Source organism: Dehalococcoidia bacterium (assembly GCA_041653995.1).
In the GTDB taxonomy this organism is placed as follows: Bacteria; Chloroflexota; Dehalococcoidia; order GIF9; family UBA5629; genus CAIMUM01.
This window is the reverse complement of the sequence record JBAZEK010000002.1, coordinates 402563-459378: the sequence shown is the minus strand read 5'-3', so window position 1 is coordinate 459378 and position 56816 is coordinate 402563. Positions and strand designations below refer to the sequence as shown.

Below are 56816 nucleotides of genomic sequence, written 5' to 3'. Positions count from 1 at the left end.
GCTCGCCGCAATACCGCCCTCAAAGTCCCTCTACCAGGAAGTGGCGCATTCCCGTATCAAGGCCATCCGTGAGATGGGAGTACACATACAGTGCGGGCAGGCGCTGACGGCCGACATGGTCAGGGAGATTAAGCCGGATGTACTGATCATAGCCACAGGGTCGGAGTCCGCCATTCCCAATATACCGGGCATCAACAGCAAGAGGGTGATGAGCGCACGCAGGGCACTGACCTCGGAAGAGGTCGGAATCTGTGTACTGGTAATCGGAGGCGGACTGGTCGGCTGCGAGACAGCCGATTACCTGGCGGGAAAGGACGTGTCCGTAACCGTTGTCGAAATGCTCAAACATACAGCCCGTGATATAGGACCGGCCGCACGCTTTTTCCTGCGCCGGCGGCTCCAGGAAAAGCAGGTGCTGATACTCACACAGTCCGCCGTGAAATCCATCGATGACGATTTCGCCGTTGTAGATACGCCTGGAGGGGAGCAGAGGCTCGGCCCCTTCGACACCATCGTCATGGCAACCGGAGCGGTGCCGGCTGACTCACTCGGAGACCAGGTCAAAGACATCGTGCCCGAAGTGTATGTGATAGGAGACGCCTGCAAGCCGGGCAAGATACTGGCCGCCGTGGAACAGGGGGCTGATATTGCCCTGAAGCTATGATATTGCACTTCGGGCTGAAAGTGCTAAAATTATCGACCGTACATGTGAAAAAGGAACTTAGTTATATGGATTTTTCGGACAAACCCAAGAGAATACAGGATGAGTCAGGAAGGTGGTTCATGGTCGTCAGCCAGGTAGAAGGCGGATACCTCGCCCGGGACACCGTGACCAGCGACCTGGTATATATGAGACATTGCGAAATCGCCTGCCGGGAAGAGGGCAGCGCCGGCGAATAACCTTCATATTCCTCTCACTGTCATAATAGAAATGCACGGCTTTTTAGACTGCCTGTCAGATTTGACACCGCGCCTTCAGGCTGATATATTTACACGGTTATCGTTTTTCACAGGGAATAGATAAAATGAGCAATTCTTATGCAATCGTTGAGAGCGGCGGCAAACAGTTCAGGGTCAGGGCCGGACAGGTCATTAACACCGAGCTTCTTCACGTCGAGTCAGGCAAAGATGTGGAGCTTAGTCGGGTACTGATGATAGCCGACGGCGATGAAGTCGTAATAGGCACCCCCGAGGTCCAGGGCGCAAAAGTGATCGCCAGATGCCTTGAGGAAGGCAAAGCCCGCAAGATCATTGTATTCCGCTACAAGAACAAAGTACGTGAGCGCCGCAAGACCGGACACCGCCAGCCTTACACCAGGCTGTTGATCACGGAGATCGTTAAGCCGGGCGGCAAATCACCGAAAAAAGCCACCAGAGCAAAGGCAGTCAGCGGAGGTGACAACTAATGGCTCACAAGAAAGGCGGCGGCAGCACGCGCTGCGGCCGTGACAGCAAATCCAAGCGCCTGGGAGTCAAACGCTACGGCGGGCAGGCGGTGCACAGCGGCACTATTATCGTCAGGCAGCGCGGCACCAGGATTCATCCCGGCACTAATGTTGGCTGCGGCAGGGACTACACTCTCTTTGCCACGGTCGATGGCATAGTTAAATTCGAGCACCATACCAAGAACAAGAAAAGGGTCAGTGTTTACCCGGGACAGCAATAATGAAAGAGAAAATCCATCCCAAGTATTTCCCCGATGCCACGGTGACCTGCTCGTGCGGCAACAGCTTCACCACAGGGTCCACCAGGCAGACGCTCAGGGTTGAGCTGTGCAATAAATGCCATCCTTTCTTCACGGGCGAGCAGAAGATCATCGATACAGCGGGCCGCGTGGAGCGCTTCAATAAGAAATACAAGAGGGAGAAAAAGGCCTGATAATCGCAATCTGACCTTTAAAGGGGCGGTTACCAAGGCCGCCCCTTTTTTTTAGCCTGATGAAGAAAGAGAAGCCCTTTTACTACGGCGGCCAGGCTGTGATGGGAGGCGTGATGATTCGCGGCCGCAACAACACCTCCATCGCAGTTCGCAGGATGGACGGAGGCATCGAGGTCAGCACCCGGCCGCTGGCCACGCTGTACAAAGGCAAATGGCGCGAGGTCCCGCTGGTCCGGGGAGTGATAGCCCTGATAGAAACGGTGGTGCTGGGCACAGGTGCCCTGATGTACTCAGCGCAGGTATCAACGGAGACTGAGCAGGAGAAGATAACACCGGGCATGATCTGGGGCAGCGTGATCATGGGCGTTGTTCTTGCAGTGGCGCTCTTCTTTGTCCTGCCTCTGCTGGCAGCCAGGCTGCTGGACCCCTTCATAAGCTCGGCGTTTCTCAGCAACGTTATCGAAGGTGTGATCCGCATTATCCTCTTTATCGTCTATCTCGCTGTCATAGGACGTATGAAGGACATCCGCGAGATTTTCGCCTACCACGGCGCCGAACACATGTCCGTCAACGCCTACGAGGCAGGAGCGCCGCTTGAAGTGGCCGCCGTGATGAAGTATTCCACCGCTCATACGCGCTGCGGCACCAGCTTCCTGCTGGTAGTCCTGGTTCTGGCCATCGCCGTCTTCGCCCTGCTGGGCCGTCCTCCCATCTGGATCAGCATTGCCTCACGCATCCTGCTACTGCCCGTCATAGCAGCCCTCAGCTACGAGCTGATCAAACTGGAAGCCCGATACAACAACAATCGCTTCGTCCACTGGCTGCTACTGCCCGGGCTCTGGCTGCAGGCCATGACCACGCGCCGGCCGACGGACAGCCAGTTAGAAGTGGCCATAACGGCCATGGAAAAAGCTCTCGAGACCGATCGCCTGACCGCCGTTCCCGACACAGTCCGCTGACACAGCCGGGCACATGGTGGAAGTTGTTGCGGATATGCTCTCCCCTTAGTTTGACCCCTTTTTCGAGCAGATGTTAGAATACCCAACGGCCTAGATTATTAATCCCTTATAAATTCAGGAGGTTTTACCTATGGCAAACAGTTATCAACCCCTTATCGGAAAGGTAGCTCTGGTGACCGGCGCCGGGGGAGGCATCGGTAAAGCAGTGGTTCTCAAGCTCGCTGAAGCAGGTGCGGATATTCTAATGTGCGACAAAAAGACCGACAGCCTGCAGGGACTGGCGGATGAGGTAAAGAAAACTGGCAGGAAAGCCGTCTGGACCGGCACCGACATGGGCGTGATAGAAGATGTCAATAAGCTTATCGACAAGGCCAAAACCGATTTCGGAGGGGTGGATATACTGGTCAATTGCGCGGCGGTAAGCCCCTTTTTCGGCCCCGTGCTGCAGGCCGACGAGAGACTGTGGGATAAGATCATGTCGGTCAACCTCAAGGGCCCCTTCTTCCTTTCTCTCGGCATAGCCAAATTGATGATCGAAAACAAAAAGCCCGGCAATATTATCAACATCGCATCTGCCGGCGGTATGCGTCCCGATCCCATGCTCGCCGTCTATGCTATCAGCAAGGCGGGTATGATCCACATGACCAGGATGCTGGCCACCGAGCTCGGCCCCTACAGCATCCGCTGCAATTCCATCTCTCCTTCATTTATACGTACCCGCTTCTCGCAGCCTATCTGGGGCGTCCCTGAAATACTTGATATAGCTGTCAAGCAGATACCCCTGGGACGCATCGGCGAGCCCGATGAGGTAGCCAAGGTAGTTGTTTTCCTGGCCTCGGACGATTCGAGCTATGTGAACTGTGAAAACATCGTGGTGACCGGAGGTATGTTCGCCGGATAATTTGATCCATCCTGGGTAATACGCCTGCTCTCTGATCCGGCTACGTTGAATACGAAGCCGAAATATGCTATATTGGCTTAATTCAAAGGTTGAGGAGGTAAGCCGTGTCCAATAAAGACATCTATGAAGCGAGGCCGTGGCTGAAGTTCTATGCGAAAGGTGTCCCGGCCGACGTAGTCATCCCTGAGAAATCGGTAGTCCAGACCATAGATGAAACGACCGAGAAATTCAAAGACAAGACGGCTGTCATATTCTACGGCCAGAAAATAAGCTACCGGGAGCTGCGGGACCAGATCGACAGGTTCGCTACAGCACTCTGCGACCTGGGGGTCAAGAAGGGCGACAAGGTGGCTCTGCTTCTCCTCAACTCACCGCAATTTATAATAGCCTACTTCGGTGCGCTCAAGGCCGGGGCAATTGTTACTGCCATCAGCCCTGTATACGTAAGTCCCGAGATCAAGCACCAGATACTTGACAGCGGCGCTACCACCATCGTCTGTCAGGATATTCTGTGGGAAAACGTGGAAAGGGCCGGGGTCAAGCTGGACCGGGTTATACTGACCAATATCGCCGAATACCTGCCGGCATTGAAGAAGTTCCTGGGCAAAAGCATGCTGCGCGCCGTATACCAGAAGATGTCGGCCCCGCCTCCGGAGATATTCAAACGGGAGGGGTTCTACCAGTTACAGGAACTGCTTAAAAAGTACCCACCCAAGCCTCCCAAGATCGAGTTTGACATCCATGAGGACCTTGTCTCCCTGCCCTACACCGGCGGCACCACAGGCCTGCCCAAGGCCGCCATGATTACACACTTCGACCTGGTCGCAGCACAGCACATCGCGCAGATATTCTGGGGAGATATAGTTCAGCAGGGTAAGGAGGTGGTCATCGGTTACCTGCCCTTCTATCATATCTATGGCCAGTCGGTGGTTATGTCAGGTTCCATGACGCAGGGCTATACACTTGTGATATTCACGACACCTGACCTCGATGATATCCTCAACGCCATCGAAAGCTACGGGGCAACTATTTTCTACAGCGTCCCGGCGCTGTTTGAAGTGCTGCGCGATTACCACAGGACGGATCGCGTCAACTGGAAAAAGCTGAAGGTCCTTGTATCGGGCGCCGACGCGCTGCTGGAAGATACGGCCAGGGGATGGGAGAAACGCACCGGCGTTAAAATACACGAAGGCTGGGGCATGACCGAGACCACCTCGGTGGGCATAGTCAGCCCCTACGGCAGGCCCAAGATCGGCTCATTCGGGGTTCCGATGTCAGGCTGTGTGGCCGGCATCCTGGATCCCGCTAAAAATGAATTCCTGCCTTTGGGTGAAACAGGCGAGCTCGCCTTTAAAGGCCCGCAGATAGCCAAGGGCTACTGGAACAAGCCCGAGGATACCAAATTGATGTTTGTGCAGATAGATGGGGAGACCTGGGTTAGGACAGGCGACCTCGCCAGGATGGACGAGGAGGGATATTTCTATTTCTACGACAGAAAGAGGGACATGATCAAATATAAAGGTCTGGCCGTCTTCGCCCGCGAGGTGGAGGAGGTACTGACAGGTCATCCGCAGGTTAAAGAGGCTGGCGTGATCGGTGTAGCCGATCCCGACGTGGGAGAGAAGGTTAAGGCTATTGTGGTACTTGAGACGGAGGCCAGGGGAAAGGTGACTGAACAGGACATCCTCGTATATACCATGGAACGGCTGGCCCACTATAAGTGTCCAAAGATCGTTGAATTCAGGGGCGAGGTTCCCAAGACCGACGTCGGCAAGGTATCAAGGCGCGAACTCAGAGAGGAGGATCTCTAAAATGTCAGCCTTTTTCGAAGTGGAGAATGTAACCAAGCACTTCGGCGGCCTCGTTGCCGTGAACAACGTGAGTTTCCAGGTGGCGCAGGATGAGATCGTCGGCCTGATAGGCCCCAACGGCGCCGGCAAGACAACCCTTATACGCTGCCTGCTGGGAATTCTCAAGCCGGACTCCGGCACGATCCGATTCAAGGGTGAGGATATAACCAAGCGCCGCCCCTGGGAGATCGTTCAGCGCGGAATGGTAGGCACATTTCAGGTGGTCAAGCCCTTCCGTCACCTGCCAATCATAGCCAATGTCATGGTCGGCTGCCTCTGCCCCAGGATCAGCAAACGCGGCGAATGGGTCAAAAGGGCCGAGATTAAAGCTCGTGACGCCCTGGAATTCGTGGGCATTGCCGATCTTGCACTCGAGCCCGCCTCCATATTATCGCACGGCGACCTCAAGCGTCTGGAAGTGGCCAGGGCCATCGCTACCGAGCCGGAACTGATGCTGCTGGATGAGCCCTTCGGAGGCCTGAACCCGGCGGAAACCGAGCTGGTGGCCCGTTCCATTAAGCGGCTGCACAAGGGCGGGCGTTTCGGACGGCTGCACAGCGAGGGCCCGGCCATGCTCATCATAGAACACAAACTCAGCGAGCTGATGAAAATCGTGGATAGGGTGATAGTGCTGAACTTCGGCGAGGTGCTTGCGCAGGGTACGCCCGAGGAGATATCCAAGGACAAGGGGGTCATCGAAGCGTATACAGGCAAGGAGGTGCTCATTGCTTGAGGTAAACAATGTAACCGTGCGCTACGACACGGCCATGGTGCTGGATGACGCCAGCGTCCACGTCAAAGAGGGTGAACTGGTCGGGCTGGTCGGCCCCAATGGGGCCGGTAAAACAACCCTGTTGCGGGCCATAGTCGGATTGATCAACTGGGAAAAGGAAGTGCTTAAAGGGACCCGGGATGAAGATATCACCTTTACCGGCACTGTGGAATTCGATGGCAAGCGCATCGAAAAACTGCAGGCTTCGGAGATCGCCAAACTGGGCCTGCTGCTTTGCCCTGAGCGCGGCCGGCCGTTCGTGGAAATGAGCGTCGAGGATAACCTGCTGGCCGGCGCTTATCTGTGCAAGAACAAGAAAGACGTAAGCGCCAGCCTTACCAAAGTTTACTCGCTTTTTCCCAGGCTCAAGGAGAGGCAGAAACAGATATCCGGCACGTTATCGGGCGGGGAACGCCAGATGCTGGCTATCGGCAGGTCGCTCATGCGCCAGCCCAAGTTCATGCTGGTGGATGAGCCTTCCAGCGGCCTTGCTCCCAAGCTGAAAGAGGACCTTTTCAAGCGGGTCGAGGAGATTTACCACGACCTTGGTGTAACTATCCTTCTCGCCGAGCAAGACGTGAGCTTTACCTTCGCGTTATCGGTCAGGAACTACGTCATGTCGAGGGGACATATCATAGCTGAGGGAACAGCTAAAGAACTGCTTAAAGACGAGACCGTCAGAAAGACCTACCTTGGTCTGTAAATATTCCGCCTATAACACCTAGTGGAGCTCAGCCCCACAAGCCCTGCAATCGCGCCGCCATGATGCATTGGAAAGCTTGCATCGCGGGCATTCGCGCTCAAGTTTATCCCGGACCCATACCGCAAATCCCTCGGGCATAAAGAGCAAGATAATTATCACCAGGAAAGAGAAGATCAGGAAACGCAGGTCGGAGAACATGATATCGGAGCCCGGCCAGACAGGTACACCGAACTGGCGCAGCAGCTCCATCAGGGGAAACAGTATATAAACCCCCACCACGGCCCCGTAAATACTGACTATGCCCCCGAAGACCGTCCATATAATGGCCTGGAATGAGAGCATGAGATCCAGCGTGGCTGGGCCTGCAATCCTGAGGAAATGTGCATATAACCCTCCGGCCAGACCGGCGAAGAAGCCGCCAATAATAAAGGCCAGCAATTTATAGCGAATTGTGTTGATTCCCGTGGCACGGGCGGCGATCTCATCCTCGCGGATGGCGTGCAGGATGATGCCAATCCTGACAAAACCGCTCTTGGCATCAACCAGCTTCCACATGATGAACACGGAGGCAATCATTGCGACCAGCGCTATATAATATTCGACCGTCCTGGAGCCGGCCAGGGCCGGCAGGCCGGATATGCCATGCTCGCCGCCGGTGAAATCAGGGAACGCCTTGATCACGCCCAGCAATATGAGGGGCATGGCCAGTGTGACCAGCGACAGATACGGGCCCCTCAACCTGAGGGCGGGAAGGCACATCAGTACGCCGGCCGCTGTAGCTGCTATCGCTCCTATAGGTATGGTCGCCCAGGGTTGTAGCCCCAGGTTCTTGCTCAGCAGCGCCGCCGTATACGCCGCAACACCGAAGAAAAATGCGTGGCCGAAATTGATCTGTCCGGTATAGCCGGAGATGAAATCCCAGCTTACTGCAAAAATTACGAAGATGTTGACGAGGATGAGTATAAATAATATGTACGATTCCTGGGTAAGAAGGGGGATAAAAAACAGCGTTATTAAAAAGATGAACGCTATTAATCTGCCGGGTATGGCGAATATATCGCCCTGTATATCCTTAAACAGCCTCCTTAACACCTATAGTCTCTCCTCTTCGAAGACTATACCGTAAAGTCCCTCGGGCCTGACCACCAGCAGTATCACCATGACCAGCAGGGCGATGGCCCCGCGCAGGAATGCGCCACCGGGCAGGTAGAAAACCACCGCCGCCTCAACCAGCCCTATGATAAAAGCGCCGATCACGCTGCCCTTAATGCTGCCCAAACCTCCCAGCACAACGATTGCCATGATCATAACCAGCGGGTTCATCCACATATATGGGTAAACGACCCACAACGGCGCCACCACGATGCCGGCGATAGCCGCCAATCCTGCAGCGACGCCCATCGCAATGAACAGTATGCGTGAAACGTTGATGCCCATCAGGTTGGCCACCTCGGTATCCTGGGCGGTAGCCCTGATGGCGATGCCCAGTTTTGTCCTGGTCAGCAGTAACCATATGGCTACCAGCACCACCGCAACAACAGCGATCGTCAACAGATGCTGATACGAGATCTTGACACCCAGCACTTCGATAAAACCCGGGATGAGCGTGGGCGCCTCCCTGAAATGTGCGCCGAAAGCCAGAACCATGCATTCCTGGAAGATGGTGGCAAGCGCAAGCGTAATCAGCATAACGGTCACTTCATGCTCCCGTATCCTGTCAATGAACAGCTTGTAGCTCACCAGCCCGATAACAACCGTGGCAACCAGCGATATAAGAATGGCTGTGAATACATCCAACCCCAGCCTGTAAGTTGTATAGAACATTCCGTAGGCGGCCAGCATGAGAAATGATGTATGTGCCAGGTTAACCATACGGGCTACTCCGAAGATGAGGGAGAAGCCGACTGCCAGCAGAGCATAAACCCCACCCGTTACCAGCGCCTGTATCACAAAGGCCTGAAACATCGCTTACCTAAACCATCCCATCAACTAAAATTTATTTATTATACAGTATTTTTTTCTTTATGCAACGCTATCATCGTATGCGCACAACTGTAGCCTGTTTAAAGTCGATACCCGGCAATGCAGTTAAAACGCTCGGGTTTATAGAGGCTGGCAGGCCGCAAATAAACAACGAGCCTGCCAGCCATAGCCTGTGAAAGCTTGTTACTGAGTTGCAGCCGGAGCCGCCGGTTGACTGAATTTCTGCACTACAGTCGGATTGATAACGTAGGGCTGGATTCCGGGATAATCCACTTTCTCCCATCCTCCGGACCCGACTCCGAGAGCCGGCCATACGCCAACCTGTTTGCCGTCAATCCATTCAATACCGATGCCGGTAACATAGCCCGGGCCGTAAACCAGGTCATGCGGCGCCTGGAATTTTTTCTCGTCGAAATCCATGCCGTAGTACATGACCCTGCCGGATGTGCCCTGGTAATCAGTCTTTTCGATTATGGGAACCAGCAGGTCTGCGTCAAGAGTCTGCCCCTTCTCGATGGCACCTTTCATGATATAGATGGCATCATAGGTTGCAGCGGTGTATGCGGGGGGTTGCCCGAATTTTTTCTCGAAATTCTCGAAGAACGGTTTGGTCTTATCCGTTATGGCAATACCGGGAGCATAGGTATTCAGCGTCATGACGTAGTTGCCCTTACCTCCCGTAGCCTCCCAGAACCCGAACTTCTGAGCTTCCACCACGATACCCACTATCGCAGCAGGTATCTGCATCTCGCCGGCCTGTTTGCTGAAGGTCACTCCCACCGGGCCTGAGAAGGTGGGGAATATAATGTGAGGATTGGTGGCTGCTATTGCCGTCAGCTCAGCGTTCACGTCAGTAGCGGTGTCGGACGGCCTCCACACGCCGGTTACTTCCATGCCCATCTTGGGTATGGTTGCTTCAGCGGTTTTCACCATGGCGTCCGCCCAGGTAAGTTTTTCTGCCACTATGGCGACCCTGAGCTTGTCGGTGATGTTCAACTGCTTCTTCAAGGCGCCTGCCACCATGCCGAGCATGAGGAAATCCGAATTGACCAGATAATACTCGTTGTAAGGTGTGCCCTTGAAGAAATACTTGTAACGGTCATAATTTTCCGCGACCTTCATCTGCAGGGACCTCGTGGCTGCGCCGCAGTTGATGAAGATCGTCTTGTAGTTCATGGCTACTTCCTGCATGGGGAAGACACCCTCTGTCCTGAAGCCGCCAACTACAAAATTGGGCTTGTCTACGGTCAACAGCCTCTCCATGGCCGAGGCGGCGTCCGTGGGGCTGAGGATCTCGTTCGAATCCGCCTTGATCAATTCTATCTGGTACATCTTCCCGTTTAAATTCACGCCGCCCGCAGCGTTGATCTCATCTCGGGCCATTTGCGCACCCATCCAGTGATGTTCCCCTTCAAGGAACTTCATGGGGCCGATTACACCCACCTTGATAACATCTTTTTGTTGCGGCGCGCAGGCAGGCAGCACAAGAGCAATAATAAGGATACTGACAAAAGAAATAAGGAAAAAGCGTTTCATCCACTAACCTCCTTTAAATAATTCCCTGATCCTTGAACCGGCGGAAATCTATAGTCCCCGCGGACTATATCTGGCTCGCAATAATTGCTACTATTTAAAAGCTGGCACCTCCTTCCCTTTTTTTCAGACTGCTGCAATACCCATAGCATCCACAAATAACCGGAAGAGCAATATTTGAATATGGTCCCGTTAAAGCTAAAACCCTGCATCCGACCACATCTATGCATTATACAATATACGTCAAGTTATTTACATGTCCGCATTCACAGATTAATGCCCGCATTTTAATATCCCCGGCGCTGCCGGGCGGGTTTTCGTTGACTCATACACCCTGATTGACATTCGCAGGCAGAGGCATTACCATCATTTACCGATATCCATCAAATGCAACAGGGGTACATGAATATGGCACTCTTCGGCACCAGCGGGATCAGGGGTGTGGTCAACCAGGACCTTACTCCCGAGTTATGCAAAAACGTGGGCAGCGCGCTGGGCACACTGCTTCCCGCCGGCGCAACGGTCTGTCTGGGTATGGATTCCCGCCTCAGTCGGGAGATGATCAGAGCGGCCGTAACAGAGGGTTTATTAGGCGCCGGCGTTAATGTGGCCCAGGCAGGTATCGTTCCTACACCGGCCCTGGCTTTGCTGACACGCGAAATGAATTTCAACGCGGGCGTCATGATCACGGCATCGCACAATCCACCCGAGTTCAACGGCATTAAGCTTTTCAACCATGACGCCATCGGATACGGGCGGTCCCAGGAGGAGGAGGTCGAGAAAATCTTCAACAGCGGCTCTTTCAGAACCGGTCGGGCCGGAGCTGTAACACACTTTCCCCACATGAAAGACCGGTATATTGAATTCATCAAAGCCCTTGTCAGCGGCTGGGACTTCAACCTTGATATGAAGCTGCTGATAGATCCCGGCAACGGCGCCGCAGCAGGGCTGGCTGGCGATATTTTTAAACAGCTGGGATTCACTGTATTCACAATTAACGATACGCCGGACGGCCGCTTTCCCGGACGCAGCCCGGAACCCAAAGAGGATACTCTGCAGGGATCTATCAAATTCCTGCGGCAGAAGGACGCCGATCTCGCCATTTGCTTTGACGGCGACGCTGACCGTGTAGTTTTCTGCGATCAGACGGGTTTTCTGGGCTTCAACGAGATGATTGCCTTTATTTCGAGGGCGGCCATCAAATCATCGGGTAAGCAATTAATCGCTACCACCGTAGAGAGCGGCATGCTGCTTGAACTGGCCATAAAAGACCTGGGGGGCAGGGTTATCAGGGGCAAGGTGGGCGATGTATTTGCAGCACATCTGGCCCAGGATAATAACGCCGCGCTCGGCGTGGAATCCGTAGGCGTCTATATACTGCCGCAGGCAGGCTATTATCCCGAAAGTATCTTTGCCGCCTTGACCCTGCTGCGTTCGATAAAACGCGCCAGCGACATCCGCTCTTTTCTGGCTACTCTGCCGCCGCTGTTTTTTCTCAAAGATAAAATATCCTGTGCAAATGAAAACAAGTCGAATGTCATGGCAAAGATCAGGCAGCAGTCGCATAAACTCCAAGCCGCTTCACTAAATGACCTGGACGGCCTGCGCTTTGAATTCGCAGAGGGCTGGTTACTGATACGTGCCAGCGGAACCGAGCCCGCCATACGCGTCCTGGCTGAAGCCAACAGCCAGCAACACGCGCGCAGTCTTCTCAATATGGGGCTTTCTGTGCTCAAAGATGCAGCCAGAGGATTAGCCTGATGAAAGTCGTCTTTCTCTGCGGGGGTGTGGGCAAAAGGATGTTCCCTATTACAGAGGATAAGTTCCTGCTCGATTTTATGGGGAAACCGTTACTGGAACACCAGGTGGAACTGGCCCGAAAAGCCGGGCTGAATAACTTCGTCATGGTGGGTAATCCGGATAATATGCAACATATAAAACAGATTGCCGGGTCCATAACCGGAGCTGAGTTCGAATTCGTAGTTCAGTCACAGCCGCTGGGCATCGCCGACGCCCTGAAGTCGGCAGCCAACATTCTGGACGGTGCGATTATTGTCGTCAATCCCAACGATGTTTTCGACGGCGCCGCTTACCACGCGCTTCTGGATGCCTACCGCAGCCGGAAGGCCACGTCCTATATCATCGGATACGAGGTAAGCCGGTATTTTCCGGGGGGTTACCTCGCTGTGAACGGGGATAGCGAGCTTACGCAGATAGTGGAAAAGCCCGAGCCGGGAACTGAGCCCGGTAACCTTGTAAATATTCTCCTGCACCTTCATACCGATATGCACAAGCTTTTTGAATATATAGACATCGTTAAAACCACGCGTGATGACGTCTACGAATGCGCTATGGACGGCATGGTCAGGCACGCCTATAAAATTAAAGTGGTCAGGTACAATGGTTTCTGGGCTCCCATCAAATACCCGTGGCATATCTTTGACATAGTCAGGTACTTCCTCGACTCGGCTGAACGACAGATCGATCCGTCGCTCTCTATATCGGATCGGGCAACTTTATCCGGCAAAGCAATAATAGGCAAAAACGTGCGTATACTTGAGAATGCTGTGGTGCGAGGACCGGTTTACATCGGCCCTAACACGATAATAGGCAACGGCGCGCTGGTCAGGGAGTACAGCCACATCGGCGCAAATTGTGTGGTCGGATTTTCTACTGAGATAAAAAACTCCTATACCGGCGATGACTGCTGGTTTCACTCATCGTATATAGGTGATTCCATTATCGGCAACCGCTGTTCATTCGGGGCGGGCAGCGTAACGGCCAATTTCCGCTTTGATCGGGCGGATATACCGGTCAAATACGGAGGTCAAAGAGTATCAACCGGCAGAGACCATTTCGGTGCTATCATCGGAGATGACTGCAAGACTGGTATTAATTCAGGCATCCTGCCCGGACGCAAGGTCGGTCCCAACTCCACCGTAGGATCGCATGTCTGTCTTGTCAGCGACCTTGAACCCGATATGACAGTGTTGAATCAATTCAGCCACCAGTATATCAAGAGACCTCCCGCGGCAAAGGATACACCCTCGAAACAGGATGGGGCCGGGGAGCAGGGCCTTTGACAGGCCTGTCAAAGAAACAAAGGCTGCCTCAGCATGTGGCCATTGTAATGGATGGAAATGGCAGGTGGGCCTCCCGTAGGCGCAAACCACGCCTGTACGGTCACAAGCAGGGTGCGCTTCATGCGCGCGATTTTGTGGAGATCTTCGCTGAATACGGGATCCCTTACCTGACTCTTTATGCTTTCTCGACCGAAAATTGGAGCAGACCCAAGGCAGAGGTTGACGGCATAATCAAACTCCTCTCCGAAAACCTCGACCGGGCGGTTAAGATAGCTCACGAGCAGAATATCCGCATCCGTCACCTTGGCAAAGAAGACCGGCTGCCGGAAGCAATTCGAAGAAAAGCCCGGGCCGCTATCGAAAAGACCAGCAATAACTCCGGCCTGACGGTTAATGTCGCCTTCAATTACGGGGGCAGGAGCGAAATAGTCAACGCTGCGCAGCAAATCATACGCAGCAGAATTAAATCCGATAGCCTGGATGAACATGTTTTCTCAAGATATCTGTACACGGCCGGAATACCCGACCCCGATCTTTTCATAAGGACCGGTGGAGAGATGCGCATAAGCAATTTTCTTATCTGGCAGTCGGCATACGCCGAACTCTATTTCACGCCGGTGCTCTGGCCCGACTTCGGCCGCGATGAGCTTGAGAAAGCGCTGACTGACTTCGGCAGACGTCAGCGCAGGTTCGGCGGATTAAAGTCGCAATAACCTCGATTATCAAGCCGGGCTGAGGGTGCATCCATCCGAACATATTTGGGTACAACCATGTATGACATAATTGTGATCGGCGCCGGCATAACCGGGAGCTATGCTGCTCAAGAGCTTGCCCGACTGGGACACTCAGTCGCAGTTCTGGAAAAACATCCGGAGCCGGGCCATAAAACAAGCTGTACCGGAATAATAAGCCGGGCCTGCCTCGATATGCTGCCCGGCTCACACAGCGTAATCCAGAATGAGGCGAGGTCGGCCAAAGTCTTTTCGCCGGCAGGCAACCATGTCAGAATTGAACGTGAGACCACTCAGGCTTACATCCTTGATCGTACGGCGCTCGACCGGCTCGTAGCGGAACAGGCCGGTAAAACCGGGGTTGATTATTTCTTTTCCTCGCTCGCCACCGGCCTGCAAAGCGACGATAGCGGCATTTATGTTAAAGCCACGCAGGGCTCAAGGCCGCTGGAATTGTCCGCCCGGGCTTGTGTGATTGCCTGCGGGCCGTCGCCGGATCTGATAGGGCAGATCGGCCTGGGACGGATTCGCGAGTATGCACACGGCGCTCAGACAGAGGTAACCTGTAAGAATATCGATGAGGTAGAGGTATACTCGGGCAGGCACATAGCGCCGGGATTCTTTGCCTGGCTGGTGCCGACACATGCCGGCAAAGCCAAAGCCGGCCTTTTAAGCAACAGAAATCCGGGACCTTCAATCGCCGCTTTCCTGAGATATCTTGAGGGGCGAGGGAAAATACTTCCCACCTCCCCTGATATTAGTTACGGCTCTATCCCTCTTAAGCCGCTGACAAAGACTTATACTGATCGTGTATTAGTGGTCGGCGATGCCGCTGGACAGACCAAGCCTACTACAGGCGGAGGAATCTATTTTGGACTTATCTGTGCAGGGATAGCCGTGCGAACACTCGATGAATCACTCAAGGCCGGGGACCTTTCAACCAAACGTCTTGCGCTTTACCAGAAACGCTGGCATAAAATCCTGAAGCATGAGCTTGACATAGATTACTGGGCGCACCGATTTTATCAAGGCCTGACAGATCGTCAGTCCGAACATATCTTCCAGGTCATCCTGCACCATGGTATACACGAGTCCCTGCTGACCTCCCCGGACATCACCTTTGACTGGCACAGCAAAGTAATTCTGGATGCCATCAGGCACCGTTCTCTGCAACGGTCGCTGGTAAAATTCAAGCTGTTCCCGCCACCCGCTTAACCGTTTAATCCGTCTTGACATCGACAGTCTGTTGCCGCCGGTCAATGCGCCGTACGCGGGCAGCGTTTGCATTTCCATTAGAGATGTGATACTATTTTAATGAATTCAATACTCGTCCAAAAAGTGGGTCCTTGTACCCACTTTTTTATTGAGAAAAAATGCATATTGAGGGAGTTTGGCAACGATGGTAAAGACCGAGTTTATGAATGCCCTCATGCAGCTTGCGGCAGAGAAAAATCTGCCCAAGGAGATAGTCCTTACTGCGCTGGAATCAGCCATGGTTTCAGCCTACCGCAAAGAATCATTCACGCACGGTGAGGATATAGCAGTTAAAATCCATCCTGTTTCAGGTGAAGTTAAGCTCACCATGAAAATGGTGGTCTCCGAAGCTCCCGAAGACGAGTACCGCGAGATCTCCCTCAAAGAGGCCAAAAAGAAAGACAAGACCCTCAAGGCCGGCGACACTATTGTCACTGAGCTGCCACCCCCCAATGCCGGCCGCATACCCGCACAGATCGCCAAGCAGGTGATTCTCCAGAAGCTTCATGATGCAGAGCGAGGGGCTATCTATGAAGAGTACGTGGGCAAGGAGGGCGAGATCGTTACCGGCACCGTGCAGCGCGTTACACCCGAGCATGTTGTCATTGATATCGGCAAGACAGAGGCAGTCATACCCCAGAACGAGAAGTCTCCAACCGAGCGTTACCGCCAGGGTCAGCGCCTCAAGCTTTACATTGTTGAGGTAGCGCGTACCACCAGGGGTCCGCAGGTGATTGCCTCCAGGGCGCATCGCAATCTGCTGAGGGATCTGCTTATACTTGAAATACCCGAAATCGCTGGAGGCACAGTAGAGATCAAAGGCGTAGCCAGAGAGGCCGGTTACCGCAGCAAAGTTGCCGTGTTCTCGCGCCAGAGCGGCATCGACCCGGTGGGCTGTTGCGTAGGACTGCGGGGAATACGGATTCAGAACATAGTCAATGAGCTGAACGGCGAGAAGATCGACGTGGTACAGTGGTCCGATGATCCCCGCATTTTTATAGGTAACGCCCTCAGTCCGGCTCAGGTTTTAAGCGTCACCCTTAACGCGACCGAGACCACGGCCCTGGTTAAGGTGCCGGATAAGCATCTCTCTCTGGCTATCGGCAAGGAGGGGCAGAATGTCCGCCTCGCTGCCAAACTGACAGGCTGGCGTATCGATATCAAGAGCGCCTCGGAGATGGAAGCCGAGAAGGCGGCACAAAAGGAGGATGTGACCGGGTCCGAGGTTATTGAACAGGCTGAAGGTATACTGGAAGCTGGAGTCCCTGTTCCTGAAGAAGAAACCGTGGAGGAACCTGCTACCGGAGAGGAAAAGGGACCTGAAGGTGAGGCCTCTGTTGCCGCAGCAGATGGCGAAGCGAAGCCCGAAGGCGTAGGCATCGAAATTTTAATGTCTGTTGACGCAGCTCTGCCGCAGCAGCCATCCAAGATCCGTTTCGCCGAGGAGATCATGGCCGGCAGAAATGGGAAATCACGGAAGAAAGAGGCGCCCAAGAAAGAAGAGGGAAAGGACGCGGGCGTCAAGACCAAGAAAACCAAAGCCAAGAAGAAAACGTATTACGAAGATGAAGACTTTGAGGGTTGAACATAAGCCGCAGCAACCTCGGATCAGGCATGTGCCGGAGCGCACCTGCATCGCTTGCCGGAGAAAGGCAGGAAAACGTGAGCTCGTCCGCCTGGTATGTTCAGGTGCAGCTATTGAGGCCGACCTGAAAGGGAAAAAGCCGGGACGCGGCGTCTACCTCTGCCCCTCGAGAGAATGCTGGGAAAAGGGATTTAAAAGCAATCGTGTTGAGCATGGATTGCGTACAAATTTATCTGAAGATAACCGGCTTCTGCTGCTGGAATACGGTAGAGGCCTGACAAAGAAGGAAAGTACTCAATGAAAAACAGGCAGGAACAAGCGCCGGGCGAGAACACGTCCGGTAAGTCGCAAATAGGATTACCCCCGGTAATAACGGTCAAACAGCTTGCCGATCAGATGGGCGTAAGCGGAATTGAGATAATCAAACAATTGATGCGCAGCGGCATAATGGCCAACATCAACCAGTCGCTGGACTACGAAGTCGCCTCAAAACTGGTAGCTGAATTCGGTTTCACTGCTAAGAAGCTGCTGGCCGGCGCCCAGGGCAGGCAGAAGGTGTCCCCGCTGAACGCCAAACTGCACTCTCGCCCGCCGGTTATCACCATCATGGGTCATGTCGATCACGGCAAAACAAGTCTATTGGATGCCATCCGTCAGACCAACGTGGCTGATGGAGAGGCAGGCGCCATCACCCAACATATAGGCGCTTACCAGGTCGAGATGAAAGGCCGCAAGATTACTTTCCTTGATACACCCGGCCATGAAGCGTTCACCGCTATGCGTGCCAGGGGCGCCAGGGCCACGGATATAGCTGTCCTGGTAGTAGCTGCAGACGATGGCGTTATGCCTCAGACTATCGAGGCGCTGGATCATGCGCGGGCGGCGGGCGTAAGTATAGTCGTAGCGCTCAATAAAATCGACAAGGCCAATGCCAATCCCGACCGCATCAAGCAGCAGCTTTCTGACCTCGGTGTGGTAATCGAGGAATGGGGCGGCGATGTAATCTGTGTTCCCGTTTCGGCCAAGAAGAAACAGGGCATCGACGACCTGCTGGAGAACCTTCTGCTGGTTGCCGATATCCTGGAGCTTAAGGCGGAGGTGGATTGTCCCGCTGAAGGCATAGTTATAGAGGCCAAGCTTGATAAAAATCGTGGTCCCTTAGCAACGCTACTGGTGCAAAAAGGCATCCTCAAAACGGGTGATAACCTTGTCATAGGCACCGTAGGCGGCAAGATCAAGGCCATGTTCGATGACGATGGAAAAAATATACGTAAAGCTGAGCCGGCAACTCCTGTGGAAATCCTGGGTATGAATTCTGTACCCGATGCGGGCCAGGTATTCCAGGTTGTGAGCGATGAAAAGGAAGCTAAAGCTCTGATCGAGAAAAACAGGAACGCCGGGCTGGCCACGACCACGTCCAGGGGCGTCAGCCTCACGGCGGTAGCCGCGCAGGCCAGCGCAGGCGAGATAAAGGAGCTGAATATCATCCTCAAGACCGACGTGCATGGCAGCATCGAGCCGATCAAGGATTCGCTGGAGCGCCTGAGCAATGACAAAACCAGGGTCAAGGTCATCCATACGGGCACCGGCGCCATTACAGAGAGCAATATACTGCTGGCGGCGGCCTCCCGGGCGGTTGTAATAGGATTCAACAGCAAGCTTGAAACCGGCGCCGTACGCATGGCTGAACAGGAGAAGATCAGCGTTCGCCAGTATAATGTGATCTACAAGCTTATTGAAGATGTGGAAAAGGCGCTTGAAGGACTGCTTGAACCGGAATACATTGATGTAGTGGCCGGCCAGGCGGAGGTCCGAGCCGTATTCGAGGCCGGCAAGAAAGGCCGGATTGCCGGCTCACAGATCAAAGAAGGCAAGGCAACCAGAGATTCACTGGTCAGGATCATACGCGGAGGTAAGGTGATAGCTGAATCCAAGGTAGCCGGCCTGCGACGCTTCAAGGACGATGTCAAAGAGGTTGCGACTGGGATGGAATGCGGTGTGAAACTTGAAAATTTCAATGATCTCGAGGTCGGCGATATCCTACAATTCGTCCGCCAGGAAAAGGTGGACTGATAACCATTTCAACGAATAATCACTGATCCTTTGCCCCAAATATTACCACGGAGAATGTCATGACCAGGCGCACAGAACGTCTAAATCATTTAATCCAGATCGAAATCAGCGATATGCTGCGCAAGCATATCAACGATCCCCGTCTCAATGGCTTGATCAGCGTAACTGAAGTCGAGATCTCCAACGATCTTAAAAATGCTCGTGTATCCATCAGCACCCTGGGAGACACACTGGACCGGAACGAGGTGTTGAAAGGCTTTAACTCGGCTGCCGGCTACATGAGGCGCGAGCTGGCCCACCGCCTGAATATCAGGGTCACTCCCGAACTCAGCTTTGAATTTGATGACTCCATCGAGCACGGCGTTAACCTTATCAGTTTGATCGATAGGGTAGCAGCGGAGGATAAAAAAAGTGGGGCGGATGGGCTTAAACGGTCTGCTAAACGTAAATAAGCCCCCCGGCTGCTCATCGTTCAGCATCGTGGCTGGAGTTCGCCGCCTGAGCGGTGAGAGACGAGTCGGTCATGCCGGTACGCTCGATCCAGCTGCCAGCGGCGTTCTCCCCATTTGCCTGGGGCAGGCCACCCGCGTTGCTGAATACCTCATGGAGTACCCCAAGGAATATCTGGCAGGGATCGAACTGGGCTTAAGCACTGATACATATGACGGCGAAGGCCGTATTATCGCTCGCGGCGTATTGCATAATATATCTCGCACAATGATAGAAGATGCGCTCCGCGCATTTATGGGAGATATAATACAGGTGCCGCCGGCCTTCAGCGCCGTTAAAATCAATGGCAGGAAGTCTTACGCACTGGCCAGAGCCGGCCGCGCGGTAACCCTTCAACCGCGCAGGGTCCACATCCATGATATCGAGATCATAGCTTTTGACCTGCCTTACCTGAAACTGAGAATATCCTGCTCAAAAGGTACGTATATACGATCGCTGGCCAATGACCTGGGCGTGAACCTCGGTTGCCACGCTTATCTTAAGGACCTGGAACGCACCTCGTACGGACCGTTTAAAATAGCGGGTGCCGTCACCCCCGGTCAATTACATGAAGCAGCTGAGGAGGGCCGCCTGGAGCAACTTCTTTTCCCGCTGGATTTTGCGCTGACCGGCGGCAGGGTGTATCTTGATGAGATACAGGCCGCCAGCGTAGCAAAAGGCCTCGATATCCCTCTCGATATATATGATCCATACTCAAAGAATTACTGCTCCGCTTATACTCAGGACGGTCGCCTGCTGGCCGTAATGAAATTCACGGCCGAAAATGGTCTGTGGCATCCCCAAAAGGTTTTCGACCTGTAAAACGGCAAAAGCTTTTTACCTTGCTATCTGTGTTTGCTTGACATACCTAACCTTATTGGATATATTAGCCTTAAGAGCTATAAAATAGCTTCAGGAGGTGCTCCATGACCCAGGCTTACTGCTTCAAGGATAGGAAAAAGGTAGAGATCAAGAATCCTGTGAATGTAAAACTGAAGAATGGAAGGCCGGCGACCAAAGGCGTTTGCCCGATCTGCGGGACCAAAGTATTTCGTATCGGCAAAAGCTAAGTCGCAAATTCCCCGGTTCTGTTCTCAGGACCGCCGCCTGATCCTTTGAAGAAGCTTCATCGGGTTGTGCTCCAGTATCTGATCGATCTCCCGGCTGTTGACACCAGCCTGGATCAGAGTTTCATTTGCCAGGGCAGTCGTCAGCAGATCGTCCTCACTATGGCTGTCCGAGTTCAACAACATCAATGCCCCAGCTGCACGGGCCATCTTAGCCACATGCGCATTGGTAACGCAGTGACCCCGTCTTGTAGTAATCTCAATAAAAACCTCGTTCTTTGCAGCGAGCTCTGCCACCTCGGAAGTCATATGGCCGGGGTGTGCCAGTATATCGACATATTTTGATTTCACAGCCGCAAGATTTGTCCCTTCCTCAACCGGCTCAACGGGTGATTCGCCGTGAACTACTACAAGCCTTGCTCCCAGTTCTTTGGCTCTCTTTGCCAGTCCGTCAATGGCCTCATGGGGCACATGCGTGAGTTCAACACCGGGCACAGCTACAATATCCCAGTGAGAGCCGGACAGTTCGCAGTCCCGGCTTACCTCTTTTATAATCCTTTCCAGTCCACCGGCTCCTATATGATCGGTTACTGCGATAGCCGAATATCCTCTCACCACGGCACGTCGGATTAACTCCAGTGTGGAAAGGGCGCCGTCGCTGTGAAAGGTGTGCGAGTGGAAGTCATATATCACGCTATAAGTTAGCATAAAAATCTCGTGTAATTCAAGAACAGTATAATAATCTGTTATAATAAAGCGGATTTTCAGCGGACATGTTTAAGAAAATACTGGTCCCGCTCGATGGTTCCACCGAGGCGGAGACCGTACTTCCATACGTCAGGGACATTGCCATCAGGTTTGACTCGGAGGTTGATATCCTGGGAGTCGGGCTCGGCAGTAAAAGGCGCAGAGTCAATCAGCTACTGGACAACTATGTACACCACGCAGTCGAGCATCTTCAGAAGAACGACATAACCTGCAGGGCTGTGCTGCTTTACAGCGACTCGCATCAAGAGCTGCTCAATTACACGGAGGTCACCGCCCTGGAGCACGAGATAAAAGCCAAGGGTCGGATGCTTTACGGTGGTCCGCCCGAGAGCATCCTCGCTTATTCACGCGATCACCACGTGAACCTCATCATTATGGCCACGCATGGGATCGGCGGCCTTCGCAGATGGTGGCTGGGCAGCGTATTTGAAAAGGTGGTCTCCCGGGCAACCGTGCCTGTACTGGGTATACACAGCAAACAGGTGAGGGAAATGGACAGGGACAGAAAGGCCACTTTCAAGCGTATCCTCGCACCCCTGGACGGATCTGAGACAGGCGGGGCGGCTATGCATGATGCCGAGGCCGTAGCTCTCAAGACCGGCGCTTCGATAGTGCTGGTCCATGTTCTGCCCGCGCCTCATGCCATCGAGGCACGCTGGCTGGGTCCCGAATTTAACGGATTCGTTAAAGCCATGCACGATGCAGGACAGAAATACCTCGATAAAGTCGACACACGGCTAAGAGACAGGGGCCTCGATGTAAAAGTCAGGATCGTATCGGGTGATCCCGCCGGCAAAATTATTGAAGTGGCCAGAGAAGAAAAGGCCGACCTCATCGCCATGTCCACACATGGCAGGAGCGGCATCGCGCGCTGGGTGCTGGGCAGCGTGGCAGACAAGATATTGCATGAGGCCAGAATCCCTATGTGGCTTGTGAGACCACGTCAGATCATCAAAGAGATGCTTAAAGATAGTGGCCAGGACGGCAAGTGAGCCTGCCGCCTGAGCCGGTAAGGAGTTAACCAGATGGGAAAAATAAACGTAGCCATTATTGGAGTCGGCAATTGTGCTTCCTCCTTCGTCCAGGGAGTGCATTATTACAAGAAAGCCAAGGACGATGAGTTCGTGCCGGGCCTTATGCATATCAACCTGGGAGGCTACCACATCAAGGATATCAACTTCGTGGCGGCTATAGACATCGATCGTAACAAGGTTGGCAAAGACCTTGCAGAGGCCATTTTCACCGCACCCAACAATACATATAAATTCTGTGATGTCCCCACTACCGGCGTAAAGGTGGTGCGGGGCATGACCCATGACGGACTGGGTAAATACCTCGGTAAAATCATTGAGAAGGCGCCGGGACCCACGGCCAATATCGTTAATATACTTAAAGAGGTCAAAGCGGATGTCGCAATCAACTACCTGCCGGTCGGCAGCGAAGAGGCGACAAAATGGTATGTCGAACAACTTCTCAACGCGGGTGTGGGACTGGTCAATTGCATCCCCGTCTTCATAGCGCGGGAGCCGTACTGGCACAACCGTTTCCATGAAGCCGGCCTGCCGGTTATCGGCGACGATATCAAGTCCCAGGTCGGCGCTACGATCGTTCACCGCGTACTTACACGTCTTTTTCGGGATCGCGGCGTCAAGTTGGAGCGCACCTACCAGCTCAATTTCGGAGGCAATACCGATTTCTATAACATGCTGGAGCGCGAGCGCCTTGAGTCCAAGAAAATATCCAAAACCAACGCCGTCACATCCCAGATAGACTATGAAATGAATCCCGATAATATACATGTCGGCCCCAGCGACTATGTGCCCTGGCTGCTGGACCGCAAGTTCTGCCATATCAGAATGGAGGGTCGCACCTTTGGCGATGTGCCTCTTAACCTTGAATGCAAGCTTGAGGTCTGGGACAGCCCCAACTCCGCGGGCGTGGTGATTGATGCCATCCGCTGCCTCAAGATTGCCAGGGACCGCGGTCTGGCCGGATCCATCGTAGCCCCCAGCTCCTATTTCATGAAATCACCGCCCATCCAGTATTCAGACGACGAAGCACGCAGGCGCGTTGAACAGTTTATAACAGGGCAAGAACAGCAGAAGCCCATTTGCCTGCCGGATTCAGCGTAGGGCCATCAGGCGCTGAAAAAGGGAAAGTAGAAGGGTTCTGTTATGGCAGTATGATGAAAATCGGGCTGGTTTCGCCATACGATTACTCTCATCCCGGCGGTGTCATCTACCACATATCGTACCTGGCTCACCATTTTCATATGATGGGCCATTCTGTTAAGATCATCGCCCCGGTGCGCAGGAAAAGCGTGCGCTATTTCGATGAAGAGGTTACCGCCGTCGGCCGTCCCATACCTATACCATACGGCGGCACCACGGCGCGCATTGCACTCTCCCCCTGGTTGCCATATCAGGTCCGGCGCGTACTGGACAGGGAAGAATTTCAGATTATTCACCTGCACGAACCTTTCATCCCTATGCTCTGTCTCAGCACTCTTATTGAATCAAAGTCGATAAACGTGGGCACTTTTCACGCATGCCACGAAAAATCGAGCATGTACTGGCTGAACCGCTCTACCATGCGTAAACTCGGCGCCAAGCTGCATGGAAAAATCACTGTCTCAAAGCCGGCTCGCGATTACATATCCAAATATCTAACGGCCGACTATCGCATCATACCCAACGGAGTGGATATCCATCTTTTCTACCCTGATGGACCGATCATGGACGAGTTTAAAGACGATCGGCTCAATATTCTTTTCGTGGGCAGGCTGGAAGAACGCAAGGGAGTGGGCGACTTGATCCGCGCCTGTTCCCTCGTGAAGAAGGATTTCCCCAATTTCCGGCTGATCATTGCAGGCCCTGGTCTCATGCTGCGCCTCCAGTATAAAACCATGGCAAAAATGCTTTTAAACGACCGCGCGGTATTCACGCACTACGTCACTTTCGATGACCTGCCGAAGTTATACCGCACAGCCGATATTTTCTGCGCCCCGGCCACCGGTGGCGAAAGCTTTGGCATGGTTCTGCTGGAGGCCATGGCAAGCGGTACACCCGTGGTGGCAACCGATATTCCGGGCTATGCCAGTGTGGTTACACACGGCCAGGAGGGTTTACTGGCCCGGCCACATAATCCGCGATCAGTGGCGGACTGTTTGTTAAAACTACTGAACGACAAGCAATTAAGACTATCGATGGCGGAGAGGGGAGTGGCCACGGCTAATAAATACTGCTGGGAAAACGTTAGCCGCCAGGTCGTCGATTACTACACCTCCATCTCCTCGAACTTAAAAGGATAAAGAAGTGTCAAGTTTCCAGGAATTACGCAGGAAAGCCGGCCGCTTAATCACCGATCCGCTGGTCCCTTTCATCAGCAAGCTGAGATTAACGCCCGATATTATGACCACTATCGGCCTGGTGATAAACCTGATAGCTGCAGTTGTTGTAGGATTCGGCCATCTCGTGGCAGGAGCCCTTATATTTTTACTGGCCGGGCTGTTCGATCTGCTGGACGGTGCGCTTGCCCGCTATATGCAGAAGACTTCCAGTTTCGGGGCGCTCTTCGACTCCACCGTCGACAGAATCACCGAAGGGGCGATGTTCTTAAGCTTTATCTTCATCACCGGTACCGGTGTTTGGCCTTTCAATGTCACATTACAGCTGGTGCTTATATTCCTGGCCATGATCGGATCATTTCTGACCAGTTATATCAGGGCCAGGGCCGAGGGACTTAATATCGATTGCACGGTCGGCTTGTTTACGCGTGTTGAGAGGGTTATAATATTAGCGCTCGGACTGCTCCTAAACCAGGTGTTCATAGCACTGGCCATAGTGGTAGTCCTTTCTTTTGTGACCGTCGGGCAGCGGTTTATACACGTCTGGCGGCAGGCAAAAAAATAAAAGGAGTACACATTAATAGGGCGGAGCTATGAGCGACCGGGTATTCGAGATGAGCCTCACTTCCCTGATTGTATTGGTGTTTGCATGGATCATTGCCGGCATCGGCCTGGCAGTAATAGGTATTCGCTGGATTAATGTGGATATGCCTTTGCTGGTATTTCTCACCTTACTCGCAGGCTTTGCCGTGCTGATTTTCGCAGGCGGCGTCCTTCTCCATGTCTGGGGCAAGAGTTATATGTCCCGGGGTTGATAATTAAGGTTTCCCTGAATTTGTGTGTTATTGAATCTGCAAGTACGTCTGTTTCAGGATTAATAAAATGTCTGTTGTAGCTGTTATTGGCGCCCAGTGGGGCGACGAAGGCAAAGGTAAAATTGTGGACCTTCTGGCCGAGAAGGCGGATGCCGTTATTCGTTTTTCCGGCGGCGATAACGCCGGCCATACAGTGATCAATCCGGGGGGCGAATTCAAACTGCATATCGTGCCATCAGGCATCTTTTATCAGCGCACGGCCTGCATCATAGGCAATGGCGTCGTCATCAATCCCAGGGTACTGCTGGAAGAGATCGACAGCCTTAAAGCCAGGGGGATCGATACCGGCAACCTGCATATCAGCGACCGCGCACATCTGATCATGCCCTGGCATATCCTGCTCGACAGGCTGGATGAGGAGAAACGAGGGGCTTCAGCTATAGGTACGACGGGAAAAGGCATCGGTCCTGCCTTCTCAGATAAAACCGCCCGTAAGGGTATACGAACCTGTGATATCATCGATGCCTCCATGTTCCGGTCAAGGCTGGCCAGCCTTCTTGAATCTAAAAATGAGCTGCTGACCAGGCTCTATAATGCTGAGGCTTTGGATTTCAACGAGGTCTTTAATGAGTATTCCACCTACGCTGAGCGACTGATACCCTATATCAAGGACACCACCGCCATGATCGGCGACCTCCTGGAGCGCGGCTGCAATATCGTGCTCGAAGGCGCACAGGGCACTATGCTGGATACCGATTTCGGCTCATATCCTTTTGTCACCTCGTCATCCCCGCTGGCCGCAGGCGCCTGCATGGGCTCAGGCATCAGCCCGCGCAGGATTGACCGCGTTGTCGGGATTTTTAAAGCCTATACTACCCGGGTGGGTGGCGGCCCTATGCCCACCGAGCTCAAAGATGAGGTCGGCGAGTATATCAGGCAACGTGCCCACGAGTATGGGACCACAACGGGAAGAGCGCGACGCTGCGGATGGTTTGATGCAGTGGTAGGACGCTACAGCACCAATCTCAACGGCTTTTCCAGCGGCATACTGACACGCCTGGACGTGCTTGATGAGATGGATACCGTGAAAATATGTGTGGGCTATAAAATCGGTGGTAAGACGGTAAACCATTTCCCGGCTGATGCGGCGGCGCTCGAAAGCTGCACTCCTGTATACGAAGAATTACCCGGCTGGAAGGTTGGTACCAGCAACGCCCGCAAGGCGAGGGAGCTGCCGCGTAACGCCCGCAGGTACGTCAGGCGCCTCGAGGAGCTCATCGGCTGCCGCTTCCACGTTATCTCCATTGGTCCCCGCCGCGAGCAGAGCATCGTTATTAAAAACGTAATCTGATGTGCTGTGATTAATAATAGTCAGCTGACATCTTATTGCGGCCTGTATTGCAAAGACTGTATTCCGTCAAAGGCAGCGCTTTATAACCTTGCAGCCCGTCTTGAAGCTATTCTGGCCGAGCTGAAGTTTGATAAATACGCCGCGTTAAAAGCCGGCCAGACCTACTGGTCGGAGTCCAATGCAGCATTCAAAGACTATCACCGCTTCATCGACGTTCTTCAGGCCATACGCGGACTGAAATGCAAGGCTATCTGCCGGGAGGGGGGCGGTTGGAAGGGAGAGCGTTGCATGATTAGGAATTGCGCAATCGAAAAGGGCCTCGCCGGATGCTGGGACTGCGCAGAATACAAAGCCTGCCGGCATCTGGAGCCCCTGCTCAAATTCCATCCCAATCTCGCTTACCACCTGGAACTGATCAGGCGTGAGGGGATCGATAAATGGGCTACCAAACGCAAAGGGCATTATCCCTGGTCCTGATTATCGGATTCCCAGCATGCCAGTGTGCCATGCCGGCCAGGCCCTGAGGTTTCTTCTTCAACCGGGCCTATTTGAGCGGCAGGTCTATTGTGTATCTCTTGAGCGTTTGCTCGATGGCGGCCCGTGTTTTCTCGTCCGGCACGACCAGCGGCAGGCGCGGTCTGCCGACCCTGAATCCCAGGTAGTTCAACGCATATTTTATTGGCATAGGGCTGCCTATCATGAACATGGTATTAACCAGCGGAATGAAGCTGCGGTGCAGCCTGGCCGATTCCTTAATTTTGCCGGCTAGGCAAAGGTCCATCATTTTTTTATACTGAACGCCCACCAGGTGCGTGATCACACCGATCACTCCATAGCCGCCCAAATTCAAAATAGGAAAGGTATCGGCGTCATTGCCGCTATATACCATGAAATCGCTGCTCACTCCATTGATGATGCGGGCGATCTGCCCGAAATCTGCGCTGGCCTCCTTGATACCCACGATATTATCTATCTTGCTCAGCTTGATGGTCGTATCGGCGGACAGGTTGGTGATAGTCCGGGAGGGCACATTGTATATAATACAGGGTAACCGGGTCGAGTCAGCGATGGCCTTGAAGTGCTGATAGAGCCCGTCCTGGTTCGGCTTATTGTAATAAGGAACTGTCAGCAGGCAGGCATCCACTCCCATTTTCTCTGCCTTATGAGTCAGCTCGATGCTCTCCTGTGTGTTGTAGTTGCCCGTGCCAGCCACGATCGTAGTCTTTTTGCCGGCAATCGTCCTTATCTCAGCAAACAGCCTGAGCTTTTCCTCGGCGGTGAGCGTAGGGCTTTCACCGGTAGTGCCGGACACTACCAGTCCATCGCTTCCGGATTCGAGCAGGGCCTTAGCCAGCTTTTTTGCCTGTATGTAATCAACCTGACCCTTAGCATTGAAGGGTGTTACCATGGCTGTCAGCAAACGTCCGAACTTCTTCATCTCGTCCTCCGCCGACTACTTATTATTGTTTTGACTCTTGACCCAACTGTTCCTGGCGGCCTCTTCCGCTATCTGGACAGCATTGAGGGCAGCGCCCTTGCGGATATTATCGGCCACTACCCACATCACCAGGCCGTTAAGATAGGAGGCGTCGGACCTAATTCTTCCCACATAAACGTCGTCAGTGCCGGCTGTCAGCCAGGGCTGCGGGTACAGGCTCACATTGGGATCGTCAAGCACTTTCACACCGGGCGCCTTGCTCAATATGGAACGCGCTTCCTCGGGCGACATATATTCGGTAAATTCCACCTGCAGGGCCTCACTGTGGCTGATGAAAACGGGCACGCGGACGCAGGTGGCTGATATGGCAATGCTCTCCGCATGCATTATCTTTCGTGTCTCCTCGACCATCTTCCATTCTTCCTTGGTATAGCCGTTCTCCAGGAATACATCGATCTCCGGCAGCAGATTGAAGGCTATCTGGTGTGAATAGACATGCGGAACTACATTGCCGCCATCCAGCACTACCTTGGCCTGCTTGGTCAATTCTTCCACAGCAGCGATACCCGTTCCTGAAACCGACTGGTAAGTCGCCACTGTGACACGCTTGATAGGATTGACTTTGTGCAAAGGGTTCAAAGCCACCACCATCTGAATGGTTGAGCAGTTCGGATTGGCTATGATGCCTCTGTGCTTCTTAATATCTTCCGCGTTGACCTCAGGCACTACCAGCGGCACGCGGGTATCCATGCGCCAGGCTGCGCTGTTATCGATGACCAGTGCTCCCGCCTTGGCTGCCATCGGGGCGAAGTGTTTGCTTATTTCGGATCCAGCTGAAAAAAGCGCGATATCGACGTTGTCGAAAGAGTCAGCGGCGGTTTCTTTGACCACCATCTCCTGGTGGCCGGCATAAACCTTCCTGCCGGCCGATCGGTCGGAGGCATAGAGCTGCAGCGAGGCCATCGGAAATTTACGCTGAAGCAGGACCTTGATGAACTCCTGCCCCACCATGCCGGTGGCTCCCACTATAGCTACATGATACCCGTTATTACTGTTGTTCATATCAGTCTCCCAAATTTAGCAGTACATCCAGGCCGTAAACCAGACCGTGACGCTTGATTACCTCCTTGATTGCAAGAATCACGCCCGGCATAAAACTTTCCCTGCTGATCGCATCATGTCTGATCGACAGCGTCTGTCCCAGCGCTCCGAATATGACCTCCTGACTGGCGACCAGACCGGGCAGCCTGACGCTGTGTATGGATATACCTTCAGACTGACCGCCCCTCGTGCCCTTCAGAGTTTCTTTCTCCGATACAAAGCTTACGAAAGGCTTACCATGCGCACCTATCATGGCCCTGGCTGTTGCCAGAGCGGTTCCTGAAGGCGCGTCAAGCTTTCTGTCGTGGTGAAGTTCGATAATCTCCGCGTTATCAAAATACCTTGATGCGATCCTGGCCAGATGTATCATTATCACAGCGCCGATGGCATAGTTGGCCGCTACCACAGCGCCTTTCTTATGAGCTTGCGCCAAACGATCGATCTCCTTCAGATCCGCTTCGCTTAAGCCGGTTGTGCCCATAACCAGGTTGGCGCCGTTCTTAAGCGCCAGCCTCGCTGCGCCCATGGCTGCCTCAGGCACGGTGAAATCCACTACCACCTGAGGGTGATACATCTCGATGAGCGATGTTAAATTTGTGTGCAGGGGCACCTTCTTCGATAACTTTGGCAGGATCAAATGGTCCCGGTCCGCCTTGATATCAGCGGCACAGGTCAACTCCAAGGCTGTCTCAGCGCTTACAGCGTCTATTACCTGCTGCCCCATCTTGCCTAAAGCCCCATTCACCGCTACTTTAATTTTAGACATCTCACTATCCTCTGCCTTTTAGGCCGCTCAGGCCACGGCCGGTATTGACTTAGCCAGGCCTGCGGGGATGGCTTCTCGGCTCATCCCTGCGCCCTCGCGGAGACATACCCGGTCTCGGCGATCCGCTGTGTGAACTGGGCGGTACCGGAGGCCCATTCTGCGATGCCGGCTTGTCAGCCGCAGCGCCGGCCTGATCGTTAAAAACTGCTTTACGCGAAAGATTTATGCGTCCCAGCCGATCGATCTCGGTCACCTTGACCATAATCTCGTCACCGATCTTAACAACGTCTTCTACACGTGCTACATGATGGTCAGCAAGCTCACTGATATGTACCAGCCCTTCCTTGCCCGGCAGTACCTCGACAAATGCGCCGAAATTCTGTATCCTGCTAACCTTGCCAGTGTAGATGGCCCCCACCTCTACGTCCTGCGTGAGGCCCTCTACTTTGCGAATAGCCGCCTGGGCCGATTCCTCACTGGCCGAGCCGATGACTACGGTGCCGTCATTCGACACCTCTATAGTGGTCTTGGTCTCTTCGATGATGGCCTTGATGTTCTTGCCACCCGGCCCTATCAGAGCCCCTATCTTGGACGGATCAATTGTTATCTTGTACATACGTGGCGCATACTTGCTCAGGTTAGGACGCACTTCAGGTATGGCCGCCTTTAAGACATCCAGGATCACCTGGTGCGCCTCCCTGGCCTGCAGCGTTGCCATGGCCAGCACCTCATGCGAAACGCCCTGCAGCTTGATATCAAGCTGGATAGCGGTGATGCCGTTGACGGTGCCGGCTACCTTATAGTCCATATCGCCGTAAAAATCTTCTATTCCCTCGATATCAGTGAGCACGATATAGTTGCCCGGGTTGTCCTTATCCGTTACAAGTCCCATGGCTATGCCCGCCACCGGGGCCTTAATGGGGACACCCGCATCCATTAACGATAAGGTCGAGGCACAGACGCTGCCCATAGACGTGCTGCCGTTGGAGCTGAGCACCTCGGACACCAGCCGGATAGTATAGGCGAAATCCTTCTCGTCAGGTATGACCGCGACCAGCGCCTTCTCCGCCAGTGCGCCATGCCCGATCTCCCGTCTCCCCGTAGAGCCCATCCTTTTGACCTCGCCGGTGGAATAGGGAGGGAAATTATAATGGTGCATAAAGCGCTTGCTATCCTCCAGGCCGAGATCGTCCACCGTTTTAGCCTGGCCCAGTGAGCCCAGCGTTGTGATGGTCAGCACCTGGGTCTGCCCGCGTGAGAACAGCCCCGATCCATGCGTGCGCGGCAGCAGTGCGACCTCGGCACTGAGGGGACGTACCTGCTTGATATCGCGCCCATCGACGTGCTTCTGTTCCCGCAGTATCTTGGCCCTGCAGGTCTTTTTCAACACTTCCTCGATGGCAGCTCCGATCTCATACTCTGCGTACGTTTCCTTCAATTTCTCGACGGCTTCCTTTTTAATAACATCGAATTCAGACTGCCGTTGATCCCTATTTGCGCTATTCAAAGCAGCTGACATCCTTTGGCCATAATCCGAGTTGATAGCGCTCAATAGGTCGGGATTGATGCTGAATCCCTCGATCTCCAGCTTGGGCTTGCCTATAGCTTTGCGTAGATCGTCCTGCAGGCGGATGAGCTTCTGGTTCTCCTCATGTGCAATCCTGAGCGCCTCGATATAAATGGCGGGATCGATTTCCCTGCAGCCTGCCTCCACCATTACGATGTTATCGCGGCTGCTGGCAACCACCAGGTCGAGCACGCTGTCGTTCATCTGTGGAAGAAGGGGATTGAGCACCATCTTCCCATCGATATAGCCGACCCTGGTTGCGCCAATGGGGCCGTAGAACGGTATATCTGAGATTGTCAGAGCGGCCGATGCGCCGATGACAGCCAGCACGTCAGGATCGTTCTCCTGATCGGTGGACAGCACGGTCACCACCACCTGGACATCGTTGGGGAGGCTCTTCAGGAAGAGCGGGCGTATCGAGCGGTCGCACAGGCGCGCAGCCAGAGTGGCCTGTTCGCCCGGCCGCCCCTCGCGCCGTAAAAAACTGCCCGGGATCTTGCCCACGGCATAGTGGCGTTCCTCGTAATCAACAGTGAGTCGGACGAAATCGCTGTTCTCTTTAGCTTCCTCACTGATACATGCTGTGACAAGGACGACCGTATCACCGTAATGAACTACAACAGCGCTGTCTGCCTGTTGAGCAAGCTTGCCGCTTTCGATGACAAGTTCCCTGTCCCCAATGTTACACTTAAAACTCTGGGACATTACAAAAACCCTCTATTCTATATTTATTTGCGTAATCCAAGCTTGCCGATGAGGGTCCTGTAGCGGTTGATGTCTTCCCTGCTCAGATAAGCCAACAGCCGCCTGCGCCTCCCGATAAGCCTGAGAAGAGACCGACGTGTATGCTGATCGTGAGAATGGTCTTTCAGATGCGTCGATAGCTGGTTGATCCTTTCGGTCAAGACCGCCACCTGCACATCGGAAGAGCCCGTATCTTTCTCGTTTATTGCATAGCTCTTCATTATTGCCTGTTTCTTTTCCTTGTCCAATGCCTTACTCCTGTAAAACTCTATAACGCAAAATTATAGCACAGCAGGACAACCATTGCATCACAGCCCGAGTGTACTTTAAGCGTCAATACGGTTTTAGCCGCCGCTGGGTTGGGGTATAATAACTGCACAATGACCTCCCAGGTTTTCTACCGCAAATGGCGTCCCCAGTCATTCAATGAAGTAGCCGGGCAGGAGCACGTTGTCCAGACCCTGCGCAATGCTATTAAGAGCAGCCGCATCGCCCATGCCTACCTGTTCTGCGGCCCGCGCGGCAGCGGCAAGACCAGCACCGCCCGCATTCTGGCCAAGGCGGTCAACTGCCGTGAACCCATCGACGGCGAACCCTGCAACTCCTGCGATTCCTGCCTGGCCATCAATAAGGGCAGCGCGCTGGATATCATCGAGATCGATGAGGCCAGCAACCGTGGCATTGACGATATGAACGACCTCAAGGAAAGGGTCAACTACTCTCCCAATATCCTGCGTTACAAGGTTTATATTATCGACGAGGTACACATGATAACCCGGGAAGGCGCCAATGCTTTCCTTAAGACTCTGGAGGAGCCGCCGCCACATGTCATTTTCATCCTTGCGACAACCGATCCGCATAAAATAATCTCCACAATCACTTCCCGCTGCCAGCGCTTTGATTTCCATCGTCTGTCCAGCATCGCCGTTATCTCACGCCTGACACATATCTGCGCAAAAGAGGGCATAGAGATAGAGCCCGAGGCGCTCAAACTGGTGGCCAAGGTAACTACGGGCAGCCTGCGGGATGCGACCAATCTGCTGGAGCAGCTCATCACCTATTACGGCAATAAAATCAGCCTGGCTCAGGCGCAGGCCATGCTGGGCATCAGCGGTGACCTGCGCATACGCGAACTGGCGCGTTGTATTATTGCCATGGACGTATCCGCGGGACTTAAGGTAATCAACGCCGTCGCCGGAGAGGGCCTGGACCTACGACAGTTTAACCGCGAGCTGGTGGATTACTTGCGTCAGCTTCTGCTGGCTAAATCAGGCTCTGCCGACATGATTGACGCCACATCTGATGACTTTGCCGAGATGCAGAAGATTGCCGGAGGAACAACACTCGATTACCTGCTTAATGCTATCAAGCTCTTCAGCAGCGTCGACCTGCGCATGGACACCTATTCTCCCCTGCCTCTCGAGCTTGCTCTCGTGGAAAGTGTCGTCTCGCAGCACGTAAGGGACAAATCCGCCAATACAAACCAGCCGTCCGGCAGGGAATGGCCGTCATCCCGTCCCGCCGCACCAACTCTAAGGATTAACCGCCCGCCCGAGCAGGCACGTCCGGCCAGCCTGGTGAGCAGGCCCCATAAAGTTGCTGAGTCACCGACGCCACCCTCCACTCCCCAGGCCCAGACATCTGATCCGGTCGACCAGCACCGCCTTTCGGAGCCCCTCAAGATGGATGACCCCAATGATTTAAGGTATTTACAGGAGCACTGGAAGGATTTCATTAATTCCATGCGCGGGGAAGGTTCGGGGGGCAACCTCGACGCCCGCCTGCGCCACGCCTGCGAGCCTGTGGAAATCAAGGGCGGCAATCTGGTTTTGGGTTTCTATCACGATTTCCATAAAAGCTATATAGATAATCGCAAATACCTGCATATCATCGAAAAGAAGCTCAAAGAGGTTTTCGGCCACACATATACAGTAACCTGCATCCTTATGCAACAGGGTGGAGCTAAATCCGATCTGAAGCCGGCCAGCAGTAACCACCTGGTGGAGGCGGCCCTGAGCATGGGAGCCAGGATCGTCGAAGATAACGCTGAAACGGAGGGGAAATGAGTCAATTTAACCTGCGGCAGATACAGGAATTGCAAGCCAAAATGCTCAAGGCCCAGGAGGAATTGGGCAGCACCAATTTGGAAGTTACAGCCGGTGGAGGCGCCATAAAAATTGTTATAAACGGACATCAGCAATTTCAGTCGATCACCATATCACCCGAGGTCGTCAATCCTGAAGATGTGGATTTTTTACAGGACCTGGTGCTGGCTGCCTGCAATGAAGCTGTGCAAAAATCGCAGGAATTAGCTACACAGAATATGAGCAAGCTGACAGGCGGGCTCAAGATTCCGGGGCTGATGTAGGAGCGATATTTGAATCCCGATTTCCTGCCCTCCGCCCGGCCCATATCAAGGCTTATTGAAGAGCTGAACAGGCTTCCGGGTATAGGACCAAAGAGCGCCCAGCGCCTGGCCTATCACCTGCTGCAGGCGCCGCCCGAAAGAACCCGCGACCTCGCTGAAGCCATAATTGCCGTAAAACAGAATCTCAGGCTGTGCTCTACCTGCCTCAATATAACGGATACCGATCCCTGTGGGATATGCGCGGACGGAACAAGAGACCTGACCAGGATCTGCGTGGTGGAGGAGCCGATTGATATCTTGCCGCTGGAGCGCACTAAAAAGTTCCGGGGCCTCTACCACGTATTGCACGGTGTGATATCACCCGGCGACGGCATCAAGCCCGAGGACCTGCATATACGAGAACTGCTGGACCGCCTGAATTCCAGCAGTATAATCGAGGTTATACTGGCCACCAATCCAAACGCAGAGGGAGAGGCCACTTCGATGTACATTCAGCGGCTGGTCTCCCCCCTGGGCATCAGGGTCACCCGGCTGGCACGAGGCCTCCCTTTCGGTGGTGACCTCGAATATGCCGATGATGTCACGCTCAGCCGCGCCCTGGAAGGGCGGCAGGAGATGAGTTAGCGTACCCATGGCCGCGCGGGTTTACCGTACTACCGGCATCATCATAAAGCGTTATAAATTCGGTGAGGCCGACAGGCTTCTCACTATCTTCACCGCAGACCACGGCAAGGTGAGGGCCATTGCCAAAGGGGCAATGCGGCCCGGCAGCAAACTGGGAGGCAATGTCGAGCTGCTCGCACACAGCCAACTGATGCTGTCGCGCGGCCGCAACCTTGACATCGTTACGCAGGCACAGGCGCTGGACATCTTCCTTCCCATGCGCGACAGCCTTGAGCTTATGTCCTGCGGCTTTTACCTTTCGGAACTGGTAGACAGTTTTATCGAAGAGAACGTCGAAGACCGGGAGATGTTCGAATTGTTCCTCGATACTTTGAGGCGGCTGGCGGAAACGGGGGATGGGCAACGCATGGTACAGTTCTTTGAACTGCGCCTGCTGGATCACCTGGGTTACACCCCACAGCTTCAAAAATGCGCCAACTGCAACAGGATACTCCAGCCGGAACCGAACTACTTTAATCCGGCACAGGGCGGCGTGCTCTGCCGGGAGTGCGGCTATTCCGATATGTCGGCAAAAACTATATCGTTAAATGCGCAGAAGGTTCTGCGCCTCTGGCAGCGTAGCGACATCGCCACCGCCGGGCGGGTAAAGCTCAGCGCCGAGCTGGCCAGGGAGATAAAGGGCATACTGCGTGAAAACGTGCGCTATTTGCTGGACAAGCAACTTAAATCGATTGAGTGGCTGGACAGGTTGGCAGGAGACAGTAGCTTAAACGGTTATAAGACAGTAACAGACAATTCCAACGGCAGCCAGGCGTAGACCGCCTATGGCCATTTCTCGATTGTTCCCAGATAATCGTCCAGTACCTCGGCCCGCCGTATCTGACGCACCTTGCCCCCGGAAGTAGCCAGCAGCTCCGCGCAGCGCAGCTTCCCGTTATACTGGAAGCCCATGGCATAGCCGTGTGCGCCGGCGTCATGAATTATCAGGACGTCGCCCGGCACAACCTCCGGCAGCGGACGGTTCACAGCGAATTTGTCGTTGTTCTCGCAAAGTGAGCCTGTTACATCGTACACGCGGTCTTTAGGCTGATTTTCTTTGCCCAGCACCGTTATATGGTGGTACGCGCCGTACAGTGCAGGTCGCATCAGGTTGGCCATGCACGCGTCCAATCCCACGAATTCCTTATATTTCCGCGAAACATGCCGTACCCTCGATACCAGGAACCCGTGAGGGCCGGTGATGGCCCTGCCGCATTCGGTAACTATCCGCACCGGGCTTAAACCCATGTCTCGAATATATTTCTTGTAGGCGGTGCTAATACGGGCGGAGACCTTGTTCAGGTCGATGGCAGGCTGCTCGGGTTTGTAGGGAATGCCGAACCCGCCGCCCAGGTTGATAAAATCGAACTTTATACCTGTATCGTGGTTTATCATCGCAGCCAGCTTGAAGAGCATCACCGCCGTTTCCTCCAGGTATTGCTCATCCAGCATATTGGAGACGACCATGGTGTGTAGACCGAATCTTTCCGCACCCAGTTCCATGGCCTTGATATAGGCGCCCTGAATCTGCTTGGTGGTAACGCCGTATTTGGCCTCCCGGGGATCGCCGATGAAATCGTTGCCTTTCCTCAACGGTCCCGGGTTATACCTGAAACAGATCAGTCCGGGCATCCCGGCGTTCTTATCCAGGTAGCCGATATGTGATGTATCATCCAGATTGATAATGGCGCCGAGTTGTTTTGCTTTAATATATTCCTCAGCCGGCGTATCGTTGGAGGTGAACATGATGTCCTCGCCTCTCAACCCCAGCTTCTCAGCAATAACAAGCTCCGCCAGGGAGCTGCAGTCGGCCCCGAAGCCCTCCCCCTTTAAAATATTTACGATGTGCGGATTGGGGCACGCTTTTACAGCGAAGTAGTTCCTGTATCCCGGCTTCACCCAGGCAAAGGCCTTTTTATACGCCCCGGCTGTTTCCCTGATGCCCTGCTCATCATAAATGTAAAAGGGCGTCGGGTATTTTCTCAGCGCTTCAGGCAGTACCTTCATAATACGCCCGGACACCTGCTTGCAGGACTCGCGGCGTATGATATCGCACCTGGCGGCCTGCTTCGAGCGGGCGATGCTTTCCAACCTTTCTATCTCAGGATGTTTGCCGGGGCTCCTCTTTGCCTCATCTCTCAGAGTATTCCCGTATACAGCCAGCCCTTTTTCAGCTCCTTCCGCATTGATATAACCGTCATTGGAGGCGATAGCCGTGTAAATTTGAAGCGAGGCCTCCTTTCCTTTTGTGTTCTGTATAACGCCGCCGTTTGAGCCGTAAATCCTTATACTTTCTAAAGCGGCGGGATTAACGCGCAGCGCGGCCAACCGCTCCCGAAACAGTCTCATTTCGTCACTCTTCATTTCTTTCTCACTGGCGCCCTGATAACGGTTGAATTATAACTTATCCGGCCTGTTTGATGCCTCTCCATACGGCCACGATGATGATCACGCGTGAAAAAGACGAGTAAAACTGCTACAATATCACGCGTTATGCCGTCAAAATTTCCTCCTTATGTACAGGCGCTGTTAAATCCCTCGACATATCCGGAACGACCAGCCGCCGTGGAGTTACAGCAGACCCAGATGTCCTTTATATTCCTCACAGGCGATTATGCATATAAGACTAAAAAGCCGGTCAATCTGGGATACCTGGATTACACCACCCTTGAGAAAAGGGAGCGCTTCTGCCGACAGGAACTGGAGTTGAACCGGCGCCTTTGCCCTGCGGCATACCTGGATGTAGTACCCATCTCTGAATCACCCGATGGGATTCGGCTCGGAGGCAAAGGCGAGGTGATTGAGTATGCGGTCAAGATGAAACAGCTTCCCCGGGACAGGATGATGGACCTGCTGCTACCACAGGACGCGGTTACCCCCGCCATGCTGGGGCAGGTGGCCGGACTGATGGCCGATTTCCACTGCCGCGCAGCCACCGGTCCTGCCATAAACGCATACGGCAGTCTGGAAGGGGTCAGAACAAACACAGACGAGAATTTTGATCAGACTATTAAATATACAGGCACACTCATTACAGAGAAATTCCACCGGCTGATCAGGGAGTATAACGATCAATTCCTGTCAGGCAATACCTCGCTTTTCAACAGCCGGGTATCCGGTGGAAAGATACGTGATTGCCACGGGGACCTGCATGCAGCGCACGTATGCTTCGCCGACGAAATATACATTTACGACTGCATCGAGTTTAACGACCGCTTCCGCTACTGCGACACGGCCTCCGAGATAGCGTTTCTTGCTATGGATATTGACCGCTACGGAAGGGGGGACCTGTCGGGCTCATTCGTCCAAAGCTACATCAATGCCAGCGGCGATCGCGAGATGGGAGCCCTTCTTGATTTCTACAAGTGCTACCGGGCGTATGTAAGGGGCAAAGTAGCCTGCTTCAAATACGACGACCCTTATCTGAAGGATAAAAAGTCGATCGTTGAGGAAGCGCAGCTTTATTTTAATCTGGCTTACAGGTACGCCTACCCCAGGCCGGTATTGATCATTACTACCGGACTTATAGGCGCCGGCAAAACGACCGCGGCGTTGGCCATAGGCCGTGGCCTGGGATGCTCCGTACTATCTTCCGATGTGATCCGAAAAGAGCTGGCCGGTATCCCGCCTTCCGAGCGGCATTACGAAGACTTTGCTTCCGGCCTGTACAGCCTGCAGTCCACGCAACAGACCTACAATGAGCTCTTCCGCAGGGCGGGCGAACAACTTAAAAAAGGGCGCTCCATAGTGCTGGATGCTTCATTCATGAAACGCTCCGACCGTCTGGCAGCCCGTCAGATTGCTGTAAAGCACGGCGCAGCCTTCCTGGCGGTGGAGTGCGTCGCCCCGGATGAGACCATCAGGCAACGGCTGGAGGAAAGAAGCCGGGCCGGGTCAGTGTCGGATGGGCGCTGGGAGATATTTGCAGATATAAAAAGAGAATATGATCCGGTGACCGAGCTATCGCCGGACGAGCACCTGATACTTGACACTGAGAGTGCATCAGGTAATATTATTGCATCGCTTTTGCAAAGGATTAATGCTTTATGAAATATGATATCAAGGACATCAAGCTGGCGGCCGAAGGCAAACTCCGCATCGAGTGGGCCGCGAATCAAATGCCTGTCTTAAAACTAATTCAGGAACGCTTCTCCAGGCAGAAACCATTCAAAGGCATCCGTATTTCGGGTTGCCTGCATATCACCACCGAGACGGCCAACCTGGCATATGCGCTCAAGGCCGGCGGCGCCGATCTGGTGCTGTGCGCGTCAAATCCCCTAAGCACGCAGGACGACGTAGCGGCTGCGCTGGTCAAGTCCGGTTTCCCCGTATTCTGTATCAAGGGGGAGGACAACAAGACCTACTATAAACACATCATGGCGGCTCTCGACCATAAGCCGCAGTTGACGATCGACGACGGCGCCGATCTGGTAAGCACTATACACCGGGAGAGTACCGGACTACTGAAGAACGTTATTGGAGGCACTGAGGAAACGACCACCGGCGTGATACGCCTTAAGAACATGGCCAGAGCAAAGAAGCTTAAATATCCAATTATCGCCGTCAACGATGCTAAGACCAAGCACTTCTTCGATAACCGGTACGGGACCGGGCAGAGTACCCTGGACGGCATTACAAGGGCTACCAATATACTCTGGGCAGGCAAGATTGTGGTGGTGGTGGGCTACGGGTATTGCGGCCGCGGCGTGGCGCATCGTGCTCAAGGGATGGGCGCCCGTATTATTATTTGCGAGATAGATCCCATCAGCGCATTGGAAGCGGCCATGGACGGCTTCCAGGTTATGCCCTTACTGGACGCCGCCGCCCTGGGTGACGTCTTTATCACACTAACGGGCAATCGACATGTAATCGACAGGCCGCACTTTGCCAGGATGAAGGACGGCGCCATCCTTGCCAACAGCGGCCACTTTAATGTGGAGATCAATATTCCAGCCCTGGGAAAAATGGCGACAGCCATCCGCCGCACCAGGCAATTCGTCGACGAATACAAACTACCTGACGGCAGGCGCATTCATTTGCTGGGCGAAGGGCGGCTGATCAACCTGGCAGCAGCCGAAGGCCATCCTGCCAGCGTCATGGACATGAGCTTTGCCAACCAGGCGCTGGGACTTGAATACCTGATAAAAAACAGGGGCAGCTTGAAACCGGATGTCTATCCGGTCCCGTTGGAGATCGACAACGAAGTCGGACGATTGAAGCTGAAATCAATGGATATTGCTATCGATAAGCTCACGCGTGAGCAGCAAAAATACCTGGAGAGCTGGGAAGAGGGGACTTAAAATCACAAGGAGCAACAATGAAAAACACGTTCATGAGATCACCCAAGTATTTCTTTACGTCTGAATCGGTCACTGAAGGGCATCCCGATAAGCTTTGCGACCAGGTCGCCGACGGTATACTCGATGCCATGATCGAGCATGACCCCAAGTCGCGTGTAGCCTGCGAAGTAGCAGTCACTATCGGCCTGGTTATCGTTCTGGGCGAGATAACTACCAAGACTTATGTCGAGATACCCGACGTAGTCAGGCGGATTGTTAAGGAAATAGGATACACCAAGCCGGAGTTCCAGTTCGACTATCAGAGCCTTGCCACCATCGTATCAATTAAAAAGCAGTCGCCTAATATCAACGCCGGCGTAAGTAAGGCCCTGGAAGTGAGAGCCGGCAGCAAGAAAGTAGACGACCTGGACCTGACCGGGGCGGGAGACCAGGGCATGATGTTCGGCTATGCCTGCAACGAGACGGCAGAGCTTATGCCGTTGCCCATCGCGCTGGCGCATAAGCTCACCCAGCGCCTGGCCGAAGCCCGAAAAAGGAGCATCATCCCCTACCTTCGGCCGGACGGCAAATCACAGGTGACCGTGGAATACAGCTATGGCAAGCCCAAAAGGATCGAGGCGGTTGTCATCGGGGCACACCATGATCCTGAACCGGATAACGAAACCATCCGTCGCGATATCATCCAGAAGGTTATCAAGCCGGTTATGCCGGCCGAGATGATGGATAAAAACACCAAGATATACGTCAACAGCGCGGGGCGTTTCGAGGTGGGGGGGCCCGTTTCCGATACCGGTTTTACAGGCCGCAAACTGCTGGTGGATACCTACGGCGGTTATGCTCGCCACGGCGGTGGCGCTTTCTCCGGCAAAGACCCTACCAAGGTTGACCGCTCGGCTACGTACATGGCGCGTTATATTGCCAAGAACTGCGTGGCTGCGGGACTGGCTGACAGGCTGGAACTGCAGGTCGCCTATTCCATCGGCGTGGCACACCCCCTCTCGGTGTCCATTGAGACCTTCGGCACCGGCAAAATCGCCGATACGGCCATACTCAAACTCATCCACAAGCATTTCGACATGCGGCCCGAAGCCATTATCAGATACTTCGATCTGCGCAGGCCCATCTATCGGGCTACTGCATCCTACGGTCATTTCGGCCGCACCGACGTGAAGTTTCCCTGGGAGAAGACGGATAAAGCCAGGATTTTAAAGGCTGAAGCGGGGATATAGATTATGGCGCCGAAGATCAAGTTCGGCACTGATGGCTGGCGGGCCGTTATTGCCGAAGACTTCACCTTTGATAACGTGCGCGCCTGCGCTCAGGGCGTTGCAGATTTTCTAAATCTCGCCGGCACGGCCAAGAGTAGTATCGTTATAGGCTATGATACCCGCTTCGGCTCCGAAGAGTTTGCAGCGGCATCGGCCGAGGTGCTGGCGGGCAACGGCATCAGGGTCTTTCTTCTACCCAGGCCGGCTCCCACACCGGTCACCAGCTACACCGTGACAGCCCTCAAGGCCGACGGCGCCATCATGATCACGGCCAGCCATAACCCGGGTAACTACAATGGTTTCAAGTACAAGGTTGCCAGCGGTTCCAGTGCACCCACCGAGATCATTTCTCAAATCGAGAAATCGGCCAACATCGCTGTCGATAAGGGGACGGTAAAGCGACTTGACCTTGGAGAAGCTCTAAAGAAGAAGCTCGTCTCGTATCACGATCCTTACCATGCTTATGAGAGGCAACTCAACCGCCTGATAAACATTGAGGCGCTCAAGAAAAACAAGCTGAAGATCGTCGTAGATTCAATGTTCGGCGCCGGCATCGGCTATTTCAAGAACCTGCTGGACGGGGGGCAGATAGAGGTACACGAGATCAACCGCATACGCAATCCCCTTTTCCCGGGTATACAGCCGGAGCCGATCAGTAAAAACCTGAGCAAGCTTGCCAGGCAGGTTATTCGGAATAATGCAGCGGTCGGATTCGCCACGGACGGGGACGCCGACCGTATCGGCATTATAGATGAGAACGGCCGTTTCATGACCACGCAGGAGGTATTCGCTCTGCTTGCCATGTATTTGCTGGACGTTCGCAAAGAGCGCGGCCCGCTGGTTAAGACACTGACTTCCACCGACATGCTCTTCCAGATTGGTGAGATGTATAACGTGCCCGTCTTCGAGGAGCAGGTGGGATTCAAATATGTGGCGCCGGTAATGATCAGGGAAAAGGCCTTGCTGGGCGGCGAAGAGAGCGGCGGCTACGGTTTCCGCGGACACATACCCGAGAGAGACGGTATGCTGGCCGGCCTGTATTTCATCGACTACATCGTCCGAACGGGCAAGTCGCCCTCGCAATTACTGGCGAGTCTGTTTAAAAAGGTCGGCCCTCATTACTACGACAGGCTGGACATACACACTACAGACGAAATCAAGCAGCAAATGTTACTGAAATTATCGACAGCATCCGTCTCTAAGATAGGAGGCCAGAAGGTTGTTAATCTGGATAAGCGGGACGGATTTCGCTATAAACTGGAGGACGGCTCCTGGCTGCTGGTACGCTTCTCCGGCACCGAGCCTCTGGTGCGTATTTACGCCGAGTGCAGTTCCATGGATGAGGTTCAAAGATTGATTCAATATGGTCAGGAGATGGTGGGGGTATGAGCTATGGTAAACCTGGATGATAGTTCCCTTTATGCTTCCCTGGACAAATCCGGCATGGGGGCGCAGATACGCGGCCTCCCCGAACAATGCCGGCAGGCCTGGGACAAAGCCTGCAAATTTAAACTGCCTCCCGGCTACTCTGATGTCGATAGGGTTGTAATACTGGGCATGGGCGGCTCAGCCATCGGCGGGGACCTGCTCAGGGGGCTTACTGCCGACTTAAGCCGTCCGCTCGTGCTGGTTCACCGCGACTATGACCTTCCCGCCTGGGTTGATGAAAGGACGCTCGTCATCGGGGCGAGCTATTCCGGGAACACTGAGGAGACTATCTCGGGATTTACGCAGGCGCTGAAAGCCGACTGCAAGAAACTTGTTATATCAACAGGCGGCAAGCTGACTGAACTGGCGCGCGAAAACAAAGTGCCTGTTTTCGTCATAGAACACGTTTCTCCACCACGCGCGGCCCTGGGTTATGGTTTTCTGCCCCTGCTGGCGTTAATGTGCAACCTTGGCTTTACAAGCGCCAAAGCGGCGAATGTGGATGGCATGATCAGGGCTCTGGAAACCCTCGAGACAAGCTGGCAGGAAAACAGCCCATCCGAGCGTAACCAGGCCAAGATGCTGGCCTCCAGGCTATACGGGAAAATTGCTGTAGCTTACGGCGCGGGCATACTCACCGATGTCGCCCGTAGATGGAAGACCCAGATCAATGAGAACAGCAAGCAGTGGGCTTTTTTCGAGACCCTGCCCGAGCTCAATCATAATGCAGTCCTGGGCTACCAATTCCCGGCGGATATGGCCGAACGCATGTACGTCATTTTCCTGCGTTGCCAGTCCCTGCATCCGCGCACGCTGATCCGATATAAGATCACCGGCGAACTTCTGGATCAACGCGGCATCCCCCATCAATATGTAGACAGCCACGGGGGCAATGACCTGAAACACGTTATGAGCCTCGTGCTGCTGGGAGATTGGGTCAGCTACTACCTGGCAATGCTTAACGGCATCGACCCCAGCCCAATCCCCGAGATTAACCTGCTGAAGAAACGACTGGCCGAGGCATAGTAGCTCCCTGAATAGGGGACGATACCTATATCTTTGACCCGATAATCCAAGTATACTTTGCTTAAATGACCTGGGAGGGTCATACTTAGTGATGCGCATTAACAAGAAGATTCTATTAGTCTATCCCGAATACCCCGACACTTTCTGGAGCTTCAAACATGCCCTCAAGTTCGTTTCTAAAAGAGCAGCCTTCCCGCCGCTCGGCCTGCTGACCGTGGCGGCCATGCTGCCCGCCGAATGGGAACTGAAACTGGTGGACATGAACACAGGGCGATTGAGCGATAACGACATCAAGTGGGCTGACATGGTTTTTATCAGCGCCATGGTGGTGCAGAAGGACTCTGCTAAGGCCGTTATCAAGCGCTGCAAGAAGATGGGCGCGACTGTGGTGGCCGGAGGACCGCTATTCACCACGCAGCACGAGGAATTCTCCTGCGTGGACCATTTCGTGCTGGACGAGGCTGAAGTCACCCTGCCCCCCTTCCTCTCAGACCTGGAAAAGGGCTGTCTGCAAAGGTTGTATACTTCCAAGGTCAGGCCTGATATCAATATCACACCGATACCGCGCTGGGACCTGGTCCAGAAAAAGAAGTACTCATCTATGGTTGTCCAGTATTCCCGCGGCTGCCCCTTTGACTGCGAGTTCTGCGATATCGTGGTGCTCAACGGTCACATGCCGCGCACCAAGGGACGCGAGCAGATGCTCAGGGAGCTGGATGCGCTTCATGCCACCGGCTGGCGGGATAGCGTCTTTATCGTGGATGACAATTTCATCGGCAATAAGAAGAAGCTGAAAGCTGAGATGCTGCCGGCTATCATCGAATGGTCACAGAAGAGGCATTTCCCCTTTTCCTTCCACACGCAGACGTCCATCAACCTGGCCGATGACAACGAACTGACGGGGCTGATGACAAAAGCTAATTTCAACATGGTATTCATCGGCATCGAGTCCCCCAATAAGCAGAGCCTGACTGAATGCGGCAAATCACAGAACTCGAGCCGTGACCTCATAGCCGCGGTGAAGAAGCTTCAGCACGCCGGCCTGGAAGTACAGGGTGGATTCATCGTGGGATTCGACAGCGATCCGCTGTCGATTTTCCAGGACGTTATCAATTTCGTGCAGAACAGCGGTGTGGTGACGGCTATGGTAGGCCTCTTGAATGCTCCCAGCGGCACGCGTCTGCATAAGCGCCTTGAGAGCGAGAACCGCCTCACCGGCAGCAGCTTCTCGGGCAACAACACCGACGTCTCCATCAATTTCGTGCCGAAGATGAACGTTAACAAACTGATGGACGGCTACCGTAGAATAATCAATACGATCTATGCGCCCAACCAGTACTACGCACGGGTAAAGACATTCCTGCGAGAGTACCGGCCCAAACGGCAGAAGATCTCGATTATGAAATCGCAGAATATCGGGGCGTTTTTCAAGTCGCTATGGGTGCTGGGAGTTCAGGGCAAGGAACGCTGGCATTTTTGGGACCTCATGTTCTGGACAGCGTTTAAACGCCCGCGTTCGTTCTCTCTATCGATATCCATGGCCATCTACGGCTTCCACTTCCGTAAAATAGCGGAGGCAAGCACCCGTCAACTCAGGTTGTCTCAAGCTGTAATATAGCCCTGAATTGCACCAGGCGAGTGTGCCATATTCAATCCCGATAATAATAAGGGCCCGCTTCGATTGAAGCGGGCCCTTTCGTTTGGCTGTTGCGTCGCACGACTTTAACGCTTGGTGTACTGCGGAGCCTTGCGGGCTCGTTTCAGACCGTATTTCTTCCGTTCTTTGATACGAGGATCGCGCGTCAGCAGGCCGTGCTGACGTAACGGGCTCTTGTAACTTTCATTGAGGCTAACCAGGGCACGGGCTATACCGTGTTTGATGGCGCCCGCCTGGCCTGTCATGCCGCCGCCTGTTACTTTTATCTCGACATTGTATTTTCCGACCGTGTCGGTGACAGTAAACGGCATCTCAATCATGCGCCTGTGGTCAACCAGAGTGAAAAGCTCCTGATAAGGTTTACCGTTGATTACAATATTGCCCGATCCGGAAGATACTCTAACCTGCGCTATGGCGCACTTTCTTCTGCCCGTTCCACGATTATATGTTGTTGTACTCATTTGCGGGTGCTCCCTTTGTCAGATTCTTTTATGCCGGCCAGTTGCGCCTCGTGGGGATGTTTATCGCCGGCATATACCTTCAATTTTTTATACATGGCCCTGCCCAGCGTACTGTTGGGCAGCATGCCCTTAACAGCATGCTCAATAACTCGTTCGGGATGCTTCTGCAGCATCTCGCCGAGCGTCACCGACCTTATGCCGCCCGGATACCCGGAAACCCGGTGGTATGATTTATTTGAGAGTTTCTTTCCCGTTACCCTTATCTTTTCAGCATTGATTACTACCACGAAATCGCCTGTATCCATATTGTTGGCGAACATGGCCTTATGCTTTCCGATAAGGAGTTTGGCAATCTGTGAACACAATCTTCCCAGGGTCTGGCCGCTGGCGTCCACCAGATGCCATTTCCTTTCGATCTCACTTGCTTTAGGTGCATAGGTTTTCATATTTAAACTCCGAATTATCCGCGTAAATAACTTTTACCAGACAAAGCCCGTGCGCCGGTGCTGTGGGCCCGGCCAGGCTCAATTTTTTCATCTCCAAAATACCTTTAAATTCCTCTATTGCCATTTTCCCCATCCCAACCCTTACCAGTGTACCCACCATATTGCGCACCTGGTGCGTTAAGAACGATTTGGCTTTAACGCTGAAGGCTATTAAATCGCCTTCACGCGTAATTCCCGCATCGTAAATAGTCCGTACCGTGCTCTCCTCCCTATCCCAATCTGTAACAAAAGAAGCAAAATCATGCTCGCCTATGAGCAATTTGCTGGCCAGGTCCATGCGCCCGGTGTCCAGCTCTGCCGCCACATGGTAATAAATATCATTCCCCAGGGATGCCCGCGACCTCCTGTTTAATATCAGATACCTGTACTCACGGCTGACGGCATCTTTCATAACATTGAACCTGGCTGAAACTTCGCCGGCCATGAGGACCGAGATATCCCGTGGCAAGTAATGGTTTAGTCCGCTGACGAATACTTTCGCAGGCAATGCTGAGCCAGTCCTGAAGCTAACCACCTGGCCCGTGGCATGAACTCCTGTATCAGTCCTGCAGGCAGCGATCACGCGCCGCCCCTCGCCCGTCAGCTTAAATATAGCCTTCTCAATCTCATCCTGTATAGTAGGCTGAGCTTTCTGCCACTGGAAGCCGAAATAACGTACGCCGTTATATTCGACCACGAGAACAATTTTTCTTAACTTGTTAAAGATCTCCACCGCGAAAGTGAATCTTACTCCACCATCTCGATAAGCGCCATAGGCGCCCGGTCACCTTCGCGGGACCCCAGCTTTAAAACACGTGTGTAGCCGCCCGGGCGCGATTTGTACCTCGGTGCGTACTCGGTAAATACTTTTTCAACAACCTGCTCGTCGTAGATAAAGGCCAACGCCCGCCTTCTCGAGGCCAGGCTTCCCTCTTTGCCCAGGGTGATCATTTTGTCAGCCAGTCCCCTGGCTTCCTTGGCCTTGGGCAGTGTTGTAGTGATCTTGCCGTGATTCAGCAGATCCGTAACAAGGTTGCGGTACAAAGACCAGCGATGTGCTGTCGGTCTGCCCAGTTTTTTCCCTGATAGCCTGTGTCTCATTCGTTGTCACCTTCAGTGTCGGCGCTCTTAGCGCGCTTCTTCTTTTTATCTTTTTCAATAGGGGCGCCTGACGACTCAACTCCCAAATCCTTTAATACGACCTCTACTTCCTCCCTCGATTTAACGCCGAATCCACCCAGCGACATCAGGCCATCCAGACCCTTCTCCAGTAGCTGGCCGGTCATAGTTATGCCTCCCCGTCGCAGGCTGTTGTATGTATGCGTCGACAGGTTTAATTTCTCCAGAGGCATATTATAAACATCCGCAGGTATCGATTTCTGCCAGGCTTCACTTTCTTCTTTATCTGCAATCGTCCTGGCCAGGCCGGTGAAACAATTGAATTGCTCGATCAGTACAGCCACGCTTTCAGAGAGGGCTTCGATCGGATCTACTGTGTTGTCGGTCCAGATCTCCAGTGTCAGTCTTTCTTTGCCCGCCCCCTGGCCCGGGCCGCTGCTCTCAACAGCGTAATTGGCGCGTGTAACAGGGGAGAACACCGCATCAATGGATATCTCCTTGCTCGTCCCTTCGCTGGTAACGATAATGCCCACGCTGTCACCCATGCCCGCCGGTTGGTATCCCTTGCCTGCCTTGACCGTGAACTCAATATTCAGTTTAGCTTCACTGGAATCGAGGGTTGCCAGGTAGAGGTCGGGATTAACAATTTCGAAATCGGTCGGGTTCTCTATAACTATATCACCAGCCTTCAGGTCGACCTTCCCCTTAACTTTAAGCGTCATTTTGCCCGTTTCAGCAGTCTTTGAGAGCAGTTTGATGCGTATGTCACGCACATTCATCAAAAATTCAGTCACATCCTCTTTCATATTGGAGATGGTGCTGAACTCCTGCGTTATACCCTCGACCATAACCGAGGTAATGGCTGCGCCGCGCAGAGAACTGAGCAGCACGCGCCGGATGCTGTTACCCAGTATTACGCCAAAACCTTTTTCCAGCGGCTCGGCAACGAATTTACCGTAATTCTCACGGTATTCGGTACATTCAATTTTTGGCAAAGCTAATTGAACCAAAAATCCTCCTATCGGGAATAGAATTCCACGATCGCTTTCTCGTTGAAATTCGTTTTTATCTCACCAGCGGCCGGCAGCGATACAATCCGGCCTGTCATATTTTCTTTTTCCAATGACATCCACGCCGGCACGTCCTTATCCTCAACTTTTTCAACCAGAGTCTTATAGTACTCGCTCTTTGTGCTCTCTTTACGCCATTCGACCACGTCACCTGTTTTAACCAGGCAGGAAGGGACATCGGTCCTGCGCCCGTTGAGCTTGATGTGCCCGTGGCGCACGATCTGTCTGGCCTGGCTGCGCGAATCTGCGAATCCCAGGCGAAATACGACATTATCCAGCCGCCTTTCAAGCAGGGCCACAAGGTTATCACCCGTAATTCCCTGTGCTCTGGATGCCTCCTGGAAAAAGCGGCGGAACTGGCGCTCAAACGTGCCGTACGTATACTTGGCTTTCTGCTTTTCCATAAGCTGAAGGCCGCGCTCTGATACCTTGGGCCGGCGCTTTCTGCCCGATGCATGGGGTCCGGGAGGTGTATCCCTGCGCTCGAGGGCACATTTCTCCGTAAAGCACCTCTCGCCCTTCAGCATGAGCTTGGTGCCCGTACGACGGCACAAACGACAATAAGCTTCTGTATATCTCGCCATTTCTTATACTCGCCTTCTCTTTCTGGGTCTGCATCCATTGTGCGGCACGGGCGTTACGTCCCGTATCCCGGACACCACAATGCCCGAGGCCTGTATAGCCCGTATAGCGGCTTCCCGCCCGCTGCCGGGCCCGCGCACAAAGACCTCGACCTGGCGCAGGCCGTGTTCCTTCGCCTTGGCGGCGGCGCCCTGCGCGGCCATCTGGGCCGCGTACGGGGTGCCTTTGCGGGATCCTTTAAATCCAGCCGTACCCGAACTGCCCCACGAGATGACGCCGCCTTTAGCGTCCGTCAGCGTAATGATAGTATTGTTAAAAGTTGATGTTACAAAGGCTTTGCCTTCGTGAATCAGCTTCCGTTCGCGTTTTCTTGTTCTGACCTTCTTTTTCTGCGGCATATCAGCTGGTTACTCCTTTACTTCTTGGTAGCGCCGCGCTTCTGCCCGCGCCCGGCGACAGTCTTCTTGGCTCCACGCTTGGTGCGCGCGTTGGTACGCGTCCTCTGTCCCCGCACCGGCAGGTTCCGCTTGTGCCTGATACCACGGCGGCTGCCTATTTCTATCAACCGCTTGACATTCATGGTGACCTCTTTGCGAAGCTCACCCTCTACGTTATAGTCCTTGTCTATCCTTTCACGTATGCGGCTGACTTCCTCATCAGTCAGATCTTTGACCTTCTTGGTCGGATCTATCTTCAGCGTCTTCAAGATCTTTTTGCTGATGCTCGGTCCTATACCATGGATATACTGTATAGAGAAAAGCACCTGCTTTTCCCTTGGAATGTCTACGCCTGCAATACGAGCCATGTTCTAATTTTCTCCTGTGACTATCCCTGACGCTGCTTGTGTTTAGGGTTCACGCAAATCACCCGCACAACGCCGCGGCGACGGATTATTTTGCACTTCTCACAACGTTTTTTAACTGAAGCTCTGACCTTCATTTCCGATATGTCCTCGTTTCCAAAAAAACCGCTTAATACTATAATCCTTTTATTCACTTTATGTCAAAACAATACTCTCTGTCTTACTTGAAGCGGTAGGTTATCCTGCCTCTGGTAAGATCGTAAGGTGACAACTCAACCAGCACTTTATCCGCTGGCAATATCCTGATGTAGTGTCTGCGCATTTTTCCCGATATATGTGCAAGGACCCTGTGACCGTTGGCCAACTCCACTCTGAAAGTAGCATTGGGCAACGATTCAATTACAGTTCCTTCGACCTCAATTGCTTCTTTTTTATCCATATACTGTTCTTACGGCATTGTCAGGATCTGGGCTTCTCCGCTCCTGATGGCAATAGTATGCTCAAAATGCGCCGACAGGCTATGGTCGGCGGTATGTACCGTCCAGCCGTTGGCGTTCTGCCGTGTCTTCCAGCCGCCGGCGTTTACCATCGGCTCAAGCGCAAGTGTCATGCCCTCTTTCAACTTGAGCCCATCGCCTCTGGTGCCGAAGTTGGGCACCAGCGGGTCCTCATGCATATCCCTGCCGATTCCGTGACCCGAGTATTCCCTGACCACATTGTAACCCTGCTGTTCCGCGTAAGTCTGAATGGCTGCCCCGATATCCCCCAGCGTCCCGCCTTCGCGCGCTGACGCTATCCCCTGCATCAGGGACGTCCGGGCGACTTCCATCAGACGGGTTGCTTCAGGGCTGATCTGACCGACACCAACGGTAACAGCGGCGTCGCCCTGAAATCCTTTAAAAATGACCCCGAAATCCAGTGATACTATGTCGCCTTCCTTCAGCACTCTGTTGTCAGGTATGCCGTGAACGATCTCATCGTTCACCGACGCACAGATGCTGGCAGGAAAACCGTTATAGCCTTTGAACGACGCTCTGGCCTCTTTCCACCTGCCCAATTCCTTTTCGGCCAGGTCGTTGAGCTGCCGCGTCTTAATGCCCGGTTTAACTGCTTGGCTCATTCTCTGTAACACTATCGCTACAATCCTGCCGGCCTCTCGCATGATAGCGATCTCCTCGGCCGATTTAATAATAGTCATTTATTTCTTCTGCTTCAGTCCTTTAAGAAACTGAACTATATCTTTGCCCACCTCGTTTATGTGCTGATTGCCGTTGCATCTGAAAAGCCTGCCTTTTTTATCATAGTACTCAAGCAGCGGCATGGTCTGGGCGAAATAAACCTTCAGACGCTCTTTAATAGTCTCTTCTTTATCATCAGCTCTCTGGTAAAGCTCGCCTTCACACTTATCGCACACGCCCTCTTTCTTGGGCGGCTGGTTCTTTTGATGGAAAGGAGCCTGACAGGTCCGGCATACCCAGCGTCCGGTCAGCCTGTCGAGCAGTACGCTTTCGGGCACCTCGATATATATGGCTCTTTCGATCGCTTTGCCCTGCTTCTCCAGCGCGGCATCCAGCGCCCTGGCCTGTTCGAGTGTGCGGGGGAAACCGTCAAAGACACAACCGTTTTTGCAGTCGTCTTTTGCAATCCTTTCGAGGATCATCTTGATAGTTATCTCGTCAGGCACCAGTTTTCCGGCTTTCATGTACGATTCCGCCTGCTTTCCCAGATCGGTCCCGTTCTTCAGCGCATGCCTGAAAAGATCGCCTGACGCAACGTGCGGCAACGACATCTCTTTAACTATAATATCTGCCTGGGTACCCTTTCCTGCACCGGGCGCTCCAAGCAATATGAAGAACATTTTCAAATCCTCCTTACTTTAAGAAACCTTCATAGCGCCGCATGGTAAGCTGCGCCTCTATCTGCTTCATGGTATCCAGCGCCACGCCCACTACGATCAGTATGGCTGTGCTGGAAAGCGTCATTACCGATGCGTTTGTAATCTGACTGGCGAAAAACGGCATAATGGCCACGATGGCCAGGAAAAGGGCCCCGCCCCAGGTCAAACGATTGGTTACGCCGTTTAAATAGTCCGTCGTGGGCTTGCCCGGCCGGACGCCCGGAATGAATCCTCCCTGTCGCTGCAGGGTGCGAGCCAGGTCCATCTGCTCAAAAATAACCATGGTATAGAAAAAGGTGAAGCCGACGACCAGCACGAAGTACAGGATCCAGTAGAAAAGGCCGATGGGCACAGGTGTACTGGGATTGAACCATTCCATAATTGTGTTGGCAAAATTAGGGTCCTGCCCCGCCGGCGCTGCGAAGTAGCTGGCTATGGTGCCGGGGAATATCATGAGGGACATGGCGAAGATCAACGGGATCATGCCCGCCATGTTAACTCGCAGTGGTATGTATGTAGATCCTGCCTGCCGATACATCTTGCCTCCGCGGAAAGCCGTACGGGCATATTGCACCGGTATGCGGCGGTGTCCTTCTGTGAAAATCACGATTAAAACCACCGTGGCCAGCGCCAACAATACAAATACACCGACGCCCGCCCAATCTTCCTTGGCTATCATACCGCGTCCTATCTGTTCCGGCAGTCCGGCGATGATGCCGCCGAAGATGATGATCGAAACACCGTTGCCGATGCCCCTCTCGGTTATTAATTCGCCCAGCCATACACATATCATAGTGCCGGCGGTAAGCGATGCCACGATGGCCACTGTCTCCAGTGGACCGGCCTCAAGTACGCCTCCCTGGCTGCGTAAAAGCTGAAGCTGGGCAAATCCCTGCAGCGCTGCCAGCGGTATGGTCAGCCAGTGGGTTATCTGATTGATCCTGTTCCTGCCGGATTCTCCCTCTTCCGAAAGCCTGCGCAGAGCAGGTATAACCGGCACTAAAAGCTGCATTATAATCGATGAAGTGATATAGGGATATACGCCCATTGCAGCTATGCTGAAATATCTCATGGCGCCGCCGCTGAAAAGATCGAGCATGCCCAGCAGCTGATTGCGGTCGAAAATATCTTGAAGTTGGGCCAGGTCCACGCCGGGTATGGGAACATGGGCAATAAACCTGAATACGATCAGCATTGCCAGAGTGAAGATAAGCTTCTGCCTGAGGTCAGGCAGCGAGAAGGCATCGATCATCGCCTGGATCAGGCGGGGCCGTGACTGAGTCTGCGGCATACTAAATCTCCTCTACCTTACCACCGGCCGCTTCGATTTTGCTCCTGGCAACCCCTGAAAACTTATTGGCCTTGACTGTAAGCGCCCTATCCAATTCGCCGTTTCCAAGTATCTTGACAGGCAGGGACGCCGACTTGATCAGGCCGGATTGAACTAATATCTCGGTATTCACCTCGACGCCCGCGTCGAATTTCTTCAGATCTCCCACATTAACCAGGCTGAATTGTATCTTGGCTACATTGGTAAATCCCCTGGTCCAGGGCAGCCTCTTGATAATCGGCAACTGGCCGCCTTCAAAACCGGGCCGCAGGTCCCTGCCGGAACGTGACTTCTGTCCCTTGCATCCGCGCGTGGAAAACGTCCCATGACCGCTGCCATCGCCGCAGCCGACACGCTTTTTCTTATGTTTAGCTCCTGCAGGAGGCTTTAAATTACTCTGATCCATGTTTGTTCTCTTCTACTTCAAGCATATGGCTGACTTTGTTTATCATACCCCGGATGACGGGGGTATCCTCTTTTTCGACCACTTCGTTCAGCCTGTGAAAACCCAGCGCCCTGAGGGTTCGCCTCTGGTCGCCTGCATATCCAATATCGCTTTTAATCCACTTGATGCGTATCTTAGCCACGTGACTAAATCTCCTCGTCCCCCTGAGATCCTTTCCTTCGTCTGATGCTTTCCTTGAAATCCCTGAGGTTGGCCAGGGCCAGGATAGTCGCCCTGGTAACATTTACCGGATTGGCACATCCGAGGGATTTGGTCAGGATATCCCTGACGCCCGCAGCTTCGACAACGGCGCGCACCCCGCCTCCGGCAATGACGCCGGTGCCGGGAGGGGCCGGCTTGAGCAGCACGCGTGCCGCCCCAAACTTGGAAAAGCTCTCATGGGGAATAGTCTTGTCTTTAAAAACAACACTGATTACGCTCTTTTTAGCAGATACGCCGGCTTTGCGGATAGCCTCGGGGACCTCCCGTGCTTTTCCCAAACCAACGCCTACGTGTCCTTTGCCGTCGCCGACAACCACCAGCGCCCGGAAGTGCATATTTTTACCGCCCTTGACCACCTTGGTCACGCGGTCCAGCGATACCAGCTTCTCGGTGAACTCCATATCGCTGGTATCCAATCTTGGCATAACGGTATGCATCTTAGTATCAGCTTTCATACTCAAATCCTCAGAATTTTAAACCGGCTTTGCGCGCCGCTTCAGCCAGAGCTTTAACCCGGCCATGGTATTTATAGCCGCCCCGGTCGAATACAACCTGGCTTATACCTTTTTCCTTTGCAGACTTGGCCAGCTCTGATCCCACCAGCTCGGCAACCTGGGTTTTATTCTTGCCCTTTAACTGCTCCTGTAATTCTGCATTCAGGCTGCTTGCCGAGGCAACGGTTTTGCCCTCTGCATCGTCGATTATCTGTGCATAAATATTGCTCAGGCTGCGAAAGACACACAATCTCGGTTGATCCGGTGTGCCGATCACCGTGGACCTGATGCGCTCGTGGCGCCTTTTGCGGGCTACATTCGAACTTACTTTAGCCATTATTATTTCCCTTTCGTAGCTGTCTTGCCGGCCTTGCCGGGTTTAAGACGAAGCCTTTCACCGGCATATTTGACACCCTTGCCCTTGTAAGCGTCAGGAACGCGAATACGCCTGATTTCAGCCGCCGTTTCGCCAACGAGCTCCTTATCGACACCAAATACGCGGATCTTGTTGGTCCCTGCGACAGTGATATCTATACCTTGGGGCGGGTCGAATTCCACAGGGTGGCTGTAGCCTATTTGCAGCTTCAGTTTGTCGCCCTCTTTGGCTGCCCTGTAGCCGACACCGCTCAACTCAAGGTTCTTCTCAAAACCTTTGGTGACACCGTCCACCATATTGGCCAGAAGCGACCTGCTGAGGCCGTGCAGTGAGCGGTGCTGCCGGTTATCGGTCGGGCGTGTCACGATCAAATTCCCGCTTTCCTGCTTAATCGTGATGTCAGGGTGGAATTCACGGGTCAGCTTGCCTTTACTGCCTTCTACAGTAACCACTGTACCGTCGATCTTGATCTTAACGCCGTCAGGCACAGGTACAGGCATCCGTCCTATACGAGACACAGGTTCACCTCACTGTATTCAATTACCATACGTAACATAACACTTCGCCGCCTATGTTTTTCTTCCAGGCCTCCTGGCCGGTCATCAGTCCCTTAGAGGTTGAGATGACGGCGATGCCGAGGCCGCCATAGACCCTGGGTATCTCCTTTTTCCCGGAGTATATCCTGAGTCCAGGCTTGCTAACACGCTCAAGGCCTATGAAAGCAGGCTGCTTATCGATATATTTAAGTGTAATCTTGATCATGCGCTGCGGTTCGCCTTTCACGACGGAGTAATCGGAGATGAAGCCCTCATCCTTGAGGATTTTAGCAACCGCGATTTTCATCTTGGAGGCAGGGATATTCACGCTGTCATGGCGTGCCATGGCAGCATTGCGCACCCGGGTCAACAAATCAGCAATCGGATCAGTAACCATTGATAAACAACTCCGCTAACTATATTACCAGCTCGATTTCCGTACCCCCGGCAGCTCGCCGTTGAGGGCCAAAGTGCGGAAGCAGATGCGGCATATGCCGAACTTGCGCATATACGCCCTTGGTCTGCCGCAC

Annotated in this window: 67 protein-coding genes (2 of these 67 running past the window's edge); 37 read left to right on the top strand and 30 right to left on the bottom strand. The window is 53.5% G+C overall.

The window, feature by feature from the left end; translation table 11 throughout:
- The 10 genes from WC359_08435 to WC359_08390 form a co-directional block, all read left to right on the top strand.
- Nucleotides 1-664, top strand: the 3' end of a protein-coding gene (locus WC359_08435) for an NAD(P)/FAD-dependent oxidoreductase (protein ID MFA5400451.1). The gene continues 1277 nt to the left of window position 1, outside the view; only the last 664 of its 1941 coding nucleotides appear in the window; its start codon lies off the left edge, out of view; it ends in the stop codon at nt 662-664.
- Between the two features lie 65 nt (nt 665-729).
- Nucleotides 730-900, top strand: coding sequence for a hypothetical protein (locus WC359_08430; GenBank protein MFA5400450.1), 171 nt, complete (start codon nt 730-732; stop codon nt 898-900).
- Between the two features lie 125 nt (nt 901-1025).
- Nucleotides 1026-1406 carry a 50S ribosomal protein L21 gene (gene rplU, locus WC359_08425; protein ID MFA5400449.1) on the top strand — a complete coding sequence of 127 codons (381 nt, stop codon included), beginning with the start codon at nt 1026-1028 and terminating at the stop codon, nt 1404-1406.
- Nucleotides 1406-1666, top strand: a complete 261-nt coding sequence (gene rpmA, locus WC359_08420) for a 50S ribosomal protein L27 (protein MFA5400448.1) — start codon at nt 1406-1408, stop codon at nt 1664-1666. The genes rplU and rpmA overlap by 1 nt, the downstream gene beginning before the upstream one ends.
- Nucleotides 1666-1878, top strand: a complete 213-nt coding sequence (rpmE, locus tag WC359_08415; GenBank protein MFA5400447.1) for a 50S ribosomal protein L31 — start codon at nt 1666-1668, stop codon at nt 1876-1878. The genes rpmA and rpmE overlap by 1 nt, the downstream gene beginning before the upstream one ends.
- Nucleotides 1879-1937: 59 nt before the next feature.
- The gene (locus WC359_08410; GenBank protein ID MFA5400446.1) at nt 1938-2837 is read left to right on the top strand and encodes a DUF1385 domain-containing protein; all 900 of its coding nucleotides are present in this window, start codon (nt 1938-1940) and stop codon (nt 2835-2837) included.
- 130 nt (nt 2838-2967) lie between these two features.
- A complete protein-coding gene (locus WC359_08405) occupies nt 2968-3738 on the top strand; it encodes an SDR family oxidoreductase (GenBank protein MFA5400445.1) in 771 nt (256 codons plus the stop codon).
- A gap of 104 nt (nt 3739-3842) precedes the next feature.
- Nucleotides 3843-5549, top strand: coding sequence for an AMP-binding protein (locus WC359_08400; GenBank protein MFA5400444.1), 1707 nt, complete (start codon nt 3843-3845; stop codon nt 5547-5549).
- Between the two features lies 1 nt (nt 5550).
- The gene (locus WC359_08395; protein ID MFA5400443.1) at nt 5551-6321 is read left to right on the top strand and encodes an ABC transporter ATP-binding protein; all 771 of its coding nucleotides are present in this window, start codon (nt 5551-5553) and stop codon (nt 6319-6321) included.
- Entirely contained in the window at nt 6314-7063 is a 750-nt protein-coding gene (locus WC359_08390; protein ID MFA5400442.1) for an ABC transporter ATP-binding protein, read from the top strand. Before WC359_08395 ends, WC359_08390 begins: the two co-directional genes overlap by 8 nt.
- Nucleotides 7064-7081: 18 nt before the next feature.
- Here WC359_08390 and WC359_08385 read toward each other — a convergent pair whose 3' ends face one another.
- From WC359_08385 to WC359_08375, 3 genes are all read right to left on the bottom strand, one after another.
- Nucleotides 7082-8155 carry a branched-chain amino acid ABC transporter permease gene (locus WC359_08385; GenBank protein MFA5400441.1) on the bottom strand — a complete coding sequence of 358 codons (1074 nt, stop codon included), beginning with the start codon at nt 8153-8155 and terminating at the stop codon, nt 7082-7084.
- Nucleotides 8156-9028: a branched-chain amino acid ABC transporter permease gene (locus WC359_08380; GenBank protein MFA5400440.1), complete on the bottom strand. Its 873-nt coding sequence runs from the start codon at nt 9026-9028 to the stop codon at nt 8156-8158.
- 201 nt (nt 9029-9229) lie between these two features.
- The gene (locus WC359_08375) at nt 9230-10582 is read right to left on the bottom strand and encodes an ABC transporter substrate-binding protein (protein ID MFA5400439.1); all 1353 of its coding nucleotides are present in this window, start codon (nt 10580-10582) and stop codon (nt 9230-9232) included.
- A gap of 399 nt (nt 10583-10981) precedes the next feature.
- Here WC359_08375 and WC359_08370 point away from each other — a divergent pair, with 399 nt between their 5' ends.
- The 10 genes from WC359_08370 (at nt 10982) to WC359_08325 (ending at nt 20864) form a co-directional block, all read left to right on the top strand.
- Entirely contained in the window at nt 10982-12340 is a 1359-nt protein-coding gene (locus tag WC359_08370) for a hypothetical protein (protein ID MFA5400438.1), read from the top strand.
- A complete protein-coding gene (locus WC359_08365) occupies nt 12340-13662 on the top strand; it encodes a sugar phosphate nucleotidyltransferase (protein MFA5400437.1) in 1323 nt (440 codons plus the stop codon). Before WC359_08370 ends, WC359_08365 begins: the two co-directional genes overlap by 1 nt.
- Nucleotides 13663-13667: 5 nt before the next feature.
- The gene (locus tag WC359_08360; protein MFA5400436.1) at nt 13668-14375 is read left to right on the top strand and encodes an isoprenyl transferase; all 708 of its coding nucleotides are present in this window, start codon (nt 13668-13670) and stop codon (nt 14373-14375) included.
- A gap of 57 nt (nt 14376-14432) precedes the next feature.
- Nucleotides 14433-15608 carry an NAD(P)/FAD-dependent oxidoreductase gene (locus WC359_08355; GenBank protein MFA5400435.1) on the top strand — a complete coding sequence of 392 codons (1176 nt, stop codon included), beginning with the start codon at nt 14433-14435 and terminating at the stop codon, nt 15606-15608.
- Between the two features lie 184 nt (nt 15609-15792).
- On the top strand, nt 15793-17232 hold the full coding sequence (gene nusA, locus WC359_08350; protein MFA5400434.1) for a transcription termination factor NusA: 1440 nt from the start codon (nt 15793-15795) through the stop codon (nt 17230-17232).
- Entirely contained in the window at nt 17222-17533 is a 312-nt protein-coding gene (locus WC359_08345; protein ID MFA5400433.1) for a YlxR family protein, read from the top strand. Before nusA ends, WC359_08345 begins: the two co-directional genes overlap by 11 nt.
- Nucleotides 17530-19305 (top strand): translation initiation factor IF-2, encoded by a 1776-nt coding sequence (gene infB, locus WC359_08340; protein ID MFA5400432.1) that lies wholly within the window; start codon nt 17530-17532, stop codon nt 19303-19305. Before WC359_08345 ends, infB begins: the two co-directional genes overlap by 4 nt.
- Before the next feature lie 59 nt (nt 19306-19364).
- Nucleotides 19365-19757 carry a 30S ribosome-binding factor RbfA gene (gene rbfA, locus WC359_08335; GenBank protein ID MFA5400431.1) on the top strand — a complete coding sequence of 131 codons (393 nt, stop codon included), beginning with the start codon at nt 19365-19367 and terminating at the stop codon, nt 19755-19757.
- Complete coding sequence (truB, locus tag WC359_08330) at nt 19726-20616, top strand: tRNA pseudouridine(55) synthase TruB (protein ID MFA5400430.1); 891 nt, start codon at nt 19726-19728, stop codon at nt 20614-20616. The genes rbfA and truB overlap by 32 nt, the downstream gene beginning before the upstream one ends.
- A gap of 104 nt (nt 20617-20720) precedes the next feature.
- Nucleotides 20721-20864, top strand: a complete 144-nt coding sequence (locus WC359_08325) for a DUF5679 domain-containing protein (GenBank protein ID MFA5400429.1) — start codon at nt 20721-20723, stop codon at nt 20862-20864.
- Between the two features lie 24 nt (nt 20865-20888).
- On the opposite strand, the gene WC359_08320 is transcribed toward WC359_08325, so the two are convergent.
- On the bottom strand, nt 20889-21569 hold the full coding sequence (locus tag WC359_08320) for a histidinol phosphate phosphatase domain-containing protein (GenBank protein ID MFA5400428.1): 681 nt from the start codon (nt 21567-21569) through the stop codon (nt 20889-20891).
- Nucleotides 21570-21634: 65 nt separating this feature from the next.
- On the opposite strand from WC359_08320, the gene WC359_08315 reads away from it, so the two are divergent.
- From WC359_08315 to WC359_08285, 7 genes are all read left to right on the top strand, one after another.
- Nucleotides 21635-22621, top strand: a complete 987-nt coding sequence (locus WC359_08315; protein MFA5400427.1) for a universal stress protein — start codon at nt 21635-21637, stop codon at nt 22619-22621.
- 33 nt (nt 22622-22654) lie between these two features.
- Entirely contained in the window at nt 22655-23761 is a 1107-nt protein-coding gene (locus WC359_08310) for an inositol-3-phosphate synthase (GenBank protein ID MFA5400426.1), read from the top strand.
- Entirely contained in the window at nt 23740-24939 is a 1200-nt protein-coding gene (locus tag WC359_08305; protein ID MFA5400425.1) for a glycosyltransferase family 4 protein, read from the top strand. Before WC359_08310 ends, WC359_08305 begins: the two co-directional genes overlap by 22 nt.
- A 4-nt stretch (nt 24940-24943) precedes the next feature.
- The gene (locus WC359_08300; protein MFA5400424.1) at nt 24944-25540 is read left to right on the top strand and encodes a CDP-alcohol phosphatidyltransferase family protein; all 597 of its coding nucleotides are present in this window, start codon (nt 24944-24946) and stop codon (nt 25538-25540) included.
- A 28-nt stretch (nt 25541-25568) separates the two neighbouring features.
- Nucleotides 25569-25790 (top strand): hypothetical protein, encoded by a 222-nt coding sequence (locus WC359_08295; protein MFA5400423.1) that lies wholly within the window; start codon nt 25569-25571, stop codon nt 25788-25790.
- A 67-nt stretch (nt 25791-25857) separates the two neighbouring features.
- Nucleotides 25858-27141, top strand: coding sequence for an adenylosuccinate synthase (locus WC359_08290; GenBank protein MFA5400422.1), 1284 nt, complete (start codon nt 25858-25860; stop codon nt 27139-27141).
- Between the two features lie 6 nt (nt 27142-27147).
- Nucleotides 27148-27618, top strand: coding sequence for a DUF3795 domain-containing protein (locus WC359_08285; protein ID MFA5400421.1), 471 nt, complete (start codon nt 27148-27150; stop codon nt 27616-27618).
- Between the two features lie 67 nt (nt 27619-27685).
- Here the strand turns inward: WC359_08285 and dapA are convergent, their stop codons facing one another.
- The 5 genes from dapA to rpsO are packed head-to-tail and all read right to left on the bottom strand — an operon-like array spanning nt 27686 to nt 33029.
- Nucleotides 27686-28579: a 4-hydroxy-tetrahydrodipicolinate synthase gene (gene dapA / locus WC359_08280; protein MFA5400420.1), complete on the bottom strand. Its 894-nt coding sequence runs from the start codon at nt 28577-28579 to the stop codon at nt 27686-27688.
- A 15-nt stretch (nt 28580-28594) separates the two neighbouring features.
- The gene (locus tag WC359_08275) at nt 28595-29641 is read right to left on the bottom strand and encodes an aspartate-semialdehyde dehydrogenase (GenBank protein MFA5400419.1); all 1047 of its coding nucleotides are present in this window, start codon (nt 29639-29641) and stop codon (nt 28595-28597) included.
- Nucleotide 29642: 1 nt separating this feature from the next.
- Nucleotides 29643-30446: a 4-hydroxy-tetrahydrodipicolinate reductase gene (gene dapB / locus WC359_08270; GenBank protein MFA5400418.1), complete on the bottom strand. Its 804-nt coding sequence runs from the start codon at nt 30444-30446 to the stop codon at nt 29643-29645.
- A gap of 49 nt (nt 30447-30495) precedes the next feature.
- Nucleotides 30496-32718, bottom strand: coding sequence for a polyribonucleotide nucleotidyltransferase (locus tag WC359_08265; GenBank protein ID MFA5400417.1), 2223 nt, complete (start codon nt 32716-32718; stop codon nt 30496-30498).
- A gap of 23 nt (nt 32719-32741) precedes the next feature.
- Complete coding sequence (gene rpsO, locus WC359_08260) at nt 32742-33029, bottom strand: 30S ribosomal protein S15 (protein MFA5400416.1); 288 nt, start codon at nt 33027-33029, stop codon at nt 32742-32744.
- A gap of 108 nt (nt 33030-33137) precedes the next feature.
- Here rpsO and dnaX point away from each other — a divergent pair, with 108 nt between their 5' ends.
- The 4 genes from dnaX to recO are packed head-to-tail and all read left to right on the top strand — an operon-like array spanning nt 33138 to nt 36566.
- Nucleotides 33138-34823 carry a DNA polymerase III subunit gamma/tau gene (gene dnaX / locus WC359_08255; GenBank protein ID MFA5400415.1) on the top strand — a complete coding sequence of 562 codons (1686 nt, stop codon included), beginning with the start codon at nt 33138-33140 and terminating at the stop codon, nt 34821-34823.
- Nucleotides 34820-35125: a YbaB/EbfC family nucleoid-associated protein gene (locus tag WC359_08250; protein ID MFA5400414.1), complete on the top strand. Its 306-nt coding sequence runs from the start codon at nt 34820-34822 to the stop codon at nt 35123-35125. Before dnaX ends, WC359_08250 begins: the two co-directional genes overlap by 4 nt.
- 24 nt (nt 35126-35149) lie before the next feature.
- Complete coding sequence (gene recR, locus WC359_08245; protein ID MFA5400413.1) at nt 35150-35749, top strand: recombination mediator RecR; 600 nt, start codon at nt 35150-35152, stop codon at nt 35747-35749.
- A gap of 7 nt (nt 35750-35756) precedes the next feature.
- Nucleotides 35757-36566 (top strand): DNA repair protein RecO, encoded by an 810-nt coding sequence (gene recO / locus WC359_08240; GenBank protein MFA5400412.1) that lies wholly within the window; start codon nt 35757-35759, stop codon nt 36564-36566.
- Nucleotides 36567-36571: 5 nt separating this feature from the next.
- On the opposite strand, the gene WC359_08235 is transcribed toward recO, so the two are convergent.
- A complete protein-coding gene (locus WC359_08235; GenBank protein MFA5400411.1) occupies nt 36572-38152 on the bottom strand; it encodes a DUF2322 family protein in 1581 nt (526 codons plus the stop codon).
- Between the two features lie 222 nt (nt 38153-38374).
- Here WC359_08235 and WC359_08230 point away from each other — a divergent pair, with 222 nt between their 5' ends.
- The 6 genes from WC359_08230 to WC359_08205 all read left to right on the top strand — a co-directional run bounded on the left by WC359_08230 (nt 38375) and on the right by WC359_08205 (nt 46428).
- Nucleotides 38375-39838: an AAA family ATPase gene (locus WC359_08230; protein MFA5400410.1), complete on the top strand. Its 1464-nt coding sequence runs from the start codon at nt 38375-38377 to the stop codon at nt 39836-39838.
- Nucleotides 39835-41088 carry an adenosylhomocysteinase gene (locus WC359_08225; protein ID MFA5400409.1) on the top strand — a complete coding sequence of 418 codons (1254 nt, stop codon included), beginning with the start codon at nt 39835-39837 and terminating at the stop codon, nt 41086-41088. Before WC359_08230 ends, WC359_08225 begins: the two co-directional genes overlap by 4 nt.
- A 17-nt stretch (nt 41089-41105) precedes the next feature.
- Entirely contained in the window at nt 41106-42317 is a 1212-nt protein-coding gene (gene metK, locus WC359_08220; GenBank protein ID MFA5400408.1) for a methionine adenosyltransferase, read from the top strand.
- Between the two features lie 3 nt (nt 42318-42320).
- Nucleotides 42321-43745, top strand: a complete 1425-nt coding sequence (locus WC359_08215; GenBank protein MFA5400407.1) for a phosphoglucomutase/phosphomannomutase family protein — start codon at nt 42321-42323, stop codon at nt 43743-43745.
- 3 nt (nt 43746-43748) lie between these two features.
- Complete coding sequence (locus tag WC359_08210) at nt 43749-44810, top strand: bifunctional phosphoglucose/phosphomannose isomerase (GenBank protein ID MFA5400406.1); 1062 nt, start codon at nt 43749-43751, stop codon at nt 44808-44810.
- Nucleotides 44811-44901: 91 nt separating this feature from the next.
- Nucleotides 44902-46428: a B12-binding domain-containing radical SAM protein gene (locus WC359_08205; GenBank protein MFA5400405.1), complete on the top strand. Its 1527-nt coding sequence runs from the start codon at nt 44902-44904 to the stop codon at nt 46426-46428.
- Nucleotides 46429-46532: 104 nt separating this feature from the next.
- Here the strand turns inward: WC359_08205 and rpsI are convergent, their stop codons facing one another.
- The 20 genes from rpsI to WC359_08105 form a co-directional block, all read right to left on the bottom strand.
- Complete coding sequence (gene rpsI / locus WC359_08200) at nt 46533-46928, bottom strand: 30S ribosomal protein S9 (GenBank protein MFA5400404.1); 396 nt, start codon at nt 46926-46928, stop codon at nt 46533-46535.
- Nucleotides 46925-47374, bottom strand: coding sequence for a 50S ribosomal protein L13 (gene rplM, locus WC359_08195; GenBank protein MFA5400403.1), 450 nt, complete (start codon nt 47372-47374; stop codon nt 46925-46927). Before rplM ends, rpsI begins: the two co-directional genes overlap by 4 nt.
- The gene (gene truA, locus WC359_08190) at nt 47355-48146 is read right to left on the bottom strand and encodes a tRNA pseudouridine(38-40) synthase TruA (GenBank protein ID MFA5400402.1); all 792 of its coding nucleotides are present in this window, start codon (nt 48144-48146) and stop codon (nt 47355-47357) included. Before truA ends, rplM begins: the two co-directional genes overlap by 20 nt.
- Before the next feature lie 14 nt (nt 48147-48160).
- Entirely contained in the window at nt 48161-48514 is a 354-nt protein-coding gene (gene rplQ, locus WC359_08185) for a 50S ribosomal protein L17 (protein MFA5400401.1), read from the bottom strand.
- A complete protein-coding gene (locus WC359_08180; protein MFA5400400.1) occupies nt 48511-49542 on the bottom strand; it encodes a DNA-directed RNA polymerase subunit alpha in 1032 nt (343 codons plus the stop codon). Before WC359_08180 ends, rplQ begins: the two co-directional genes overlap by 4 nt.
- An 8-nt stretch (nt 49543-49550) precedes the next feature.
- Complete coding sequence (rpsD, locus tag WC359_08175; GenBank protein MFA5400399.1) at nt 49551-50186, bottom strand: 30S ribosomal protein S4; 636 nt, start codon at nt 50184-50186, stop codon at nt 49551-49553.
- A gap of 3 nt (nt 50187-50189) precedes the next feature.
- Nucleotides 50190-50582, bottom strand: coding sequence for a 30S ribosomal protein S11 (gene rpsK, locus WC359_08170; GenBank protein MFA5400398.1), 393 nt, complete (start codon nt 50580-50582; stop codon nt 50190-50192).
- A gap of 17 nt (nt 50583-50599) precedes the next feature.
- Nucleotides 50600-50989 carry a 30S ribosomal protein S13 gene (gene rpsM / locus WC359_08165; GenBank protein ID MFA5400397.1) on the bottom strand — a complete coding sequence of 130 codons (390 nt, stop codon included), beginning with the start codon at nt 50987-50989 and terminating at the stop codon, nt 50600-50602.
- A 20-nt stretch (nt 50990-51009) separates the two neighbouring features.
- Complete coding sequence (gene rpmJ, locus WC359_08160) at nt 51010-51123, bottom strand: 50S ribosomal protein L36 (GenBank protein MFA5400396.1); 114 nt, start codon at nt 51121-51123, stop codon at nt 51010-51012.
- An 83-nt stretch (nt 51124-51206) separates the two neighbouring features.
- The gene (infA, locus tag WC359_08155; GenBank protein MFA5400395.1) at nt 51207-51425 is read right to left on the bottom strand and encodes a translation initiation factor IF-1; all 219 of its coding nucleotides are present in this window, start codon (nt 51423-51425) and stop codon (nt 51207-51209) included.
- Between the two features lie 9 nt (nt 51426-51434).
- Nucleotides 51435-52184: a type I methionyl aminopeptidase gene (map, locus tag WC359_08150; GenBank protein MFA5400394.1), complete on the bottom strand. Its 750-nt coding sequence runs from the start codon at nt 52182-52184 to the stop codon at nt 51435-51437.
- A complete protein-coding gene (locus WC359_08145) occupies nt 52185-52844 on the bottom strand; it encodes an adenylate kinase (GenBank protein MFA5400393.1) in 660 nt (219 codons plus the stop codon).
- A gap of 13 nt (nt 52845-52857) precedes the next feature.
- Nucleotides 52858-54174 (bottom strand): preprotein translocase subunit SecY, encoded by a 1317-nt coding sequence (gene secY, locus WC359_08140; protein ID MFA5400392.1) that lies wholly within the window; start codon nt 54172-54174, stop codon nt 52858-52860.
- Between the two features lies 1 nt (nt 54175).
- Nucleotides 54176-54619, bottom strand: a complete 444-nt coding sequence (gene rplO, locus WC359_08135; GenBank protein MFA5400391.1) for a 50S ribosomal protein L15 — start codon at nt 54617-54619, stop codon at nt 54176-54178.
- A complete protein-coding gene (rpmD, locus tag WC359_08130) occupies nt 54606-54800 on the bottom strand; it encodes a 50S ribosomal protein L30 (protein ID MFA5400390.1) in 195 nt (64 codons plus the stop codon). Before rpmD ends, rplO begins: the two co-directional genes overlap by 14 nt.
- 4 nt (nt 54801-54804) lie before the next feature.
- Nucleotides 54805-55317 (bottom strand): 30S ribosomal protein S5, encoded by a 513-nt coding sequence (gene rpsE, locus WC359_08125; GenBank protein MFA5400389.1) that lies wholly within the window; start codon nt 55315-55317, stop codon nt 54805-54807.
- A gap of 28 nt (nt 55318-55345) precedes the next feature.
- Complete coding sequence (rplR, locus tag WC359_08120) at nt 55346-55711, bottom strand: 50S ribosomal protein L18 (protein ID MFA5400388.1); 366 nt, start codon at nt 55709-55711, stop codon at nt 55346-55348.
- Between the two features lie 2 nt (nt 55712-55713).
- On the bottom strand, nt 55714-56268 hold the full coding sequence (gene rplF, locus WC359_08115; GenBank protein ID MFA5400387.1) for a 50S ribosomal protein L6: 555 nt from the start codon (nt 56266-56268) through the stop codon (nt 55714-55716).
- 22 nt (nt 56269-56290) lie between these two features.
- A complete protein-coding gene (gene rpsH, locus WC359_08110) occupies nt 56291-56683 on the bottom strand; it encodes a 30S ribosomal protein S8 (protein MFA5400386.1) in 393 nt (130 codons plus the stop codon).
- 24 nt (nt 56684-56707) lie between these two features.
- Nucleotides 56708-56816: the 3' portion of a type Z 30S ribosomal protein S14 gene (locus WC359_08105; protein ID MFA5400385.1), read on the bottom strand. The gene runs 77 nt beyond the window's last position; only the last 109 of its 186 coding nucleotides appear in the window; its start codon lies beyond the right edge, outside the window; its stop codon occupies nt 56708-56710.

Coding starts and splice junctions, on each gene's coding strand:
- WC359_08230 (MFA5400410.1), top strand. CDS start 38,375: ATGTCCTTTATATTCCTCACAGGCGATTATGCATATAAGACTAAAAAG.
- rpmJ (MFA5400396.1), bottom strand. CDS start 51,123: ATGAAGGTCAGAGCTTCAGTTAAAAAACGTTGTGAGAAGTGCAAAATA.
- WC359_08215 (MFA5400407.1), top strand. CDS start 42,321: ATGGCGCCGAAGATCAAGTTCGGCACTGATGGCTGGCGGGCCGTTATT.
- rpsK (MFA5400398.1), bottom strand. CDS start 50,582: ATGCCGCAGAAAAAGAAGGTCAGAACAAGAAAACGCGAACGGAAGCTG.
- WC359_08265 (MFA5400417.1), bottom strand. CDS start 32,718: ATGTCCCAGAGTTTTAAGTGTAACATTGGGGACAGGGAACTTGTCATC.
- WC359_08380 (MFA5400440.1), bottom strand. CDS start 9,028: ATGTTTCAGGCCTTTGTGATACAGGCGCTGGTAACGGGTGGGGTTTAT.
- WC359_08365 (MFA5400437.1), top strand. CDS start 12,340: ATGAAAGTCGTCTTTCTCTGCGGGGGTGTGGGCAAAAGGATGTTCCCT.
- rplU (MFA5400449.1), top strand. CDS start 1,026: ATGAGCAATTCTTATGCAATCGTTGAGAGCGGCGGCAAACAGTTCAGG.
- rplQ (MFA5400401.1), bottom strand. CDS start 48,514: ATGAGACACAGGCTATCAGGGAAAAAACTGGGCAGACCGACAGCACAT.
- WC359_08355 (MFA5400435.1), top strand. CDS start 14,433: ATGTATGACATAATTGTGATCGGCGCCGGCATAACCGGGAGCTATGCT.
- WC359_08295 (MFA5400423.1), top strand. CDS start 25,569: ATGAGCGACCGGGTATTCGAGATGAGCCTCACTTCCCTGATTGTATTG.
- infB (MFA5400432.1), top strand. CDS start 17,530: ATGAAAAACAGGCAGGAACAAGCGCCGGGCGAGAACACGTCCGGTAAG.
- WC359_08410 (MFA5400446.1), top strand. CDS start 1,938: ATGAAGAAAGAGAAGCCCTTTTACTACGGCGGCCAGGCTGTGATGGGA.
- dnaX (MFA5400415.1), top strand. CDS start 33,138: ATGACCTCCCAGGTTTTCTACCGCAAATGGCGTCCCCAGTCATTCAAT.
- WC359_08210 (MFA5400406.1), top strand. CDS start 43,749: ATGGTAAACCTGGATGATAGTTCCCTTTATGCTTCCCTGGACAAATCC.
- dapA (MFA5400420.1), bottom strand. CDS start 28,579: ATGAAGAAGTTCGGACGTTTGCTGACAGCCATGGTAACACCCTTCAAT.
- WC359_08325 (MFA5400429.1), top strand. CDS start 20,721: ATGACCCAGGCTTACTGCTTCAAGGATAGGAAAAAGGTAGAGATCAAG.
- dapB (MFA5400418.1), bottom strand. CDS start 30,446: ATGTCTAAAATTAAAGTAGCGGTGAATGGGGCTTTAGGCAAGATGGGG.
- WC359_08310 (MFA5400426.1), top strand. CDS start 22,655: ATGGGAAAAATAAACGTAGCCATTATTGGAGTCGGCAATTGTGCTTCC.
- rpmA (MFA5400448.1), top strand. CDS start 1,406: ATGGCTCACAAGAAAGGCGGCGGCAGCACGCGCTGCGGCCGTGACAGC.
- WC359_08370 (MFA5400438.1), top strand. CDS start 10,982: ATGAATATGGCACTCTTCGGCACCAGCGGGATCAGGGGTGTGGTCAAC.
- rplO (MFA5400391.1), bottom strand. CDS start 54,619: ATGGATCAGAGTAATTTAAAGCCTCCTGCAGGAGCTAAACATAAGAAA.
- truB (MFA5400430.1), top strand. CDS start 19,726: ATGGGCTTAAACGGTCTGCTAAACGTAAATAAGCCCCCCGGCTGCTCA.
- WC359_08290 (MFA5400422.1), top strand. CDS start 25,858: ATGTCTGTTGTAGCTGTTATTGGCGCCCAGTGGGGCGACGAAGGCAAA.
- WC359_08250 (MFA5400414.1), top strand. CDS start 34,820: ATGAGTCAATTTAACCTGCGGCAGATACAGGAATTGCAAGCCAAAATG.
- WC359_08235 (MFA5400411.1), bottom strand. CDS start 38,152: ATGAAGAGTGACGAAATGAGACTGTTTCGGGAGCGGTTGGCCGCGCTG.
- WC359_08320 (MFA5400428.1), bottom strand. CDS start 21,569: ATGCTAACTTATAGCGTGATATATGACTTCCACTCGCACACCTTTCAC.
- secY (MFA5400392.1), bottom strand. CDS start 54,174: ATGCCGCAGACTCAGTCACGGCCCCGCCTGATCCAGGCGATGATCGAT.
- WC359_08405 (MFA5400445.1), top strand. CDS start 2,968: ATGGCAAACAGTTATCAACCCCTTATCGGAAAGGTAGCTCTGGTGACC.
- infA (MFA5400395.1), bottom strand. CDS start 51,425: ATGGATAAAAAAGAAGCAATTGAGGTCGAAGGAACTGTAATTGAATCG.
- WC359_08275 (MFA5400419.1), bottom strand. CDS start 29,641: ATGAACAACAGTAATAACGGGTATCATGTAGCTATAGTGGGAGCCACC.
- map (MFA5400394.1), bottom strand. CDS start 52,184: ATGACTATTATTAAATCGGCCGAGGAGATCGCTATCATGCGAGAGGCC.
- nusA (MFA5400434.1), top strand. CDS start 15,793: ATGGTAAAGACCGAGTTTATGAATGCCCTCATGCAGCTTGCGGCAGAG.
- rpsD (MFA5400399.1), bottom strand. CDS start 50,186: ATGGCGAGATATACAGAAGCTTATTGTCGTTTGTGCCGTCGTACGGGC.
- rbfA (MFA5400431.1), top strand. CDS start 19,365: ATGACCAGGCGCACAGAACGTCTAAATCATTTAATCCAGATCGAAATC.
- rplM (MFA5400403.1), bottom strand. CDS start 47,374: ATGAAAACCTATGCACCTAAAGCAAGTGAGATCGAAAGGAAATGGCAT.
- WC359_08205 (MFA5400405.1), top strand. CDS start 44,902: ATGCGCATTAACAAGAAGATTCTATTAGTCTATCCCGAATACCCCGAC.
- WC359_08315 (MFA5400427.1), top strand. CDS start 21,635: ATGTTTAAGAAAATACTGGTCCCGCTCGATGGTTCCACCGAGGCGGAG.
- WC359_08395 (MFA5400443.1), top strand. CDS start 5,551: ATGTCAGCCTTTTTCGAAGTGGAGAATGTAACCAAGCACTTCGGCGGC.
- rpmE (MFA5400447.1), top strand. CDS start 1,666: ATGAAAGAGAAAATCCATCCCAAGTATTTCCCCGATGCCACGGTGACC.
- WC359_08375 (MFA5400439.1), bottom strand. CDS start 10,582: ATGAAACGCTTTTTCCTTATTTCTTTTGTCAGTATCCTTATTATTGCT.
- WC359_08430 (MFA5400450.1), top strand. CDS start 730: ATGGATTTTTCGGACAAACCCAAGAGAATACAGGATGAGTCAGGAAGG.
- rpsM (MFA5400397.1), bottom strand. CDS start 50,989: ATGGCTCGTATTGCAGGCGTAGACATTCCAAGGGAAAAGCAGGTGCTT.
- rpsE (MFA5400389.1), bottom strand. CDS start 55,317: ATGCATACCGTTATGCCAAGATTGGATACCAGCGATATGGAGTTCACC.
- metK (MFA5400408.1), top strand. CDS start 41,106: ATGAAAAACACGTTCATGAGATCACCCAAGTATTTCTTTACGTCTGAA.
- WC359_08225 (MFA5400409.1), top strand. CDS start 39,835: ATGAAATATGATATCAAGGACATCAAGCTGGCGGCCGAAGGCAAACTC.
- rpsH (MFA5400386.1), bottom strand. CDS start 56,683: ATGGTTACTGATCCGATTGCTGATTTGTTGACCCGGGTGCGCAATGCT.
- WC359_08145 (MFA5400393.1), bottom strand. CDS start 52,844: ATGTTCTTCATATTGCTTGGAGCGCCCGGTGCAGGAAAGGGTACCCAG.
- recO (MFA5400412.1), top strand. CDS start 35,757: ATGGCCGCGCGGGTTTACCGTACTACCGGCATCATCATAAAGCGTTAT.
- rpsI (MFA5400404.1), bottom strand. CDS start 46,928: ATGAGTACAACAACATATAATCGTGGAACGGGCAGAAGAAAGTGCGCC.
- rplR (MFA5400388.1), bottom strand. CDS start 55,711: ATGGCTAAAGTAAGTTCGAATGTAGCCCGCAAAAGGCGCCACGAGCGC.